General features: G+C 58.4%; 47 protein-coding genes, 2 tRNA genes, 1 other RNA gene and 1 pseudogene (1 of these 51 only partly in view). 14 read left to right on the forward strand and 37 right to left on the reverse strand.

Features of this window, described 5'->3' with window-relative positions; genetic code table 11:
* A pseudogene (locus F4X57_08980) lies at positions 1-41 on the forward strand (hypothetical protein); it begins 1801 nt to the left of the window's first position.
* Positions 1-268: ankyrin repeat domain-containing protein (locus F4X57_08985; GenBank protein ID MYC07289.1), on the forward strand; the 268-nt coding region annotated here is incomplete at its 5' end. The pseudogene F4X57_08980 and the gene F4X57_08985, both read left to right, overlap by 41 nt.
* On the opposite strand, the gene F4X57_08990 is transcribed toward F4X57_08985, so the two are convergent.
* The 7 genes from F4X57_08990 to F4X57_09020 form a co-directional block, all read right to left on the reverse strand.
* Entirely contained in the window at positions 265-453 is a 189-nt protein-coding gene (locus tag F4X57_08990) for a hypothetical protein (GenBank protein ID MYC07290.1), read from the reverse strand. The genes F4X57_08985 and F4X57_08990 overlap by 4 nt on opposite strands.
* A gap of 48 nt (positions 454-501) precedes the next feature.
* Positions 502-1533 carry a molybdopterin-dependent oxidoreductase gene (locus F4X57_08995; protein MYC07291.1) on the reverse strand — a complete coding sequence of 344 codons (1032 nt, stop codon included), beginning with the start codon at positions 1531-1533 and terminating at the stop codon, positions 502-504.
* A gap of 76 nt (positions 1534-1609) precedes the next feature.
* Entirely contained in the window at positions 1610-2542 is a 933-nt protein-coding gene (gene mdh / locus F4X57_09000) for a malate dehydrogenase (protein ID MYC07292.1), read from the reverse strand.
* Between the two features lie 107 nt (positions 2543-2649).
* Entirely contained in the window at positions 2650-3858 is a 1209-nt protein-coding gene (locus F4X57_09005; GenBank protein ID MYC07293.1) for an isocitrate/isopropylmalate dehydrogenase family protein, read from the reverse strand.
* A 214-nt stretch (positions 3859-4072) separates the two neighbouring features.
* Positions 4073-5968: a pyruvate carboxylase subunit B gene (locus F4X57_09010; protein MYC07294.1), complete on the reverse strand. Its 1896-nt coding sequence runs from the start codon at positions 5966-5968 to the stop codon at positions 4073-4075.
* An 83-nt stretch (positions 5969-6051) separates the two neighbouring features.
* Positions 6052-6300, reverse strand: coding sequence for a hypothetical protein (locus tag F4X57_09015; GenBank protein ID MYC07295.1), 249 nt, complete (start codon positions 6298-6300; stop codon positions 6052-6054).
* Positions 6300-7862, reverse strand: a complete 1563-nt coding sequence (locus F4X57_09020) for an acyl-CoA carboxylase subunit beta (GenBank protein MYC07296.1) — start codon at positions 7860-7862, stop codon at positions 6300-6302. The genes F4X57_09015 and F4X57_09020 overlap by 1 nt, the downstream gene beginning before the upstream one ends.
* Positions 7863-8090: 228 nt before the next feature.
* Here F4X57_09020 and folP point away from each other — a divergent pair, with 228 nt between their 5' ends.
* Both folP and folK read left to right on the forward strand, forming a co-directional pair.
* A complete protein-coding gene (gene folP / locus F4X57_09025) occupies positions 8091-8963 on the forward strand; it encodes a dihydropteroate synthase (GenBank protein MYC07297.1) in 873 nt (290 codons plus the stop codon).
* A complete protein-coding gene (gene folK / locus F4X57_09030; GenBank protein ID MYC07298.1) occupies positions 8926-9447 on the forward strand; it encodes a 2-amino-4-hydroxy-6-hydroxymethyldihydropteridine diphosphokinase in 522 nt (173 codons plus the stop codon). Before folP ends, folK begins: the two co-directional genes overlap by 38 nt.
* 60 nt (positions 9448-9507) lie before the next feature.
* Here folK and F4X57_09035 read toward each other — a convergent pair whose 3' ends face one another.
* The 19 genes from F4X57_09035 to F4X57_09125 form a co-directional block, all read right to left on the reverse strand.
* A complete protein-coding gene (locus tag F4X57_09035) occupies positions 9508-9687 on the reverse strand; it encodes a Trm112 family protein (protein ID MYC07299.1) in 180 nt (59 codons plus the stop codon).
* A 104-nt stretch (positions 9688-9791) separates the two neighbouring features.
* Positions 9792-10289 (reverse strand): hypothetical protein, encoded by a 498-nt coding sequence (locus F4X57_09040; protein ID MYC07300.1) that lies wholly within the window; start codon positions 10287-10289, stop codon positions 9792-9794.
* 68 nt (positions 10290-10357) lie between these two features.
* A complete protein-coding gene (locus tag F4X57_09045; GenBank protein MYC07301.1) occupies positions 10358-10942 on the reverse strand; it encodes a TlpA family protein disulfide reductase in 585 nt (194 codons plus the stop codon).
* 96 nt (positions 10943-11038) lie between these two features.
* Entirely contained in the window at positions 11039-12268 is a 1230-nt protein-coding gene (locus tag F4X57_09050; protein ID MYC07302.1) for an exonuclease SbcCD subunit D, read from the reverse strand.
* 162 nt (positions 12269-12430) lie between these two features.
* Positions 12431-13744: a glycine--tRNA ligase gene (locus F4X57_09055; protein MYC07303.1), complete on the reverse strand. Its 1314-nt coding sequence runs from the start codon at positions 13742-13744 to the stop codon at positions 12431-12433.
* A 217-nt stretch (positions 13745-13961) separates the two neighbouring features.
* Positions 13962-14036 (reverse strand) — tRNA-Cys (locus F4X57_09060).
* A gap of 13 nt (positions 14037-14049) precedes the next feature.
* Positions 14050-14136 (reverse strand) — tRNA-Leu (locus tag F4X57_09065).
* Positions 14137-14442: 306 nt separating this feature from the next.
* Entirely contained in the window at positions 14443-15345 is a 903-nt protein-coding gene (locus F4X57_09070; GenBank protein MYC07304.1) for an ABC transporter permease, read from the reverse strand.
* Between the two features lie 42 nt (positions 15346-15387).
* A complete protein-coding gene (locus tag F4X57_09075) occupies positions 15388-16323 on the reverse strand; it encodes an ABC transporter permease (protein MYC07305.1) in 936 nt (311 codons plus the stop codon).
* 42 nt (positions 16324-16365) lie between these two features.
* The gene (locus F4X57_09080) at positions 16366-17367 is read right to left on the reverse strand and encodes a hypothetical protein (protein ID MYC07306.1); all 1002 of its coding nucleotides are present in this window, start codon (positions 17365-17367) and stop codon (positions 16366-16368) included.
* Positions 17124-18107 (reverse strand): hypothetical protein, encoded by a 984-nt coding sequence (locus tag F4X57_09085; protein MYC07307.1) that lies wholly within the window; start codon positions 18105-18107, stop codon positions 17124-17126. Before F4X57_09085 ends, F4X57_09080 begins: the two co-directional genes overlap by 244 nt.
* Before the next feature lie 88 nt (positions 18108-18195).
* Positions 18196-19296, reverse strand: coding sequence for a PQQ-binding-like beta-propeller repeat protein (locus tag F4X57_09090; GenBank protein ID MYC07308.1), 1101 nt, complete (start codon positions 19294-19296; stop codon positions 18196-18198).
* Positions 19284-20627 carry a GTP-binding protein gene (locus F4X57_09095; protein MYC07309.1) on the reverse strand — a complete coding sequence of 448 codons (1344 nt, stop codon included), beginning with the start codon at positions 20625-20627 and terminating at the stop codon, positions 19284-19286. The genes F4X57_09090 and F4X57_09095 overlap by 13 nt, the downstream gene beginning before the upstream one ends.
* A gap of 286 nt (positions 20628-20913) precedes the next feature.
* Positions 20914-22728, reverse strand: a complete 1815-nt coding sequence (locus F4X57_09100; GenBank protein MYC07310.1) for an aminopeptidase P family protein — start codon at positions 22726-22728, stop codon at positions 20914-20916.
* A 343-nt stretch (positions 22729-23071) separates the two neighbouring features.
* Positions 23072-23426, reverse strand: a transfer-messenger RNA (tmRNA) gene (ssrA, locus tag F4X57_09105).
* A gap of 26 nt (positions 23427-23452) precedes the next feature.
* Positions 23453-25111: a hypothetical protein gene (locus tag F4X57_09110; GenBank protein MYC07311.1), complete on the reverse strand. Its 1659-nt coding sequence runs from the start codon at positions 25109-25111 to the stop codon at positions 23453-23455.
* Positions 25112-25258: 147 nt separating this feature from the next.
* Positions 25259-27820: a hypothetical protein gene (locus F4X57_09115; protein MYC07312.1), complete on the reverse strand. Its 2562-nt coding sequence runs from the start codon at positions 27818-27820 to the stop codon at positions 25259-25261.
* A 289-nt stretch (positions 27821-28109) separates the two neighbouring features.
* Positions 28110-28526, reverse strand: a complete 417-nt coding sequence (locus F4X57_09120) for a Zn-ribbon domain-containing OB-fold protein (GenBank protein MYC07313.1) — start codon at positions 28524-28526, stop codon at positions 28110-28112.
* A gap of 45 nt (positions 28527-28571) precedes the next feature.
* The gene (locus tag F4X57_09125; protein ID MYC07314.1) at positions 28572-29765 is read right to left on the reverse strand and encodes a thiolase domain-containing protein; all 1194 of its coding nucleotides are present in this window, start codon (positions 29763-29765) and stop codon (positions 28572-28574) included.
* A 318-nt stretch (positions 29766-30083) separates the two neighbouring features.
* Here F4X57_09125 and F4X57_09130 point away from each other — a divergent pair, with 318 nt between their 5' ends.
* The 3 genes from F4X57_09130 to F4X57_09140 all read left to right on the forward strand — a co-directional run bounded on the left by F4X57_09130 (position 30084) and on the right by F4X57_09140 (position 32125).
* Complete coding sequence (locus F4X57_09130; GenBank protein MYC07315.1) at positions 30084-30734, forward strand: hypothetical protein; 651 nt, start codon at positions 30084-30086, stop codon at positions 30732-30734.
* A gap of 379 nt (positions 30735-31113) precedes the next feature.
* The gene (locus tag F4X57_09135; protein MYC07316.1) at positions 31114-31542 is read left to right on the forward strand and encodes a hypothetical protein; all 429 of its coding nucleotides are present in this window, start codon (positions 31114-31116) and stop codon (positions 31540-31542) included.
* A 25-nt stretch (positions 31543-31567) separates the two neighbouring features.
* Positions 31568-32125: a metallophosphoesterase family protein gene (locus F4X57_09140; protein ID MYC07317.1), complete on the forward strand. Its 558-nt coding sequence runs from the start codon at positions 31568-31570 to the stop codon at positions 32123-32125.
* Positions 32126-32292: 167 nt separating this feature from the next.
* Here F4X57_09140 and F4X57_09145 read toward each other — a convergent pair whose 3' ends face one another.
* Complete coding sequence (locus F4X57_09145; protein MYC07318.1) at positions 32293-32811, reverse strand: thiol peroxidase; 519 nt, start codon at positions 32809-32811, stop codon at positions 32293-32295.
* Positions 32812-33005: 194 nt separating this feature from the next.
* Here F4X57_09145 and F4X57_09150 point away from each other — a divergent pair, with 194 nt between their 5' ends.
* Positions 33006-33230 carry a hypothetical protein gene (locus F4X57_09150; GenBank protein ID MYC07319.1) on the forward strand — a complete coding sequence of 75 codons (225 nt, stop codon included), beginning with the start codon at positions 33006-33008 and terminating at the stop codon, positions 33228-33230.
* A gap of 61 nt (positions 33231-33291) precedes the next feature.
* On the opposite strand, the gene F4X57_09155 is transcribed toward F4X57_09150, so the two are convergent.
* Complete coding sequence (locus F4X57_09155) at positions 33292-34005, reverse strand: ribonuclease activity regulator RraA (protein ID MYC07320.1); 714 nt, start codon at positions 34003-34005, stop codon at positions 33292-33294.
* A gap of 324 nt (positions 34006-34329) precedes the next feature.
* Positions 34330-35244, reverse strand: coding sequence for a homocysteine S-methyltransferase family protein (locus F4X57_09160; GenBank protein MYC07321.1), 915 nt, complete (start codon positions 35242-35244; stop codon positions 34330-34332).
* A 694-nt stretch (positions 35245-35938) separates the two neighbouring features.
* Here F4X57_09160 and F4X57_09165 point away from each other — a divergent pair.
* From F4X57_09165 to F4X57_09185, 5 genes are all read left to right on the forward strand, one after another.
* The gene (locus F4X57_09165) at positions 35939-38638 is read left to right on the forward strand and encodes a S8 family serine peptidase (GenBank protein ID MYC07322.1); all 2700 of its coding nucleotides are present in this window, start codon (positions 35939-35941) and stop codon (positions 38636-38638) included.
* Between the two features lie 304 nt (positions 38639-38942).
* Positions 38943-40700 (forward strand): acetate--CoA ligase, encoded by a 1758-nt coding sequence (gene acsA, locus F4X57_09170; GenBank protein ID MYC07323.1) that lies wholly within the window; start codon positions 38943-38945, stop codon positions 40698-40700.
* A gap of 25 nt (positions 40701-40725) precedes the next feature.
* A complete protein-coding gene (locus F4X57_09175; protein ID MYC07324.1) occupies positions 40726-41091 on the forward strand; it encodes a hypothetical protein in 366 nt (121 codons plus the stop codon).
* A gap of 107 nt (positions 41092-41198) precedes the next feature.
* The gene (locus tag F4X57_09180) at positions 41199-42431 is read left to right on the forward strand and encodes an LLM class flavin-dependent oxidoreductase (GenBank protein ID MYC07325.1); all 1233 of its coding nucleotides are present in this window, start codon (positions 41199-41201) and stop codon (positions 42429-42431) included.
* Between the two features lie 123 nt (positions 42432-42554).
* Complete coding sequence (locus F4X57_09185; GenBank protein ID MYC07326.1) at positions 42555-43349, forward strand: alpha/beta hydrolase; 795 nt, start codon at positions 42555-42557, stop codon at positions 43347-43349.
* Between the two features lie 277 nt (positions 43350-43626).
* Here the strand turns inward: F4X57_09185 and F4X57_09190 are convergent, their stop codons facing one another.
* The 4 genes from F4X57_09190 to F4X57_09205 all read right to left on the reverse strand — a co-directional run bounded on the left by F4X57_09190 (position 43627) and on the right by F4X57_09205 (position 47761).
* A complete protein-coding gene (locus tag F4X57_09190) occupies positions 43627-46224 on the reverse strand; it encodes a M1 family metallopeptidase (protein ID MYC07327.1) in 2598 nt (865 codons plus the stop codon).
* Between the two features lie 61 nt (positions 46225-46285).
* Positions 46286-47065, reverse strand: a complete 780-nt coding sequence (locus tag F4X57_09195; GenBank protein ID MYC07328.1) for an enoyl-CoA hydratase — start codon at positions 47063-47065, stop codon at positions 46286-46288.
* An 84-nt stretch (positions 47066-47149) separates the two neighbouring features.
* Positions 47150-47467, reverse strand: a complete 318-nt coding sequence (locus tag F4X57_09200; protein ID MYC07329.1) for a nitroreductase family protein — start codon at positions 47465-47467, stop codon at positions 47150-47152.
* Positions 47468-47521: 54 nt separating this feature from the next.
* Positions 47522-47761: a hypothetical protein gene (locus F4X57_09205; GenBank protein ID MYC07330.1), complete on the reverse strand. Its 240-nt coding sequence runs from the start codon at positions 47759-47761 to the stop codon at positions 47522-47524.
* Positions 47762-47941: 180 nt separating this feature from the next.
* On the opposite strand from F4X57_09205, the gene F4X57_09210 reads away from it, so the two are divergent.
* A complete protein-coding gene (locus F4X57_09210) occupies positions 47942-48976 on the forward strand; it encodes a TIGR03617 family F420-dependent LLM class oxidoreductase (protein ID MYC07331.1) in 1035 nt (344 codons plus the stop codon).
* Positions 48977-49008: 32 nt separating this feature from the next.
* Here the strand turns inward: F4X57_09210 and F4X57_09215 are convergent, their stop codons facing one another.
* The 4 genes from F4X57_09215 to F4X57_09230 all read right to left on the reverse strand — a co-directional run bounded on the left by F4X57_09215 (position 49009) and on the right by F4X57_09230 (position 51915).
* Complete coding sequence (locus F4X57_09215; protein MYC07332.1) at positions 49009-49617, reverse strand: guanylate kinase; 609 nt, start codon at positions 49615-49617, stop codon at positions 49009-49011.
* Positions 49617-50663, reverse strand: a complete 1047-nt coding sequence (locus tag F4X57_09220; protein MYC07333.1) for a prephenate dehydrogenase/arogenate dehydrogenase family protein — start codon at positions 50661-50663, stop codon at positions 49617-49619. Before F4X57_09220 ends, F4X57_09215 begins: the two co-directional genes overlap by 1 nt.
* A 53-nt stretch (positions 50664-50716) precedes the next feature.
* On the reverse strand, positions 50717-51376 hold the full coding sequence (locus F4X57_09225) for a site-2 protease family protein (protein ID MYC07334.1): 660 nt from the start codon (positions 51374-51376) through the stop codon (positions 50717-50719).
* A gap of 131 nt (positions 51377-51507) precedes the next feature.
* Positions 51508-51915 carry an iron-sulfur cluster assembly accessory protein gene (locus tag F4X57_09230; GenBank protein ID MYC07335.1) on the reverse strand — a complete coding sequence of 136 codons (408 nt, stop codon included), beginning with the start codon at positions 51913-51915 and terminating at the stop codon, positions 51508-51510.
* Between the last annotated feature and the right edge of the window lie 212 nt (positions 51916-52127).

Below are 52127 nucleotides of genomic sequence, written 5' to 3' on the forward strand. Positions count from 1 at the left end.
GCCTCTGCTTGGTGCGGCTGCGAACGGTCATACCGAAATAGCTAGAGCACTCATCGATGCCGGTGCCGATTTCAATTCTAGTAATCAGGATGGTGTTACGCCTCTGCTTGGTGCGGCTGCGAACGGTCATACCGAAATAGCTAGAGCACTCATCACTGCCGGCGCTGATTTTAATTCAGGCAATCACGACGGCATTACGCCTCTGCACGCTGCGACTGTAAACGGTTATACTGAAATAGTCAGCATACTCATATCTGCTGGTGCCTAGTTCGATTCAGAGATAATCACCTCATCCACCACCCGTTCCGCCCACGCCTTCAGGTCGTCGTAGATGTCTTCGCCGCAGCGCGGGCATTCTAGGTCCCCAAAGCGCACCCGCACACCACATTCGGGGCAGGGTATCGGATCAGCCAGCGCGTTCATCACCACCTGTATCTGCTCTTCGGTTGCCATCTGATTCGCACCTTATCCTATCAATCCCGTTTATCCTGTTAGCCTCGTCTATTGCAAAGGCAGGGGCGGTTGCAGCCACTTGCCGGTGCGGTTGACTTCTATCTCGGTTATCCACTTCACCCACTCAAAGCCGCGCTTGTCGTGCGCCACTAGCCGCAATGGGAAGCCGTGTCCGTGCGACAGTCGCTCGTCGCCGACATGCGTCGCAAGGATGTACTCGTTCGCTTCTGACATCGAGAAACGGCGGTAGTATCCGGTAACCGAGCGCACCGTTACGCTCGCCGCGTCTTTGTCCGGCTGCGCCGCGCGAAGTAGATCGGAGAGCGCAATGCCGCGCCATATCTGCGTGGAATGCCAGCCGCCGGTGCAGTCTATCGTCGCGGTCGCGGTCGTAGTCTCGGCGTCCGTGATGTCAGCGTAGCGTATGCTCGTCGGGTTCGCCACGGCGCCGCCGATGTTCAGTCGCCAAGCGTCTGCGTCGATTGGGCGCGGATTATCGTTCAGCCACGATGTCAGTGGAAATGCGTTGCCGGTGAAACTGCCCGCTTCGTAAGAGCCGGTGAAACGCCGTGTGGCGCCGCTTAGCCCGCCGACACTCGCTGCCACCTCGCCTGCGCGCCATAGCGCCGCAGATGCTATTGCCAGACCCGCGAATCGCAGGAATGTGCGCCTGTCCACCCAGAATCGCAGCGGGAAACCACGCGTGTGATAGAGCGAGTGCCAGATGAGTATCGGGAGCAGCAGTGCGCCGATGTATATGTGCCAGCTGACGCCGCTGAACAGCCAGTAGGAATACGGACCGACGAACGACCACGCAAAGCCCAGTGCAAGCGTTGCCAGCAGGGCGACCGCCAGGACGATGGACGCCGTGCGCGGCGCAGCGCTGCGATGCCAGCGCAATGACCGGATTACATTAGCGGCCTTCCACACAAGAACCGCCACGATGCCCCAGCCAGCGATTCTGTGCGCGAGTATGAACACCGCCTCGTCCGGCGAGTTCGACACAAGCCCGAAGAAGCCGCTCACCAACTCCACGCCGATGAGCGCCAAGAGCAGGGTGTTCGCCCACGGAAATCTCACATCCCGTTCTCCCTGTCAACTTCGGGCTGCTTGTCTATGCTTGCTTGCTGTCTAGTCGCGTTTATGCCAGCCGCGATTAGCCCTCGTTCGCCATCACATCGACGAGCTCCTGCACGGCGTCTGCGGAGTGCTTCAGCGCCGCCATCTCGTCATCGTTCAGGTCGAACTCGATGACTTCGACAACGCCACTCGCGCCGAGCTTGACCGGCACACCGACGAACAGACCATCGACGCCGTACTCGCCTTCGAGCAGCGCGGTGCAGGGCAAAATCTCGTTCTTGTCCAGCAGAATCGCCTCGACCATCTGCGCGATGGCCGCGGACGGCGCATAGTACGCGCTGCCGGTCTTCAGGTAGTTGACGATTTCAGCGCCGCCGTCTCGCGTTCGCTGCACAATCTCTTCGAGGCGGTCCGCTTCGATCAGGTTGGCGACGGGAATGCCGCCGACCGTTGTGCTGCCTACGACCGGCACCATCGTGTCGCCGTGCCCGCCCAATACATATGCTTCTATGGAGTTGACGGATACGCTTAACTCCTCGGCGAGGAAGGTGCGGAAACGCGCAGTGTCGAGGATGCCCGCCATGCCCACGATGCGGTTCTTCGGAAATCCACTGACCTGATGCGCGCGCTGCGCCATCGCGTCAAGCGGGTTCGTAACCGGCAGGATGATGCATTCCGGCGAGTGCTTGACCACTTCTTCCACCACACTTCCGACGATGCGCATATTTGTCAGCAGCAGGTCGTCGCGGCTCATGCCCGGTCGTCGTGCGATTCCCGATGTGATGACTACGATATCCGAGCTGGTGGTCTCTTCGTAGCCGTTCGTGCCCACTATGGTGGCGTCCGAGCCGAGCACGGGTCCTGACTCCAGAATATCAAGCGCCTTGCCTTGTGGCAGCCCGTCCACGATGTCCACGAGGACGACATCGGCGTATCCCCTGTCGAATATGCGCTGTGCCGTCGTCGCTCCGACATTGCCCGCGCCCACCACCGTTACTTTGCTTCGCATTGTCTATATTCTCCCGGCTTCTGTCCGTGTGTTCGTTTCAAGCGCCGCCCCCTTGAGCGCTAACATTCGCGCCGCAAGGGGGCCTGTCGATACCCGCGACCTAGCGTCTAGCCCTGTGCCGCGACATATTCGTCCCAGCGCGCTTCGACATTCGGGTCTTCGACGGTTTCCATGATGTACTTACCGAACTCGGCGCTCGTAACGCCGGTATCGCGACCCGTCATCACCATCTTGCGCTCGTACTGCCCGCAGATGTCCAGCGCCTTGTGCAACTTGCCGCCCAGCGCTTCGAAACCGATGTGTTCTAGCATCATCGCGCCTGCGCGCACCAGCGAGCTCGGGTCGGCGAAGTGTGCCCTGCCGGTCTCGACCATTCGCGGCGCGCTGCCGTGAATCGCCTCAAACATGCCGTATCGCTTGCCGATGTTCGCGCTTCCCGCCGTGCCTACGCCGCCCTGAATCTGCGCCGCTTCGTCGGTCAGGATGTCGCCGTACAGATTCGGCAACGCTAGAACTTGGAAGTCCTTCTGCCGTGCCGGATTGATGAGCGCGGCGGTCATAATGTCAATGTACCAGCCGTCCCATTCGATGCCGGGGTACCGCTCGCTGACCATTCGCGCGGTGTCCAGGAATTTGCCGTCGGTCGTCTTGACGACATTCGCCTTGGTTACTATCGTAACACGCTCTCTGCCTGTGCGCTGCGCGTGCGCGAACGCCGCGTCGATGATGCGCTCGGCGCCCTGACTGGTGATTACGCGGAAGTCAATCGCGAGGTCGTCGGACACGTTCAAGCCCTGACTGCCGACCGCGTACATGTCTTCTGTGTTCTCGCGGAAGAATGTCCAGTCAATGCCTTGGCTGGGAACGCGCACCGGTCGCACATTGGCGAATAGGTCCAATTCCTTGCGCATTGACACATTCGCGCTCTCGATGTTCGGCCAACCGTCGCCTTGTTCAGGCGTGTGGGTCGGACCCTTCAGCGTTACATGGCACTGCTTGATTTCGGCGAGAACATCGTCCGGGATGGATTGCATCTTCGCGGCGCGATTCTCGATGGTCAGCCCGTCGATGACTCTGAACTCAACCTTGCCGGACGCCACTTCGTCGCGCAGCAGGTACTCTAAGACGGTCTGCGTTTCCGCGCTGATGGTGGGGCCAATGCCGTCGCCGCCCAGCATGCCAATGATGATGGGGCTGACATCGGAATAGTCAACCCAGTCGCCTTCTTCTTTCAGACGCTCGGCACGCTCCAGTTGCTGCTGCAAGACAGTTCCGAAGTGCTCTTTCGCAGCTTCGATTGATTGTGTGTTGTCCACGCCGACTCCTTTCGCTTACCGGCAGCGTTGCCAGTATGCTGATAGTGTATTGCCGATTGCCTATCGCCGAATGCGTTATGCGTTATGCCTTTGACTGATACCTTTGACTTATTCCTAATATCTATTCTTGGTGATGCGAATCGCGGGGCGTTAATGCTCTGTGTGATGTGTCTTGCGCGAATATCGCCAGGGAAACGTATTCTTAGTGAATCACCTATGTCGATATGACGGCGAGAACGGCGTCTCGCGCGACGGTTGCGCCAATATCGGCGACTAGCGCCTTCACCGTGCCGCTTGCCGGTGCGGGCAGTGTGTTTTCCATCTTCATCGCTTCCAGCACCACGAAGTCGTCGCCCTCCGTGATCGGTTGCCCCTCTTCGACGGCGTATCGCAGCACTACACCCGGTATCGGCGCGATCACCGCAACTTCGTTCGCTGCTACGGCAGCCGGGCTTGCAGACGCCGATTCTCGCTGCGATTTTGGCTCGGGTGTAGGTGCAGCATCTTCTGCCATTTGCCGGCGCGACCGGCGTTCCATGCTCACCGTGGTTGCGCGCGCAGTAGCTGTCTGAACAACCGCACCGCTATCGTTCGCGTGCGGCTCTACTTCCACCTCGAAATGTGCGCCGTCCACGTACACGTTGAAGACGCGCGCATCCGGGCTGCGTTCTCTGTCGGTTTGTGGTGAGGCTGTTGCTGCGCCGTCGTCGTCCGTATCGGTGCGTGGCTTCATCTCGTCCGGCATTGGGTCGAGCCCGTGCTTGATTCGCAGAAATGTCATGCCGGTTGTCGGATACAGCGCGTAGATTAGGGCGTCTTCGATGTTGTCCGTCATGTGCTTGACGGCATCGCGCGCGCCGTCCAATTCGGGTGGCAATTGCGAATAGTCCGCGCCTTCCTTCGGAGCATCGCCAAGCGCTCTTTCGCGCAGAATTGGCGATACTTCGCCCGGCGGCGTGCCGTACTTGCCTGCCACATAGTCGCGTACGGGCCCGGTTACCATCCCATAGCGGCCGAATAGTACGTTGTTCACTGCCTGTGAGCCTGTCATTTGGCTCAACGGCGTCACGAGCGGCGGATAACCCATATCCCTGCGCGTGCGCGGAATCTCCGCAAGCACTTCGTCGAGCCGGTCGATGGCATCCGCTTCGCGCAATTGGGACACAAGGTTGCTCATCATGCCGCCCGGTATCTGGTGGTCGAGCGTGCGAGCGTCTATCACTGCCACGCGCGCGCTTTGCAATTCTCGGCGATACTTGGGCAACACGTTCTCGAAGTAGTCGTCGATTTCCAACACTTTGTCGAAATCTATGCGCAGCTCCCGTTCGCCGCCGCGCAATGCGAACAATAGAGGCTCGATTGCGGGCTGCGCCGTTCTTAGCGCAAGTGGTGCACAGCAGGTGTCCACACCGTCCACGCCCGCTTCGATCGCCTTCAGAACCGACATCGCCGCCATGCCGCTGGTGTAGTGCGTGTGTAATTGCAAGGGCACATCGACAGCCTTCTTCAGCGCGCCGATGAGCGTGTAGGCGTCGTAAGGCGCAAGCAGCCCGCCCATATCCTTTATGCAGATGCTATCCGCGCCAAGCGCTTCGTATTCCTTCGCCTTGCCGAGATAGTAGTCTAGGTTGTAATACGGCCCGCCGAGCCTGCCTTCTTCGGTTACCGAGTAGCAGATCGCCATTTGCAGATGTTTGCCGGCATTCTTGACTGCCGCCGCCGCGCGCTGAACATTCGCCGTGTCGTTGAGCGCGTCGAACACGCGGAAGATGTCGATGCCGACAGCCGCGGACTGCGCCACGAAGGCGTCAACGACATCGTTCGCGTATGCGCGATAGCCGACGAGCGACTGACCGCGCAGCAGCATGGACAGAGGCGTGTTGGGTATCAAGCTCTTCAGCACGCGCAGTCGTTCCCAAGGGTCTTCGCCAAGAAAGCGCGTGGTGGCGTCGAATGTCGCGCCGCCCCAGACTTCCATCGCATCGAAGCCCGCAGCGTCCATCGTGGGCGCGATGTCCACCATGTCTTCGAGACGAAGCCGCGTAGCCATCAGACTCTGATGCCCGTCGCGCAATGTCGTATCGGTTATCTTTACTGCGCTTGCTGCCATATCGTCAGCCCTTGCTATCGAAATCTATCGTCTGCCAGTGCCAGTATTATGCCGGTGCCGTCTTCTGCCAGCGCTAGACTCGTTTACCAGCGTCCCGTCCATGAGCGTGGACGCGCCGCGAATGCGCTACCATTGCCGAACACTTCAGGCATTGTGCTGCGCCGCCATGCACTTATGCCGGCGTCGCCAGAATCATCGCCGCCTCGCGTATCACCCATCAGCCCCACAGCGCGCGCCTCGTTGTCGAGGTACGCCTGCACAGCCGCGACGACTGCCGCGAGCGTGCCTGGTGCCACAGCGCTTGCGGTGCTCTGCGTCCGTGTGATGCGCATCACAGCGGAATGATCCCGTGCTTGCGGCGCGGGGATTCTTGCCGCTTGTTCGCGAGCATGTCCAGCGCCCTGTTGACTTTGCTGCGCGTGTCCGCCGGGTCGATCACATCATCGATCAGCCCGTGCGCCGCAGCGATGTATGGGTTGACCAGCCGATCGCTGTATTCCTGCACGAGCCGCTCGCGCAGCGCGTCCGGGTTGTCCGCAGCCTGTATTTCCGCGCGGTGCATAATGTTCACCGCGCCGTCCGGTCCCATCACCGCAATCTCGGCGGTGGGCCAGGCGTAGTTGATGTCGCCTAGCAAGCCCTTGCTGCTCATCACGATGTACGCGCCACCGTAAGCCTTGCGCGTCAGCACGCTGATTTTCGGCACGGTCGCTTCGGCGTATGCGTAAATCAGCTTTGCGCCGTGCCGGATGATGCCGCCGTGTTCCTGATGCAGGCCCGGCATGAAACCCGGCACATCGATGAATGTCAGCAGAGGAATGTTGAACGCGTCGCAGAATCGCACGAAGCGCGCCGCCTTGTCCGATGCGTTGATGTCCAGCACGCCCGCAATGTGCGATGGCTGCTGCGCTACCACGCCCACACTTCTGCCGTCCATGCGCCCGAACCCGACGATGACATTGCGCGCGAAAGTCTCGTGCACCGGCATGAAATCGCCGTCGTCCACCACGCTTTCAATGATGTGCGCCATGTTGTACGCGGCGTTGGAATTTTCAGGGATGATGTGCAGCAGTTCGGCGTCGCGCCTGTCCGGGTCATCGGATGACGGTTTACGGGATGGGTCTTCCATGTTGTTCTGCGGCAGGAACGAAAGCAGCCTTTGCACGGCGGCTATGCTGTCCGCTTCGGTGCGATGCGCGAAGTGCGCCACGCCGCTGCGTGTGGCATGCGCCGCCGCGCCGCCTAGCCGCTCGTGCGTAACCTCTTCGCCGGTAACCGCCTTGATGACATCAGGTCCCGTGATGTACATCTGCCCGGAGCCGCGCACCATGAATATGAAGTCTGTGAGTGCAGGGGAGTATGTTGCGCCGCCGGCTGCAGGTCCCAGCACGACGGAAATCTGCGGAATCACGCCGGATGAACGCACATTACGCAGGAAGATGTCGGCGTATCCGGCTAGGCTGAGCACGCCCTCCTGGATGCGCGCGCCGCCGGAGTCGATGAGGCCAATCATCGGTGCGCCGCTGTTCGCCGCCAAGTCCATGACCTTACAGATTTTCTGCCCGACGACCTCAGAAAGCGAGCCGCCTAGCACGGTGAAATCCTGCGAATACGCGAATGTGAGCCGCCCGTTGACTGTGCCGAAGCCGGTAACAACCGCATCGCCGAGCGATCGCTGATTTTCCAAGCCGAACTCGGTGGAACGGTGCTGCGCGAAGGCGTCTAGCTCCTGAAAGCTGCCCGTGTCGAAGAGAATGTCGATGCGCTCGCGAGCCGTCTGCTTCCCGCGGCTGTGCTGCGCCTCGATGCGCCGCGCGCCGCCGCCCAACCGACCCTGCTCACGCCTCGCGTTGAGGTCGTCCAGCGCCTCATCAACTCTTCTGCGAACAACCATATCTTCTGCCGTTCCGCCATCCTGCGGGCGATTTCTGTATGCCCCAGTATGGCGCAATTTATGCGCTTATATCCAAGTGAAAAGGTATCATATAGCGCCACCAGTGGCAAGATAATTCCGATGGCAGGCGGCACCCATATGGATAAGCGATTCGGGGTATAGCTTGCGCTGTGTTAGAATCAACTCCGTCAAAGAAGCCCACTTTCCGAGTCAACGACAGTTTGCTGAATGAACGCATTCACCGACAGACCACTTGCGCCAACAAACATCGGCAATCGCACTTTTCATTGGGGCTGCCGCACGTTCGTCATGGGCGTACTCAATGCGACGCCGGATTCGTTCTCAGGCGATGGGCTTGCCGACGATATTGACCGCGCTGTCAAGCAGGCGTTGCGCTTTCAGTACGACGGCGCGGACATAATAGACATTGGCGGCGAATCAACTAGACCGGCATCTCTATATTCCGGCGCCGGTCCTATTTCGACCGAAGAAGAATTGGCGCGGGTGATACCTGTAATCGAGGCCCTGGCGCCCGTGTTGGACATTCCCATCAGCGTTGACACATACAAGGCGGAAGTTGCGGATGCTGCACTGGATGCAGGCGCGGCGATGATAAACGATGTGTGGGGATTCCGCCGGGATCCGGATATGGCTGCCGTCGCCGCTGACTCCGGAGCGCCAGTAGTGCTGATGCACAATCAGGCGCATACGCGATATGACGACTTGGTGCCAGATGTAATCGCGCAGCTGAGGAGCATGGCGGACGACGCCGTTGTCGCAGGCGTGAAGCCAGAGAACATCATCCTCGACCCCGGCATGGGCTTTGGCAAAACCGCCGAACACAACCTTGAAATACTGCGCCGGCTCGGCGAGTTTCACGTGCTTGACGCTCCGCTGCTTGTGGGCATGTCGCGCAAATCTACAATCGGCTATGTGCTAGACCTGCCCGTTGAAGAGCGTCTCGATGGCACAGCGGCGACGGTCGCGCTCTCGGTCGCTTACGGCGCGGACGTCGTGCGCGTCCACGATGTCAAGGAGATGGTGCGCGTCGCCAAGATGAGCGATGCTGTCGTGCGCGGTTGGACGCAACCTGATGCTTAGCAAAGCGTACATCGGGCTTGGCTCGAACCTCGGCGATTCTGCGGGCAGTCTTCGCGCCGCAGTCGATATGATGCGCGAATTCGCGGTCGATATTCGGCAGTCCCCGATGTATAGGACCGCGCCGCAAGGATTCAGCAACCAGCCGCCTTTCTACAACGCCGTGTGTCGCGTGGCGACGGTACTCACGCCTTACGAGTTGATGGAAGGCCTGCTGCGAGTCGAATCTGAAGTCGGGCGCCGCCGCACATTTCGAAACGCGCCGCGCTTGCTCGACCTGGACATTCTGCTGTTCGGTCCGCGCGTGCTGAACACGCCGCCGGTCATCCTACCGCATCCGCGTATGACAGAAAGGCTATTCGTGCTAAAGCCGCTAGCCGACATAGCGCCGCAACTGAGACACCCAGTGAACGGGCTAACCGTCGCCGAGATGCTGCGCAGCCTACCCGCGCAGTCCGATGTGATAGAGCGGGTGGAATGGCGCTAGAAGGCTGCGATTCGCCCGCGGGCCGGGGGCAGTCGCCTGCACTTAGGCGACGCAAGTTATTCAACGCAGCGCGGGCGGCAACATGTTCGGTATCGTGTCCTCTATTGGATAGGCGATGTCGCAGACGACGCAACTAAGGCTGCCTTCGACAACCTCGTCGTCCTGCTCCACGCTGACAACGAGGTTCAGCTCGCCCTTGCACTCTGGGCACACTAGAATGTCCATTAGGTTGCGGCGCAATTCTTGCTCTCCAATGCCGTGTGTTATGGCCGTCCGTTAGGCGAATGGCGAGATTTCTTCCGGGCGATGATTGAATTAACTTGCTTACCCATCATCCATAACCATCATCGTAATGCCAATTCGTACAGCGTCTTCAGTATGTCCGATAGCAGGAAGACTGCCAACCCTAGTATGACGATGGTGTTGTAGCCGGAGACCGCGCGCAGAGTTTTGCGCAGGCGGGTCGTAGGCGGCGGCGCTTCTTCGCGAAACGCTTCCGTTATCGATGTGCGCTTGCGCCTTGACCACGCCAGCGCGAACATCCAGACTGACAGAGCAATCTTTACGCCAAGCGTTACGACATATGGCAATCCAACGACTCCCGGCGTCAGGCGGTGCAGGGTGAGGATGACGCCCGTGGCAATCAGCACATAGACGCAGGTCTCGACTAGCGCGCGAAACTCGGATGCTGCCGCAGCGTTGACGAGCCGCGAACCTTCCGGCGAGCGGCGCAGTGTGGGTCGCAGCACGAGAAGGTAGAATATGCCGCCGCCGACCCACGCCGCCGCGGACAGCAGGTGCAGCCAGCGCACCACCACGAAGAACGCATCGGACAGGCTCATATGTCAGCCTGCGCGCGGCTAAGCAGATATGCCAAATAACGCGGCGCGAAAGTATGCATGAGTCAGCCCTAATGCACGATTTCTGCGAGTATTTCTTCCAACTTCTCCTCGTCCAGGATGCCTTGCCACTTGCGAACGATATTCTGCTCTTGGTCGATGAAGACCGTCATCGGGAAGCCGTTGACTTGATACTTCATGATGATGTCGTCCTCGTCCGGGCCGAGCGCGTAGGTAACGCCCACTTCGTTCACGAAGTTCTGCCCGTCTTCCGCCGTGTCGATGCCCACGAGCTGCACGCCCACGAACTCTACGCCATCTGCCTTGTGGCTCTGATACACGCGCTCGAATTCCGGCATTTCCGCTACGCAGGGCGGGCATGATGGAAACCAGAAGTTGAGCACAACCGGCTTGCCCGCGAGGTCGGATAGCCGCAGCGTCTCGCCCGCCTGTCGCGTCTCCGTGCCGAACAGAGTAAGCGCAAAGTCCGGCGCTGCTTCTGCTGATGCGCCGTTGCCCGGCTCTACTGTCTGCGCGCTTGGGCCGCACGCCGTCGCGAATATCAGCATTGTCAGGCACAGCAAGCCGACCGGCCCAAGCCGCTTTCGTACCTTTAACAGCGCTTTGACCTCTGACGGCATTACATTTCTTTGCATATCTCTATCTCCGAATTCGTAGTCAACCGAAGTTTATGTGCAAATGTGATGCTGTAATTATCCACAACGATTCATGCACGGCTGATGTTTAGACGGTTACTCGCGCTCTGCGATAAGCTCTTCGGCGTATCGCATCAGGGTTTCGGCGCGGTCGTTGGGCACATCGCGCGTGTCGAAGTACAGGCGCAGCGCGTCCTTTGGCGTCAGACCGCGCGTGTTCTCATCCCCTAGGCGCGTTCTCGCCCTGTCAGCCACATCCTTGGCGATGGACGCGATGTGGTGCGCCGGTCGCAGCGCGTCTCGGATGCTGCTTTCTACCAGCAGTGGTTCGAGTTCGGCGGGCAGCGCGATTCGCAGCCGCACAATAGCGCCGGCTAAGTCTGCGGATTCGATCACCTTGATGACCGTCGCCGTCGGATCATCGTCGCCGCTGTTGAGTTTCACGTCGATAGTCAGAAATGGACGAGCGTCATTCTTCACGAACTCGAAGCTAGTCAAGCGTGAGCCTTGCGGCTTGTCCGGGTCAAGCTCGATTACGCAGAATCCCTTGTCGTCCTTTTCCTCGCCGAAATCGACGCGTTGCGGGCTGCCGGAATAGACCACATACGGATTCCGGCTCAATACCTGGTGGCGGTGGACGTGCCCCAGCGCGACATACTCAAACTGCGGCAGTGCGACGCTGCTGTTCATCAGCACATGGTCGTGTCCCAGCATCATAGATTGCTCGGATGCCAGTGTTGACTGGCCGATGGTTACATGCCCGGCGAACACCGCCGGCACGCTCGCGTCAAGCTGCTCCGCCTGAAAACGCACGGCATCGTCTATCATCCGCTGGATGGCGTCGTTAATCTGCTGGTGCGTCATGCCGCGCGCCGCGTCGCTCGCCAAGAAGTCGCTGCGCTTTATCCACGGCAGCGCGACAATCTGCAAAGGACCGCTGCGAGTTTGCACCGCGTAGGTTTGCAGTCTGTCGCCGATGTGCACATTCGCCACATTCAGCGTGGGGAAGATTTCGAGCGCCGTCGCCTGTGCGATGACCTGCGGCGTGTCGTGGTTGCCCACAAGCAGAAATGTCGGAATGCCTGCGCCGGACAGCCGCGCAATGCGCTTGGCGAATTCGCGCTGCTGCGTCTGCGACGGATCGCGGCTCCTGTACGCATCGCCGCAGAACAGTACGAGATCGACATCCGTATCGATCGCATAGTCCACAAGTTCGTCGAACGCGTGCAGAAAGTCGCCGAGCCGCGACGACAGCCCGGTCTCCGGGTCTATCCTGCCGTAATTCTCCACACCAATGTGGATGTCAGCGAAATGCAGTATGCGCATTTGTTCCTGCTCTGTTCGTCAGTCTCAACTTCATCCCTTACTTTTTGATGTATGGTCTGAAGGTTGGGACGGGGAGAAATGAGATTAGAGTACCTGTGCTTGAATTGAAACCTGTATCATATACCCGTGCCGCTGAATAGCGCCCATGATAACCGTGCGCAATTACACCCGTAGGCGCGCGCTCAATTCGGCGTCCAGCGTGTCGATTGGGATGCGCGCCTGCTCCATCGTGTCGCGGTCGCGTATGGTAACGGCGTTGTCGTCGAGCGAATCGAAATCGACGGTGATGCACAGCGGCGTGCCGATTTCGTCTTGCCGCCTGTAACGCCTGCCGATGCTCTGCGCGTCATCGTATTGTACGAAGCCGTCGATCGCTCCACTCCGCCGCACCTTGTCGTACACCTCGCGCGCAAGCGGCACGAGCCGCTGATTGCGACTGAGCGGTAGAATCGCCGCCTTGACGGGCGCAATCGTGGGATGTAGTTTCAGCAGCACCCGCTTCTGGGTGCCGCCGCTCGCGGTTGGCGCTTCCTCTTCGGTATAGGCATCCACCAAGAAGGTCATAACAGCGCGGTCAACACCCGCGGCCGGTTCTACGACATAGGGCGTGTACCGCTTGTTCGCCGGCTGATCGAAATATGTCAGCCCGTGTCCGCTGCTCTTAGAGTGCGCCTTCAGGTCGTAGTCCGTGCGGTTGGCGATGCCCTGAATTTCGCCCCATCCCCACGGGAACAGGTACTCGATGTCGTAGGTCGCCTTGGAGTAGTGGGACAGTTCGTCAGCAGTGTGGGCGCGCACTCGCAGCCTGTCGCTATCGACGCCCAGCCCGGTGTACCAGCCAAGGCAATCCTGAATCCACTTCTCGTGCAGTTCTTCGTCTGTGCCGGGTTCAACGAAATACTCGATTTCCATCATCTCGAACTCGCGCGTGCGGAAGATGAAGCCGCCGGTCGTAATTTCGTTGCGGAACGCCTTGCCGATTTGCGCGATGCCAAAAGGCAGCCGTTTGCGCGATGAGTTGAGCACATTTTCGAAGTTGACGAATATGCCTTGTGCCGTCTCCGGTCGCAGAAAGGCGATCGAGGCGTCGTCTTCGACAGGTCCGACGAATGTCTTGAACATCAGGTTGAAGTTGCGCGCTTCAGTGAGTTCGCCACCGCAGGCAGGGCACTTGCGCTCTTCGAGCTGGTCTTCCCGCCAGCGCCGGCCGCAAACGCGGCAGTCAACGAGCGGATCGGTGAAGCTATCGACATGTCCGCTCGCGCGCCAGACTTCCGGGTGCATCAGGATGGACGAGTCCAGCCCGACCATATCGTCGCGCTCCCAGACGAATGTGCGCCACCAAGCGTCCTTGATGTTGCGCTTGAGCTCCACACCGAGCGGGCCGTAGTCCCAAGTGCTCGCCATGCCGCCGTAAATCTCGCTGTTTTGGAAAATGAACCCGCGCTGCTTGGCAAGCGATGCGAGGGCGTCCAAATCGACTGTTGATGTGCTGCTGCCTTCTGTCACTATGCTTTTAACCTTTTCTCTTGGTGTTAGATTCCTCTGGCCTCAGATATACACGCGACGTCAGGGCTATTCGCGGCGCCGTTAGTGAAGATTATATCAAAGTGGCAGGGCAGGGCGTAGGGAATCGCGGATGCGTGGATAAGGAAAGCCCGCGAATGGTGTCGCGGGCGATCAAAAAATGTTCTGGAGGCGACGGGCGGATTCGAACCGCCGATAGGGGTTTTGCAGACCCCCGCCTTAACCACTTGGCTACGTCGCCAGATACAGGACTTTGGTGCCGAGGAGGAGATTCGAACTCCTACAGCCTTGCGGCCACAGCGCCCTCAACGCTGCGTGTCTACCAATTCCACCACCTCGGCTTAGTGCTCCATCAGAGAGCGCCGAAAATGAGCGCGTCTCAGGCTGTCGGCTGTCCAGTCCGACAATTATAGCCAAAGCCACGAAAATTGTCCACTTTTGCGCACGAAAATCAGGCAAAAATACAAGGGCGACTGGGCAACAAAACGTCCGACTTGTCTGCGGATTCAGACAATTTTTATGAAGAGACTGATAGAGACGAGGGATTGCTTGCCATTCTTACTTATGTCGCAATTCCGGCACAGATCAAGGACATCCGTAATCAACCCTGTACACGGAGGGATTCTTGTGGAGTATCTGTCTCTCCATCATCCCCGTGCTCGACGGATGCGAGGATCGAGAAGGTCTCGGATGCCGTCGCCTAGCAGGTTGAACCCCAGCACAGTGACAAAGATGGCAGCTCCGGGCAATAACAACAGCCGAGGCGCTGTCTGGAGGTGAGGACGCGCGTCGTTGAGCATTGCTCCCCACTCCGGCGCGGGCGGTTGAGCCCCAAGACCCAAGAAGTTAAGCCCAGCGATGCCTAGGATAATCCAGCCGACGTCCAAAGATGCGATTACTATAATTGGTCCCAGGATGTTAGGAGCAATATGCCGAAGGATGATGCGAAGGTTGCCAGCTCCGGTTGCCCGCGCTGCAGTTACATACTCCATCTGTCGCGCCCCTAAGGTGATTCCGCGTATGACGCGAGCGTGGCCCACCCACCACACTGCTCCAGCGGCAAGTAACACATTGAACAGGCCGGGGCCCAATGCGCCTGCCACTGCCAGAGCCAGGATAAGCGAAGGAAATGCCAGCAGTAGGTCCACCACGCCCATCAACGCCGTGTCCAGCCACCCGCCGTGGTACCCGGATAGTATGCCCACTATCAGTGCGATAGTCATACTGAGCGCCAAGGTTGCTGCTGCTGCGAGCAGGGTCAAGCGAGCTCCGTAGATGATTCGGCTGAATGTGTCCCGTCCCAGGTGGTCGGTCCCCAGTAGCTGCTCCGTCGAAGGAGAGAGCAATCGTTCGGGCAAGTTTATCCGGGTGGGGTCATCCAGGGGAAGCCATGGCGCGAATATGCCTGCTAGCAACAGCGATACCACCAGGAACAAGCCCAATGCTGTGCCGGGTTCCCGCAGCAGCGCTGTCCACTGACGCCGCCGACGGGAACCGCTGCTTTTGGACGGGAATATGCCTCGTTTAGGCGGAGAAACGACACGCTCCATAGCGTGTTTGGTATTGCTCCTCATCAGTCGCTACACCTCCTCTTAACTGAAACGCAGGCGAGGGTCTGCGACGCGGAGGGCAACGTCCGCCGCCAAGTTGACTAACAACACGACCACAGCGATGTAAGTTACGAACCCCTGCACTACTGGGTAGTCACGGGTTAGAGCCGCGCCCACCATCAGTTGTCCCAGTCCGGGCCAAGTAAAGATGGTCTCCACTATCACGGCTCCGCCGAGCAGGTAGCCTAGATGCACCCCCGTAGCCCCGATGGCAGGCAGCAGTGCGTTACGAAGTGCGTGTCCGGAGACGACGAGTTTTTCGGATAGCCCTTTTGCCCGCGCCGTGCGTATGTAATCTTGCCCAAGCACCTCCAGCATACTGGCGCGTATTAGTCGCATCAGCTGCGCCATAGGCGCAAGGGACAGGGCAATGGCAGGAAGCGCGATATGCGCCACCGAACCGTAGCCCAGGGCAGGTAGCCAAGACAGTTTCACGGCGAACAAGATGATCAGTCCGAAGGCAAGAGCGTAGGATGGCGCCGCCGCGCCAACCAGCGCCGCCAAGCGCGCTGCGGAATCTCGGATGCCGCCGCGACGTTGTGCGGACAGGATGCCCACTGGCACGGCGACTAGCAGAGCGAGGGCAAAAGAAACTGCAGTGAGCAAGACTGTCGGCACGGTGCGCCGGGCAAGCTGTGCTGCAACGGGCTGCTCCGTCACATAGGAGCGGCCCAGGTCGCCAGTCAATGCACGGGTCATCCAGCGAACGTACTGCGTCGGAACCGGTGCGTCCAAGCCCAGCTCTATGCGCATGGCGGACACTTCGGCTGGGTTGGGTATCTGCCCAGGGTTGCGCTGGCGCACGACAATCTCGGCGGGATTGCCGGGCGCCAGATTAAGTAAAGTGAAGGTTACAGCGGAGATGCCTAGGAGCATCAGAGGCAGCGTTACCAACCGTCGCACCATGTATGCTCCCATGTTGGCGCTGTCCTCCTTCTCCTAGGCTATTGCTGCGCGTAATTATTCCGCGAGTCCAATTCGGTGGTCGAAGAAATAGAGGCTGGTGGGGTGCGGCTCGAAATCGGTTACCTGTTCGCTGACACCGTAAACCATGTACACATGCGACACCGGCATAAACGCGGTATCGTCGGTTACTACGGCTAGGGCGTCGCAGGCGATTTCCTTTCGCTGCTCGATATCGGATACGTCAGCGGCTCTGGCGACTATGTCAACCAGTTTGGAACTGTCGTAGTGCCCGTAGTTGTTGGCGCCGCTTCCAGTGGCGTCGGCGCGAAGACCGGCGTATTTGCTGACGTTTACCACGGGGTCTCCGGTTTCGACTACGTTATTGAACCATCCAAAGAGATCCCATGCCGGCTCGTTGACCACTGTCCATTCAGTAATGCGGACATCGGCTTTAATGCCCACATCTATGAGCATCGCTTGGGCTGCCTCTGCCATAACTGGCAACCGGAATCGTTCGGGATAGCCGCCGATGATTAGTTCCAGCGGTTCGCCATTCTTGTCAACGAAGCCGTCGCCGTCGGTGTCGGTATATCCTGCTTCTGCCAGCAGTTCGCGAGCTCGATCAGGATCGTAGGCTGGCGCGCTCACTTCAGGACAAGACACGAAAGCTTCCGGAAGCAGAAGTTCAGCGAAGACCCCGCTCGCTTCTGTGTCCACCACGCCTGAAATGCTCTCGCGGTCGATGGCGTGCGCCATCGCTCGTCTCACCAACGGGTCAGACAACGTGCCACGCTCGAAATTAACCCACCACATCACCACGGATGTGCCAATTGGGGCGGATTGGCTGTGCATTCCCGGCTGTGCGTCGATTGTCGCGGCGCCATTGGGCGAAATGTTGATGGCAATGTCAATATCCCCGGACTGTAAGGCGAGCTCCCGGCTGTTGGTGTCGGGAATGGCAAAATGCTCAATGCCTGCCAATGGTGGCATTCCACCCCAGTAGTCGTCGTTAGCGATGCTGCTAAGGCGCTCTTTCTGGATATATTCGGTGGGGATGTAGGGTTTAGGGCGCCTGCGGCAATGAAATTGCCCTCCCCTGCGGCGTCAGCCGCTACCGCGTCGGTAATCGCCGTTGCCGGGGAAGTCAACAAGCCTGGCAAGGTCGGTCGCGGCTCTGTCGTAGTAACCGTGACGGTATGGTCATCCTTGGCAGACACGGAGTCGATGCCCAGATTGTCCGCGGATGCCGCAGACAACCGGACTGTCCTCTCCAAGGATGCCTTGACTGCCTCAGCATCCATCTGGTTGCCATTGTGGAACTTGACATCTGTCCGGAGCGCAATTTCCCATGTCAACGGGTCTATCTGCTCAGCGGATGTTGCTAACCATGGTTCGGGACTGAGATCGGTTCCTGACAGCCGGAACAAGTTCTCCGACATCCCGGACTGGTTGGCGACCCAGCCGCTCTTCACTGGGTCCAGAGGGCTGTCAAGCCAAATGACGCCCGCATTCAGGGTAGGACGTTCGTCTGCGGCAGTGGGGGCTGCGGCGGGTTGTTGTGGCGCTGCGGTGGCTGCCGGCGCCTGAGTGGCTGCCGGTGCTTGAGTGGCTGCTGGTGCTGGTGCTTGTGTAGCTGCCGGTGCTTGAGTGGCTGCTGGTGCTGGTGCTTGTGTAGCTGCTGGTGCTTGAGTGGCTGCCGGCGGGGTTTCTGCCGACCCGCAGGCAAAGGCAAACGCCAGGACGAATACTAACGCCAACGGCATTAGATGCTTGATTTTTGAGTTTCCTATGGGCAAAATTATCCTCCGGATGATTGTTGATTGACAAATGCCGATGCATTGACTCAGATGCAACGGGTTAACTGCTCGATATACACGCGTAGAATCAGCTGCTTCCCCCACGACGCCGCAACATGCGGCGGCGGTCAGCTCTGCTCAGGCGTGGCTCTGCCTGCATGCGCCAAACCGTTATGCCACCCTGCGCGTTCAGGGCGGCAAGCGCTTGTCCGTCAGGCCGCCAGTACAGTTGGGACACTGAGCTGCCTACATTTTCTACCCCTATCCGGCTGCCTTCTCCATTTCGCTGCAGCGACCACGCCGCCACAGAGCCATCGCGTCCGCCCGATGCCAAACGCATCTCGCCGGGAGCGAAGGCAAGCGTGGTTATGGGTTGAAGATGATGCTCAAGTACGCCGGGCCGCGTGCCTTCAGGTCCGCTTCCGTCGAAGCTCCAGACCATAACGGCATCGCCGCCGCCGGTTGCCAAGAGTGTGCCGGTATCGTCAAAAGCCAGTGCCGACGGCTTTGCCGGATAACCGGTCATCATGGAGTCCTGCCCGGTGCTGCGACGCCAGAAATGCACCGAGTTGTCCTGACTGCCACAGGCTACGATCCCTCCGTCGGCGCTCAGCACCATCGAAACTAGGGAGCCTTGCCACTCTAGCTTTTGGCCAATTTTGCCATTTGACCCGTCTAGGAAAGCTACTTGACCGTAGCATGCCGTCGCCAGATCCCCGGCGCCGGACCATGCGATCGCGCTGACGGTGCTGGGATGATCGTCATACTGCCAAAGCTCGCCACCGTCCGTGTCATAAACGCGAACCTGTCTGGAGCAGGATACCGCGAACCGTTTGCCGTCCGGAGACCATGCGACATTTTCCACCCAACCGTTGCCAAAATCGATAGTACGGCTTACTTGGCGTTCTACGGCGTTCCAGATTAAGGCTTTTCCATCCTGCCCCGCGGTGGCGAACTCGTTGCCGTTGGGGTGGACTGCAACGGCAAGTACTCCTAAGTCATGGACGCCGTTCTGCGCCCAAGCGGTCTCCCCTGACTCGCCGTTGAATGCGTAAATGCCACCTTCGGCATCGCCGACAACCAGGGCGTCGCCCTGAAGGCACCATCCTCCGGCTATTGCGTAGTCGCCGACTTCCGCAGACCAGCCTTGGGATAAGACACCCCTTCTGAGGGTGTTTAGATTAGACATGCTTCGAATCCCTCCCGCATGCCCTGCTCATCCAGGTTGCGACCGATGAATACGAGCTGATTGCGGCGAGGCTCTTCGCCCCATTCCCGGTCCGGCTGCCCATCAAACAGCATGTGAACTCCTTGGAAGACGAATCGGCGCGATTCTCCGGCAACACTGATGAAGCCCTTCATTCGGAATATGTCCACGCCACGTTCCATAAGCAGCCTGCCAAGCCAGCTGTTGAGCCTTTCGGCATCTACATCGCCTTCCACCTCAATTGAAATGGAGCCTACCTCATCGTCGTGTTCGTGCTGTGCCACCCAGGTTCGTTCAACTTCGGGGTGCACCACCGCCCCATCTGCGTTTAATTTGATGTCGAATTCCTCGGCGAGGTGCTGGGCGTAGATGCCGACCTGTACGGGACTATCGGCATTAAGGAAGAATGACTTGCGTCCCGGATAATCGAGCTGGAGGTTCACATGCTCGTCTGCGGGAATGTCTTCGCCCGGCTGAATAGACTGCGCAGGTTCGGCGTACTGCCGCACACACCACTCCGCGCTATCACGGAGGGCGGCATCATCCGCGCCTTGTTCGGAAACAACGACCAGTGACATCGTCGGGTCGGGGCCCTCTTCCAGAGTAAGCTCGTAGCGGCCTTTGTCCAGCGAATATACTCCCGTCCATTCGAAAGGATACTCAGGCTCTAGGAAAGTGGGACGACGATCAAGTACCTGGTCCAGGTCAAAGGCGCCGAGATCCAGTACGGTTTTGACGGGAACGTTCGCGTGCTCACTGCGTACGACTTGTGCCATTCGGTTGATGTCTCTAATCCGAGATTCCAGTCTGTCCAGCGCTTCATCTTTGACAAGGTCCGTCTTGTTGAGAACTAGGACGTCGGCGAAAGCTATCTGCTCCGTGCTTTCGTCGCTGCGACCGAGCTGCTGTTCAATGTGTGCCGCATCAACGAGCGTAACGATGCCGTCGAGGGCGTACTCAGCGGCAAGTTCTTCGTCCATAAAGAATGTCTGGGCGACCGGACCCGGATCGGCAAGCCCGGTGGTTTCCACCAACACATAGTCAAACTTGTCGCGGCGCTTGTTGAGGTTGTTGAGCACCCGAATCAGGTCTCCGCGCACTGTGCAGCAGAGGCAACCGTTCGACATCTCAAAGACTTCCTCGTCAGCGTTGATGACGAGCGCCTGGTCAATTCCAACCTCTCCAAATTCGTTCTCAATCACCGCAATCCGTTTACCATGTTCCTCAGTCAAAATCCGGTTGAGCAGGGTTGTCTTACCCGAACCAAGAAATCCTGTAAGGATGGTAACTGGCACTTTTTGAGCTAAAGTCATATGCAAACCCTCCATAGCGCATTACTCATAGTGCATACCATTACAACATGTTGCCTTTTGATACTGCATACCATTGCAGGCAACATTGAATCGTACACCGCAGGCACAATCGCTGTCAATCAAATTAATAGAGAACGGCAACGGTCGCCAACTGGCGCCGTTGCCGCGCGTAGGGTCTATTGTCGAAGGAAGTGTGGCTGCATGCCTTCCAAGACTTACCGGCAGGATGCGCTACCGCCATAGCACAAGTAGGCATGGCATAGGGGCGCGTCCCGGTCTGCACCAACTAGGGATTCTGGCAAGCCTCTTGCAGCCACTCCCGGTCCTCGCCCTCCAGCATGGGTGCGATGGTGTCCCATACCTGTTGGTGATATTCATCCAGCCACTGGCGTTCCTCGCGGGAAAGTTGATCCCAGTTAATGAGCTTCTTCTCGAATGGAATCAATGTCAGCGAATCCATCCGCAGCCACTTCCTTCCATCGGGATGCTCTGGAAGCTCCTCGTCCGGGAGGACAACGTACAGGTTTTCCAGACGAATGCCGCCCCATCCTGCCTCATAATAGCCGGGTTCGTTGGAGACAATCATACCGGCCTTGAATGGCTCGTCTGCGCCACGGGGAGAGATTCGCTGTGGGCCTTCGTGGACGTTTAGGAATGCGCCGACGCCGTGTCCTGTGCCGTGCCCGAAGTCTAGCCCAGCGTTCCACAGGAAAGTACGCGCCAGGGCGTCGAGGGCAACCCCTCCGGTTCCTTCGGGGAATTTCTGCATTGCGAGTTTGATGTGGCCCCGCAGGACCAGGGTGTAAACTTCCTTCTGGCGTGCCGAGGGTTCCCCAACGACCACCGTGCGGGTATCGTCCGTAGTGCCGCCCATGAGTTGCACGCCGGAGTCAACAAGGAACAGTTCATCGTCGCGGATGGGAACGTCGGGGCTGGCGTCGGCGTAGTGGACGATCGCCCCGTTGGCGCCGGCACCGGCGATGGTGGTGAAGCTGAGGTCGCTGAATCCTTCCTCGCTGGAGTACTCGTCGTACAATATCTGGCAGTAATCCGCTTCGCTGACAGTCTCGCCCGCATTGATTGAGTCATGTAGGCGTTTGAAGCTGCGGATTTTGGCGGCGGCGGCGTGCCGGTGGGAGTTTCGGGCAGCGGTAATTTCCGCTTCGTTTTTGGCTGCCTTTAACGCCACGGTTGGATTGGGCATTTCCAGTAGCTCTTGATCTTCGTGGAGCATCAACAGGGTGCCCATGGTTGTCCCGCTGGGGTCCAGCCAGACCATGCCCGAGGCTTCGGCGCCGTAACGCTCGATCACTTCGGAGTAGGCATCATAGGGCTGAAAGTCGATTAGCGAGGTCAGGGCTTCCGTTACCTCGCCGGGGGGAGAGACTCGGGTGAAGCAGGTGGCATTCTCAGGGTCAATCACCAGATAGCCCTCGAACACAGGATTGTATTCAATATCGCCGCCCCGCAGGTTAGTTACCCATGCAATCTCGTCCAACTTGGTCAGTACCAGTAGTGTTGCGCCCGCAGCATCCATCTCTTTGCGGATGTCGGCAAGCTTCTCGGCGACGCTGCGACCGGTAACCTCGTCCGGCAGCTGATAGATGGCATTGGCAGGCGGTTGCGGCTGCTCGTCCCAAACGGCGTCCACAAGGTTGACGTTGACCGGCACCAGTGCGCTATCCGGGGATTTCAGGGCGGACTTGTACACTTTGATTTCCTGCATCGAGACTACGAATGGGTCGAATCCCACGCGAATGCTTCCCGATTCCTTTTCCAACTCGGTCAACCACTGGCGAAGGGTCTTTTCCTTGGCAAGCCCGAGCTTGTGGACTCGGAAATTGTCGTGGTCAACCTCGTCGTCCGCCTGAATGTGGTAGCGGGAATCTACGAACAGATGGCTCTTGTCCGGGCATATCAGGGCGTCGCCGGCGGATCCCCGAAAGCCGGTGATTGCCGTCCGGCGGCGCGTGTATGCAGGCACATATTCGTTGAGGTGGGCGTCGGACGAGGTTACGAGATAAGCGTCTATCTGTGCCTCTGCCATCAGGCGGTGGAGGCTGCTAAGCCGATTGGACAGTGTTTGCTTGGTGTCTGCCATGATTATCGATGCTCCTTTGAAAACAATCTAAACTGATTCCGGTTCACTTACAGGCTGTAAATTGCACTGAACCGAACCTTCGCCCCATATTGAGCGGCTTATTCCGCGACTTTGGCAGAAACTCAATAATAAACGCTGGCATTGACTTAGGTCAAAGTGCATATTGGGTGGCATCCGTTATACGGCGAGAGGGGAAGTGACATGGATGAATAGGATGGGCAGTATGGGGCGATGACAGCAGGGTAGGGACTGCCGCAATTGGTTTGCCATGCCGGCGCGTGGCGAGGAAACCGGAAGGGGGCGTAGCAGTGCGTGATGCCCGGAAAGTGTGTTTTGGGCGGAATGGTGGAGACGGGGGAGAGTCGCACTCCCCGTCCAGAAAACCCTTCGGCTAAGATGTACTACAGGCTTAGTCGGTAATTGAGTCTCGCTCTATGAAGCGCCTACCGACGGGTCACTTCGCAGAGCCAGCCGATGGGTTAAGCCTTTTCGTATCGGCGTCTGTCAGGCTTTCCCCCGATAATATGGCACCCGGTCACCTCTCTCGGAGGGAAGAGATGGCGGATGTAGCCGCGGTTAGGCGGCTAGGGCAAACTCTTTGTCGTTGCCAGTTACTTTTTTGCCACTTTTAACGCGGTGCGTGGCGCCTCGGCCTGCAATCTTGCGAAGACGGCTCCCTGTCGAACCTGCGCGTCCCCACTTGCTGGTGATATTGTAGCACATCCTAGCGCACAAGTGACAGCAACCGCTCAACAAGCTTGCTGTCATCGTTATTGTCCATTTCCCTCAATGCGCGCGCCACCTTGTTGATGCCGTCCTTCGCCCTAAGGCTATCTATACCGTTGTATTTCGGGTGAGCGGCGGTATTCCGAACTTGCCGAACATCGGACATTCTCGTGGAGAGTCTGGGCTTTTCGGCAAAACATGCCCTATTGTCCATGATGATGTGCTCAAAGTGGTTCACATCAATGCCATCCTGAGGGCGCTTTTCTATCTTAGCCTCTCGCAGACGTCTTACATCGTCGTCGCTGTTCATAATGCGCTCTATGACATCGCACAGGTCTGCTACATCTTCGTAACGCTTTCTCAGAGAATTAATGACATAACGCCGCGCAGGGTCGCGATAAATGTTGATGGCATGGTTAAGAATGGTGATGTTGTCTATACGAGCAGTGCCTGTAAGTTGAAGTCCGTCATCAAGATCGTTTCCAGCAATTGCAGGCATGTTCGCGGCTGCTAGTTCCTTGTTTCGCAAGGTCAATTTCTCAATTGTATCTTCATCTACTTTCTGAATCCTTCTCAACTCCCCATTAGCGTCTTCCAGTTTCTTGCGTATCCCCCTCAGCGACGCTATCTCCGCCCTTTGTCTTCGGATTTCTTTGTTTCTGTCCGAATCCGATGTCAAATTCGTCCTAACGCTGTTTAGCTGCTCTAGCAGTTCGTCAACCGTCTGCGCATGCTTCGCCTCGGCTTCTTCGGATTCCTCCTCCAATTCGGATATCCGCTCCAACGCCTGAGCCAGTTGCGCCGAAGTCTCTCCGTGCGCATACTGCTCCCGCTCCATTCTTTGCTCACGAATGACTCGTGTCCGCACTTCACTGAATATCTGCTCGAAGTCGCCATTAAGGTCGTGAAGTTCGGCGTTTTCGATGCAGTCTCTTTGAAACTGTGCGGGGCTGATATTTGCTGCGTCGGATGGCCAGTAGAACTTGCTAACACTGCGACCCGGCCAGTAAAAGCGCATTGCGCCGTTGTAGCAAGCCTCTCTCGTGGCATCCTTGATATGGCTCGAAGTGTTGCCTACAAAGCGGACTACCAACGCCAATCCGAGCAGATAATCAAACACCAGCTGAGGTTCTATCGCAGTATTACCGTTAGGGTCGTCTGTCAGTATGAGGACAGGAATCTTACGATTGGGGTTGGTGATGAAACCCATCACATCGCGAGCGGTTGGCGCATCCTCAACCAGAAACACTTCCCTCCTGAAATGGTATTGGAATTGGTCTGTTCCAATTTTGCAGTCGTAGTCATCCACGGTCTGTTTCAGTATGAGCGGGGGGCCAGCCGTCAGGTCAGCCGGGTCGTTGTCGTCGGCTGAAACGAATCGCGTGCGAACCTGCGCCGTAACCGCCTGCCCTTCGGTGCAGAGTCTCGCTTGAATACGAAGGGTGTGTTCTGAGTCAACTGGATGCGATCGGTCCGCACCGATGATTGCATAGCCGAAAGATGCCGAAATCTCGCGTTCAGTGGAGACGGAGGAAGCCTTGTTCCTTCTGTCTGCGAGCAGGTATTCCAGCCTGTCCGCAACATTCGCGAGCAGGGCGCTGCCGGCAAGTTCGGGGGTTTCCAGTATCGTAAAGCCGGTTTCGTATTCGGTCAGCATCTCATTAACCTCCCAGACGAATGTTTCTGTCTCCAGAAGTTATCGCATAAGCAGGGATGGCACAAGTTTGACGGGAACCGCCGCGGAATAAAGGAAAAGGGCAGGTACGAGACCTGCCCCTGCATTTTGATTGATGAGACTTGGCGACTACTTTAGTGCTGCGACTAAGCCTGCTTGCCGGCTGATGCGCGCGTCGTGGTCTAGCGCGAAGCGCTTGATGCCGTTGTAGATGGATTCGGTGTCGAGGTGCGCCTCGGCGATTACGTCGGCTTCCGTGCCGCCGGTTAGCCACTGGTTGTCCCAGTCGGACACCAGCGAGTACTCGTCCGTCAGAGGTCCTGCGTTCTGCACGGGCCACATGCGACGCGTGCCGGTGGTTACGACCGCCATGTCGTAGATTGCCTCAGGCGGGAACACGGAATCGCGGTACTCTTGGGGCTGGCGCGCGAATAGTTCCTCGCTAATCGCGGCGATAACCTTGACATTGACGCCGTCGGCTTCGAGGCGCGGCAGCGCGTTCACCAAGTTGACCGTTGACGACGAACCTTGCACTACCACATAGCCCTGCTTGGGCTTGTCCGGGTCGAAGTCGCGGATGACATAGAAGCCCTTTGCCGCTGCGGTAAGATCGGTGTCCGCGAATGTGCTGCGGTCTGCGACGGGGAAGTCCGGGCGCGCCACTTCCAGCACGATAACGCCAACCTTCGGATCGCGCGCGGCAATCTCGGCTGCGGCGAAGTATCCCGGCGCGACATCGTTGTAGTCCCAGAAGCTGAGCGTGACTACCTGTCCGCGCGGGAAGAGCTTCCACACCTGCGGCGCGAAAATGCCGAAGTGCGTGCGCGCGTCCGCGGCGGTTTCAGGTCCGGAGTGTCCGGCGAGAATGTTCAGCACGCCGACGCGGAACGGGCTGTCCTGATTTTGCTGACTCCACACACGGGCAGGCAGGTACATAAGCGGCGTGAATGCGCCGTAGCTGCCGCTGAGCGCCCAGACGCCCACATGCTGCTCCGGGTCAAGCGAAGCCGACTGCCCGACGAAGCCGACCGCCGTTGAGACATTGCCCGCTTCCTGAATCGCCGCCTTCAGCCGCGTGCCGGTCGGGTTGGTAACCGGATCGTAGTGTCCCCAAAGCCCACCGTGCTCGACGTTGATGGACTCGGCAAGGTCTGCCGCCACGATAACGAACCTGTTGTCCGTTATGTAGTTCACATACTTGACGATTTCGGATATTGCGCGGCGCGTGCCACGCACATTGCCGGGTTCCTCGAAGAGCTTGATGGAGACATCCTTCTCTTCGCCGGTAACCTTGTTGGCGATGCTGACGGTCTGCTCTTCGACGGGCAGGTTGTCCACGGCGAGACGGTCGTCTAGGAACGGGTCAACATTGCGGTCGATGCGCAGCGGCATGTCGTCGTCCACGCTGTCGCCGATTTCCACGAGTCGGTCGGCGAGCCAGTCCCCCAGCCCGTTTTGCTCCAGCACGGACATTGCGACATCGATGTTGCGCTTGAACTCAAGCAGCCTTTCGCGCATATCGGTCGCCGCGTTGCCGGTGCGGATGCCTTCAAACTCTACACCGAAGCGGCTCTCGAATGTGGACGCCAGCGCGGTGAAGTAGTCGCCGTTGAACGGGAAGCCGTAGGGATGGCTCGCGTAGCTGACAATCTGGTCGCCGTAGCCGGGCAGACTGCCGTTAACCGCGCCGGGCCACCAGCCCTTCACCGTGTTGCCCACGACAATCATCGGTCGGTCGTCAGTGGGATCCCAGTCTTCCATCGCCTTCAGGACGCCGAGCACTTGGTCGTAGTCGTTGCCGTTGTCGATGGTAAAGACATTCCAGCCGTAAGCCGCCCACTGGTCTTCGATGCGGTATTCATCGTACTGCGGCTGAATGACGCCGCCGATAAGCTCGTCATCGATACCGGCGTTGTTGTACGACAGCAGGATGCGCAGGCGCTTGCCGACCTGCTGGGCAACGGCTGCCGTCTTCATCTCCTGCGAGTGCCCGGAGGTCATGGCGAACTCACCTTCGATAGCCATAATTTTCAGGCTATCCGGTGCCCCCATCATGTCCCAGAATGCCGCCTTGCCCGCCGCCGTAGCGATGCCGATGCCGGACGGACCGCCGTTGACATCGTTCGTCAGGTCGGTTGTCTCGGAGTGTCCTGCGAGAGAGCGAATGCCGCGAATCTTTGCCTGCTGCATTTCCGGCGCGTACGTCAGGTCGAAATCTTCGAGCAATGTGGCGAGTGCGCCGGCGCCGCGCCTAAAGCCAAGGCAGTCGATGCTGAGCATGCCTTGCACATGGTCAACGGCGTAGCGCGGGTCGCCGGTCTTTGCGTGCTTGCGAGCGAGCGCTTCGCCCATAATCATCCAGAGCGCGTAGGTTACCGGCGCGTTGTGTCCGCCGGCAAGCATGAACCTGTCCGCGTAAGGGTGCTTAGGGCGGCGGTAGTCGAAGCGCATGCCGCCGTTTTCAGGACCGGCGAGGTGCGACATCACGGTGTACGGAGTGTAGGCAAGTGGTCCGCCGAAGTGTCCGGTCTGCGAGTAGTTACCTAGCAGCACCAGCGTCATAGCGGTGAGGAAGCCGACCTCTTCAAATCGGTTCTTGTCGTAATCGGGCAGCGCGACGGCCGTTGCCGTCCTGTTACTGGATAGAGCGACGCGGTCAATCGTCATTACCGAACCATTTGCGTTTGGCATTTCTGTGGCTCTCCCTATTCAAGGTTTTGTGTTTGCTATATCGTAGTGTTTCTTTGATGATTCCGATGCGATTTCGGGCTCGCGCACGGTAGTTGCAGGCTGCGAATTTGCCAATCTCCTTGTATGGTAGATGATTTGCCAGACGCAGACAGCCGCCGAGCAGAACAACACAATCATAACAAAACTATGGCTTATGTTTCTACTACGGCGACCGTACTGAAATCTATGAAATTGCGGAATCGTGTCGGCGCCGGCGCATTCAGAGCGCGCAGACGGCGATTAGATAGCGCTACGCAGGCTCGAACATCGGCAGTGAAACTTCGCCTTCGCCTTGGTCTTGCCAGACAAGTTTGACGCGCATGCCGCAGTGGATGTCTTCCACCGGATTGTCCACGCCTACGATGTTCGTCATAATGCGAAAGCCTTCGTCGAGATCGACATAGGCTACCGCGTAGGGGCCCAAGTCTGCGAACGCGGGATGGCGGCTCTGCATCACCACGCTGAAGGTATAGACTTCGCCTTCGCCCTTTGATGTGCGCCAAGTGATGTCGTCCGGGTCGCAGTGAAGGGAGTATTTGCGCGGGTAGAATATGACTTCGCCGGTGCTGTTGCAGACTTGATAGATGAGTTCGTGGCGCTTTGTTGCCTCCCAGAAGGGTTCGGTATCCGGCTCCGGAAATCTGGGTAGTGGTCTCTGTCCTGCCATTGTTCAGTCTCCTAGGTATCAGGGTTCAGGTGTCAGGGATTCGCGCTAGTCGGCAGCGAGTATCGTAACGCCTGTCGCGTGGCGAGAGCCAAGGGAGCCGCCGTTGCCAACCGCGACCGCGAGTTTGGCGTCCGGCACTTGCGAAGTTGATTCGCCGCGCAACTGCCGCGCCGCCTCGAATAGCAGGAATATGCCTCGCTCGCCGGGATGGTTCGATGACAAGCCGCCGCCGTCCGTATTCATGGCGGGCTTGCGCGGGTCGTCGAAGCCGAGATGCCGCTGGCTCAGGTAGTCTCCGCCTTCGCCTTTTTTGCAGAAGCCCAAGTCTTCGATCATGCACATCACCGTGATGCTGAATGAGTCGTATGCCATCAGCACATCGATCTCGCCCGGCGTAACGCCGGCGTCCGCGAAGGCGATGGGACCGGACTGCGCGCCTGCGCTGACGGTGATGTCGCCGCCGTTCTCACGATACTTGGTCGCCTCGCCCGTGCCGATAATCCACGCGGGCTTTTTTCGGCAGTTCGCGGCGACCTCCGGGGATGCGATGATGACCGCGCCGCCGCCGTCCGAAATCATGCAGCATTCGAGCAGATGGAGGGGATGCGCTATAACGCGCGAGTCCAACACATCTTGGACGGTAATCTCGTTCACGCCCACGAACTCGAGGTCGGTCATCGCCTTGACCGCTTCGGGATTGCGCATCGCGTGCTTTCGCGTTACGATCGAGATTTCGGCGAACTGCTCGTCAGTCGTGCCGTACTGGAACTTGTGGCGGTTCTTGACCATGCCATAGTTGGCGATGAGAGTCTGTCCCCAGGAATCTTCCATATTGCCTGCGGGAGTCGCCGGTCCAACGCTTGTGCCGCCTGCGGTGCCGATGTTGCGTCTGTCCGAGTGCGCCGTCGAGCCATAAGTGAGCAGGGCGACTTCGCATTTGCTGGCTGCGATCATCTTGGCGGCGTGGTTGGCGTGGAACTCGTATGATGTACCGCCGACTGCCGTGTTGTCGATGACCCTTGGCTTTAGTCCTAGGTACTCGGAGATGCCGAGACCGCCGATGCCCTGGTGCGAGCCGGTGTCATATACCGCGTCGATGTCATTGGCGGACAGCCCGGCGTCTTCGAGTGCCTTGATTGCCGATACCGCCTTGATTTGCAGTGCGCTGGTGCCGGGCCCCACCACCCTTAGCGGGTACTCATGGATGCCGACTATCGCGGCTTCTCTGCGCTGAGGCATAGTTTCCCTCCGTTCAAGTGATGTTCATAGTGTTGATGTTCAGGATGACAATTGGCTTATGACAATTGTCATCAAAGAACTTGAATGATTGGCGTCCGTTCTGTTAGCGTGTGAAACACCCAAGCAGCGAATTCGGACGGCGAAAAGGTAGCACAAGCAAGCGTTTCAGTCAACGCACAGTGTACGGACGATAGGGTTAGTCAGGCTGTTCGACGGTAGCCTATGTCCTTCCCGGCTCGACGGGGAAAGGGCAGGGTAAGGGCTACCATCCCGTCCCTGTCAACGTTGATTAGAAAGGCAATGCCAAAGGGGGTGCCGATGAACAGCGTCGCGAACGCACTCCTCTGGCTGCACATCTGCGCTGGCACGGTCGCGCTGCTGACTGCCGTCGTAGCACTACTGACCGCGAAGGGCGGTGTGAACCATGTACGCGCGGGCAGGGTTTATGCCCTCGCGATGACGCTGGTGTTTCTGACCGCAGTGCCGCTAGCGATGCTCGGCGCGGACATATTCTTGCTGCTCATCGCTTTCTTCAGCTTCTACTTGGTGTTCGCAGGCTGGCGGTTTGCGAAGAATTATAGCGGCAGCGCGCAGCCGGTCGATTGGATTGCGATTGCGGTGATGGCGCTGACGGCGCTGCTGATGTGGTTCTACGCGGCGTATATTGGAATGCAGGGAAGCAGCCAGTGGGTTACGCTGGCGATATTCGGTGCAATCGCGCTTGCGCTAAGCGTTGTGGACGCGCGATATTACCGTGCTGCGACTACGCCCAGAGTGCAGCGAATCCAACGGCATCTGACTAACATGCTGGCAGGCACAATCGCCACCGTAACCGCCGTGCTAGTGGTGAATGTCAGCGTGGAACCTGAGTGGATTCCGTGGATTCTGCCCACTATAGTCATAACGCCGCTTATAGTATGGTGGAACATCCGCGTTGCACGTCAGTCAGAGCGGAGGCGAAACGCATGACATGGAACCAGCCTTATCGGAAATCCTGAGCTTGCGTTTCAGCACATGAGAGACGATTTCACAAATCCCTAATGTTGTCATTTTGCGCTGTCTTTGTCATTTCGAGCGAAGCGAGAAATCTAAAGTCGGAAACAGGTTTGCATGCAACGATCCCTGTCTTCGCAGGGACATGCTTCAGATTCCTTACTGCGTTCGGAAAGACAGAGAAAAATTGCAATTGTGAAATCGTCTTACACATGTGAATGTAGTGGCTTACTTATTATAATGTACACTCTATATTAAGTGTGGTAAGATACCGATTCGCCGGCGAAGTGCGTTGAAGTGAATGCAGAAGCTAAGTCTAATGAGTCTAAAATGAGTCTAACAGGGAGGAAGTAATATGCTAAACGTGAAGTATCTGCTCGGATTGTATCAAGCAATCGTGGCTGTGGCAGTCTTTGTGTTCTTCAGCTTCAGCCATGTTTATCGGCTAGTCATTCCTGTGGAAATAGGTGCCAATGCGATATGGTGGTGGCTCGACATACTGATACTGCTTGGGCTATTGATGGCGCTTGTCGTATCATTCCAACGTAAGCGTGTGCTTGATCAGTCCGAAAGCGATGGCGGGCTAACCAGAGAGTATTTCGAGGCAAACCTGCTGTTTTGGGCAACCATCGTAGCGATACTCTGGTTCATCCGCTCGTGGATTGCGTTCGTCCTGAACTTGGAGAATGATTTCGCGTGGTGGACGGAAATCGACACACTGGTGATATTAGTGCTGTATCCTTCTGGCAGCTATCTAATGAAACAGGCGAAGAATGAAGATTAAGTAAGGATTTAAGTAAGGATTATTGATGAGAATCGGGCTCCTAACGGACACACACCTGCCGAATATGATACGCGACCTAGACGAGCTGGGCCCCGAACCGACCGAGTTCTTCAGCTCGGTTGACCTGATACTGCACGGCGGCGACTTGATATACACGCGTGTGCTGGACTGGTGCGAACAGTTCGCACCTGTGCTGTGCGCTACCGGTAACAACGACCCTTATGACGACAGTCGTTCAAAAGAAGTGCAGACGCTAGAAGTGGAGGGCTGGCGCATTGGCATGGTGCATGAATTGGGAGAGCATCGCCCGATGGAGAATCTGCGCGCGAAGTTTCCCACGCCAATGGACATAATGATAGGCGGGCATACGCATCAGGAAACGCTGTACGAACGCGAGGGCGTGGTGATTATGAACACCGGCAGCCTCACATTCCCGCGCCATAAAGAATTGCGGCTAGGCGGCGTTGGTTTGCTCGAACTCACACCCGGCAGCCTGCGCGCCGAAGTCATACCGCTAGGCGAAACGACCGGCCGCCCCAATCCCTGCGAAGCGCTTTCTTTACAAATCAGGCGAGACGGCTGAGCCCGGCAGAATATGGCAATGGACCGGGTAATTGAACATGGTAAAGGAAAGCGGCATCGCCTGGGCGGTGCCGCTTTCATATGTTCGTGTCGTAAAGCGCTACTGCGGTTCAGCGCGCTTATGTCGCGTTTGACCTTGAGGAACTCATACGCCCAAGCGTTGCATCGTTATGCGGCCGCTGCGTTGGCTGCGGCAAGAGCAGCGTCAAAGTCTGGCAGTTGCGCTATCTGTGGCACGTATTCCACATGGCGAACCACGTTGTTCTTGTCCAGCACGAAGACCGCGCGGGCGAGCAGGCCGTTTTCCTTCACATGGACGCCGTAGCTATCGCCGAACTCGCGCGACTTGAAGTCGGACGCGGTTTCCACGTTGTCCACCTCGTTCGCGCCGCACCAGCGAGCCTGCGCGAAGGGCAGGTCCATACTGATAGTCAGCACCACGATATCATCGGACATTGACTTGGCGAAATCGCTGAACTGCTTGGTCTCGTCGCTGCATACGCCGGTATCCAACGACGGCACGGAGGCGATAATCTTCACCTTGCCTGCGTAATCGTCCAGTGTCAGCTGCCGCAAGCCGCCGCCCGACACCGTGAAGTTCGGCGCGGTCTGCCCAACGGTAATCTCTGGTCCCAGCAGCGTGAGCTGATTCTCGCCCGCCGCGAATACTCTGGTTCGCTCTTCCATTTGATCTTCTCCTCTTCGCTATGACTTCATTTAGTTGCCAATGGATTCACTGCGCGGCATTAGCGCCGCGAGTAAAGTCTAATTCATAGGCGGGCAACTGGCAACTTATGAGGGCTATAACAAGGCGCTTACATGCTATAATCGCCTTGTGGAGATAGAGACTTCCGCAGCGCAGCGAACGCAAGGAGACGGCTTTGGATACGGCATCGGTGCAGTTACTCAGCACAGTGGTTATCATAGTGGGCCTGTTGTTTGCAATGTTCGCGCTTATGTGGCAGATGAATTCGCAGAGCGGCAGGCTGGAAGCGAAGATAGACGCGCAGGGCAAAGACATAGAGGCCCAAGGCAAAGAGCTGCGAGCGGAAATCATGGCGCAGGGTAAAGGGTGTCGGATGCCGAACTGGAGCAGGCGCGGCTGAACGGCGTCAACAGCGTGCTGACTCAATTCGCGTACACGCATGAGCCTCAGACGGGCGACGACTAGCCCGGCTTCTTGCCAGTCTTCTCCTCGAACAGCTGCCATGTCGCATCATTGAACGGATAGTACTTCCCTGGCGAGCACTGCTCGATTTCCAACTGCGCTTTCACGACCTCTTCGACTTCCTCGCGTTCGTGTGCTATCTGAATCACCTCATCGACGATGCTCTGCGGTACGACCACAACGCCGTCATCGTCGCCCACAATCGCGTCGCCCGGGCGTACTAGAACGCCGCCGCATTGGACTGCGTCGTTTACCTGCCATGGCCAGAACTCTGCCGGTCCCTGCTTGGCGGTGAGGCTCGCCGAATACACGGGGAAGCCGTATTCCTTCAGCGCCACGCTGTCGCGCACGCCGCCATCGGTAACCAGCCCGCCCGCGCCGAGCTGCTTCATTCGCAGGAACTTGATGTCGCCGCCGACCGAGCTATACTTCCAGCCCATCGCGTCGATCACCAGCACCTCGCCCGGACCGCACATCTCGATGGCGACATACTCGGCGGAGTCTGCGCCTTTCGGCTTGTCCGCCGCCAGGTCGGGCCGATGAGGCACAAACCGCAGCGTAACCGCCCTGCCAGCCATATGCTGCCCTTGCTGAAGTGGCAACGCGCCTGATATGTAACTCATAGGCCAGCCCTTGACCCACTGCGCGTCGATAAGCGTCTGAGTAGGGATGGCGCGTAGGATCTCTAGCGTTTCATCGGAAATGTGTGGCATGTGTTACCTCGTGTGGTAAGCCGTGATTCATGGGTGCTTAGTGCGTGCCTAATCCGTGCCTGACGGCGTGGTGAACGCGCTTAGCGTGCGGCTGTTAATAGGGCTGTCCGTTGTAATGAAAATATGAACTGCGTTGCTGGAAATGGTGTGTGATGGCGCGTCGGGAACGACATCGTGGTTAGCATTTTATCGGCATGCCTGAACTTTCACAATGTTAGTGGCAATGGCGCGCATAATCCGAAAATGAAGCCTGTCGTCAGGCTACCCATGTGCAGTGGATGGAAGTCTGGCGAGCCGCCATGCGCCCAACTGACGCGCTCCGATTTAATCGCCGCGCAGCCACTCCCCCAGCGCGCGGATGTGGGCGGGGGTGGTGCCGCAGCAGCCGCCGATTATGCGCGCGCCTTGCCTGTGCCAGCCTTTGGCGTATGCTAGGTATTGCTGCGGGTCCAGGACGGTGCGCGCGGTTGCCGGGTCTTCCGGACGGGCGAAGTGCGCGTATGCGCCGAATGTGCCTGTCCTGCTCTTCCGGACTATCTCCAAGCCGGGCGCCACTTCGTCCACCGGCGTGTGCATCACGAACACCGATGCGATGTCCTTGTCTGCTATAGCGTCCATCGCGTCTTGCAGGCTCTCGCCGCCGTGCCTGTTCTCGATGCCTAGGTACAGCTCGTCGCCGTCGCGGACTGTGGACAGCCCGACCCATGCCGGCAGACCGAACTCCGAGGCGGCATCGACCACTGCCAGGGCGTCCGATATGCGTATCAGCATCTCGCCGACCACTACATCCGCGCCGCCTTTGGCAAGCTCGGCCAGCTGCTCGCGGTATGTGTCGAGCGCATTCTCGTATGGCACCGGCACTTCGGCGTGCGCCTTGGGTCGCATCGTGGATATGGACGCCGCGATGACCACAGAGTCCTCCGCGCCAGCGTTTCGTCTTGCCTGCACGGATGCCTCGATGCCGTTTCGATTCGCCTCATCGACTCTGTGCTCGATGCCGCCGACTTCCAGCATGTCGCGGCCCGTGCCGAAGGTGTTCGTGATGATGATTTCGGCGCCTGCTTCGATGTATTCCTGGTGGATGTCGCGGACTAGTTCGGGATGGGTAAGCATGGGCCCGCCCGACCAAGTGGTGGGGCTGATGAACCCGCGCCGCTCAATCTCCGAACCCATGCCGCCGTCCATCAATATAGTCTCTCCCGCTGCCAGTCGCCGCTGCATCTTGTCGAAGTTGTTCATGTGTCCCTCCCGTTTGGCGCTCTACTCGATAAGCAATTGCGAAAATGTCTCCGAGACTCAACCGGCGCACCGAATTATATCAATTGGTTGGGCGACTAGCGCAGTCGCACGGCGTTACCCGAAGAGTGGCAGCACCTAGAGTTTCATTGTACAGCGACGCGAATTTGTTATCACTGCGCTCGGAATGACAACATTGGGGACTTGTGAATCGTCTCGTCACGGTAATCTGATGCCAATTTCATGCTCGTGTGGTAGAATGCGAATCTGCTGTAACAAATGAATTCATATGAAAGTTTTCTCTGTCATTTGGTTCAAAGCGAGAAATCTTGTGTGATGCGGAAGTGATACGGCGCGGAATGACGGCATCAGGATTGGTGAATTCGTCTCTGTCTATCTTGGCATATTGCATAGCGTTGGTTAATTGGTCCGCAGACCCGCCCGCAGTAACCCTATCGGCAAATTGCACCAAAGAGAGGTGAGACAAATGAGTTTCAGCAGATTGCTGAACCCGTTCAGCTGTCACCTGTCCGTTCTATCCCCCCCCCCCGAAAATATGTGCTACGCCAGCCCGTAGTCCTCCCTCCTCTTCCACCACATCAACTGTCTTTCGACGCGGGAGCGCCGGCAGCATGGATTCCGTGCCGTCCCGCTCAGCCGAAAATTATCCATTACGGAAGAATAGAGGGTTTCTACCATGCACAAATATCTTCGAGGGCAAGTCAAGCAGCTGACGGCGCTTAGTCTGATTGTCGCGGCGGTCGGACTTCTTTGGCTTGCGCTCTCCGCAGGCGGCGACGCGCCCACAGCCCACGCGCAGACGGGCGACACGCCAACGCCCGTTCCGACCACGGAGCAGCACGGCAACTCCAACGCTGAAGACCTCGCAGCCGCGCTCGCATCTGAGAAGAAGGCACAACAATACCCCAACATGGACTCCAACCTCAACCGAATAGTCGAGCAGGTCGAGACGGGGCAGTTCACAGCGCAAGCCGCAGCCGCAAGTGCGCCCTTCCATCAGGAACAGTCCGTTGCCGTAACGCTCTACATAACCGAAGGGTACGCCGACGCCATCGCCGCCTGGCTCAAAGACAACGGCGCAGACCCGCGCAACGGCGGCGTGGACTATATCGAAGCGTACATCCCTGTGTCGCTGCTGCCGGAAGCGTCCCAGCAGGACGGCGTCATCAGCATCCGCACCATCGTCCCGCCGCAGCCCGCGCAGGGCACGGTCGTCAGCGAGGGCGCAGCGGCGCACGGCGCACCGGCGTGGCACGCCGCCGGCATCAGGGGGCAGGGCGTCAAGATTGGCGTCATTGACACCGGCTTTGAGGGCTTCCGCAGCCTGATGGGAACGGAACTGCCGGCCGCGGGAAATGTGCGAGCAAGATGCTACACCGATGTAGGCGTGATAGCCACCGACGCCAATGCCTGCATCGACGCTTCGGGGAGCAAGCACGGCTCCGCGGTAACCGAAGCGCTATTCGACATGGCACCCGAAGCCGAATATTACATAGCGAACCCCATTTCAAGGGGCGACCTGCAAAACACTGTCAACTGGATGATTGACCAAGACGTGGATATCATCAACATGTCGCTGAGTTGGACTTGGACAGGTCCGGGAGATGGCACATCAATATGGAGTTTCAGCGCCTTGAGAGTGGCAGACGCCGCTGTCGCAAGCGGCATCGTTTGGGTGAACTCGGCAGGCAACGCCGCTGTTAACACCTGGTTTGGGGCTTTTAGCGATACGAACGGTGACGGCTGGCACAACTTCACTAGCGGCGACAATTGCAATGCGATAGAGGTTCAAGAGGGTGTCTCACGCATCAAAGCTGAACTTCGCTGGGATGATAACTGGCGAGGGTCCAGCAAAGACCTGGACTTGGCTCTATTCCGTACCTTTCGGTTTGTATCCCCCCTCCGGATTCTCCCAATACTTGTTGGAGGAATCGACGTTCAAGACGGTCAGCTCAGCGACATACCCTTTGAAGAAGTCCTTTACCTTTCGCCTCCCGCCGGAACTTACTGCCTAGCGGTTGGAAGCTTTGACGGCACCGCGCCGAGCTGGATTCAGTTGCGAACTAGCATCCTTGAATTGGAGCATCACACGCTGAGCGGCAGCATAAATGAACCGGCCGACAGCGCGAATCCTGGATTACTCGCCGTAGGCGCAGCGCCTTGGAGCGAGCCAAATGTCATCGACTTTTACAGCAGTCGAGGGCCAACGCCTGACGGCAGAATCAAGCCCGACATAGTTGGAGCGTCATCTATAACGACATCCTCATATAATTCTCCTTTCTCAGGGACAAGCGCGTCATCCCCGCATGTCGCCGGCCTTGCCGCCCTCGTCAAGCAGAACAACCCAAGTTACAGTCCACAACAGGTAGCCAATTACCTGAAGAGCAACGCAGAGGCGCGCGGCGCAGTCCCCAACAACACCTGGGGCTACGGCTTTGCCAAGCTGCCCGCGTCCGATGTGGCTGCGCCGACGCCCGAACCTACGCCTACGGCTGAGCCAACGCCGATTCCTACGGCCGGCACCAAGCCTGAGCCTACCGTAATGCCCACGGAAGTCCCTACGACGGTGCCGATAGATACTCCTGTACCCACTCCTATACCGTCTGTAACTCCTGAGCCGACGCCCGTCGTGCCTCAAGTCCCGGAAGAAGTGCTGACCAGGATAAGCGCGCTGGAAACCCTTATGGCGACGCTGCAAGGTCTGATAACCTCGCTGCAAAGCACGATAGCGGCGTTGGACGTCAGAGTAGCCGCGCTGGAGACGAGCGCATCAGCGCCGACGCCGATTCCAACGACGCCGCCAACACCGACGACTGTGCCGGACGCGCCAACACCGACTCCGACAGCCACGCTTGTGCCGGGCGCGCCTACTCCGACAGTCACGCCCACCCCAACACCTGAGCCAGACCCATGCGAACTCCTTCTCCCAACAGGCGCTTCGCCCGTTACGGTGACAGGTTCTTGGATTGATGATGCGGAATGCGTCTATCCGGCTGAACTTCCCAATGCCGCGAGTGGCGACAGGTACTACCGATGGGTAGGCTTTAAGGCGACTTCCGCGTCCGTGGATTGGACTGCCACACTGACATCCAATGAAGACACCTACATGCTCCTATGGGAGTATGATGACGACCCTAGCGTCTTGACATTCATAGATGAGAACGACGACATCGTTCGGGGCAGCAACTCCAACTCCCGAATCACATGGACGCCAACCCAAGGCAAATCGTACCTGCTTGACCTGACCACCTATAACGCCAACACACTCGGCGATTTCACGCTGACTATTGAGGCAGCTAGTTCCGGTACGCAGGGTCAGAGCAGTGGGCAAAGCATAGAGCTTTCCGACATCACACTTGAACGGCGACAAAAGTAAGCCGAATACCCATTCCGTCAGGCTAACCCTGACCTAGTTATCAGAAGTCCGCCTTGGATAATCCTTGCGCGGGCTTCTGTGTCGTTGTGAGCCAAACGACTGCCGCGCACTCTATGGCTCAAGCAGCAAACGCCACACTTCATATCCGCAACCATTCGTGTATAATACGGCGCAGCGATAATCTGTATTCGCTGCGTCGTGTTTTTGCGCCGGATGACGCGCGCGGCGCTCGAATGGATTGGCGGAAACTGGGCTGGCGTTGTCGCAATGCTGCGCCGGTGAGATAACCCACGGAGGCATCACTATGACTACCTCTTCATTTCCCATCATAAGCAAGCCTGCCATCGAGGACATGGAGACGAAGCCGAACCTCGACTACGACAAGGTTCGCGGCAACTTCGACTGGCAGCGGATGTACGACGAACTCGATTGGCAGCCCGGCGGCGGCTTGAACAAGGCGCACGAGGCTATCGACCGCCACGCCAACGGACGCAACCGCGACAAGATTGCCATGATATGGGAAGGCAAGAACGGCGAGAAGGAAACCTACACCTTCGGGCAGATGAAGGAGCAGTCCAACAAGTTCGCCAATGTGCTGAAGAGCCTTGGCATCGAAAAGGGCGACCGCGTGTTCATCTACATGGAACGGCTGCCTGAACTGTACTTCGCCTTCTTCGGAATCCTAAAGGTCGGCGCGATCGCGGGACCGCTCTTCTCGGCATTCGGGCCGGACCCGGTGAAGGATAGGATGCTGGACAGCGAGGCGAAGGTTCTCGTTACTCAGCCGGATCTGCGGCGCAAAATTACGCCCGTCATTCCCGAGCTGTTCGAGTTGCAGCACATGCTCATCGTCAACAAGCACAACCGCGACCCACAGCCGCTGATGTCCGGCGACCTGAGCTACGAAGAGGAAATGTCGAAGGCGACCGCGAACTTTGAGACCGTCGCCACAAGCCAGTACGACTACTCCATAATGCACTACACATCCGGCACGACCGGCAAGCCCAAGGGCGCCGTGCACCGGCATCAGGCGGTCGTGCAGCAGTACGCGACCGGCAAGTGGGCGCTCGACCTGCAGGAAGACGACATATACTTCTGCACGGCAGACCCGGGCTGGGTAACCGGCACATCCTATGGCATGCTCGCGCCGTGGACGAACGGCGTCACGCAGCTCATCTACGAAGGCGGATTCCGCGCGAGCAAGTGGTATCAGCTCATTCAAGACTACAATGTAACTGTGTTCTACACCGCGCCGACGGCGATTCGCATGCTGATGAAGGCGGGCGACGATATACCGCGCCGCTATGACATGTCTGCGCTGCGCTTTATGGCGAGCGTGGGCGAACCGCTCAACCCTGAGGCGGTCGTCTGGGGCAACGAAGTCTTTGGCATGCCGTTCCACGACAACTGGTGGCAGACCGAAACCGGCGCGATAATGTGCGCGAACTACGCCTGCCAAGATGTTGTGCCCGGCTCGATGGGCAGGCCCATTCCGGGCGTGGAGCTTGGCATCGTGGACGACGAATACAACGAAGTGCCGGTAGGACAGGACGGCAATCTGGTCGTGCGGCCGAATTGGCCATCGATGTTCCACGGCTACTGGAACAACAGCGAAATGTACAACTCGCGCTTCCGCAAGGGCTGGTACATCACCGGTGACACTGCGCGTGTGGACGAGAACGGCTACTACTGGTTCGTCGGACGCGCCGATGATGTCATCAACACGGCAGGTCATCTCGTCGGACCATTCGAGGTAGAGAGCGCGCTGATTGAGCATCCGGCGGTCGCGGAGGCTGGCGTAATCGGCAAGCCTGACCCCATAGCGATGGAAGTCGTGAAGGCGTTCGTCTCACTGAAGGACGGCTACGAAGAGTCCGCCGACCTGCGCCGCGATATAATGCGATTCAGCCGTCAGAAGCTAGCCGCCGCGGTCGCTCCGCGCGAGCTGGATTTTGTGCCCACTCTGCCCAAGACTCGCAGCGGCAAGATAATGCGGCGCCTGCTAAAGGCCCGCGAACTCGGCCTGCCCGAAGGCGACACCAGCACGCTTGAGGACGACTAGAAGCCAAATACAACGAAAGGTTCGTATGACGCTCCCGGAGCAACCCATAGAAAGCCATGATGTACACAGCCGTCGCCTGATTCGGCATGCGGAAGAGATGCTGGAAGCGGGCGACAGGCTGCAGGCGTCCGAAAAGGCGTGGGGCGCGGTCGCGCATCGGCTGAAAGTGGTCGCGGATAATCGTGGCTGGAAGTATGAGACGCACACTGACGCTTTTACGCTTGTCAGGAACCTTGACAGGGAGCAGCGGAATCCGCGCATAAGAACCCTGTTCGATGTGGCTCACGGCTTGCACAACAACTATTACAAGGACACAAGGCCGATTGACTATATCCGGGAGCAGATCGCAGATGTGAAGGAACTGCTCTCGCTTTTGGAGCGTATAGAGTAGAACTCGCCAATGTTCACATCGTGCGAAACGACCAATCGCCGGTAAAGGTTTAATTACGTCCATACATATCTGCCCATCCATGTCTGAATAAACAACGGAGGTATTCAATGAAGATTAGCTGGTTCCACTTGATGCCCTATCGGTTTTTGCCGAAGGACTTCGAGGACAAGTATCGCAGCGTCTGGGTCGATGTGCCCAGTCATTTGTTCGAGGCGGACAAAGCGCATCAACTCTACAACGAATACCTTGACGAGCTGGAGTTCGCGGACGAGGTTGGCTTCGACGGCATCTGCGTCAACGAGCATCACAACAACGCTTACGGCATCATGCCCAGCCCGAACATCACCGCCGCCACGCTGACCCGCCGCACTAGCAACGCCGCGATCATCGTTCTGGGAAACAGCCTCGCGTTGTACAACCCACCGTTGCGAGTCGCCGAGGAGTTCGCAATGCTCGACTGCATCAGCGGCGGCAGGCTTGTCGCGGGGTTTCCGGTCGGCACATCCATGGACACGAACTTCGCTTATGGTGTCAACCCGGCGATTTTGCGCGAGAAGTACTACGAAGCGCACGACCTCGTGATGAAGGCTTGGACCGAGCCGGAGATGTTCTCGTACAACGGCAAGTATAACCAGGTGCGCTACGCCAACATCTGGCCGCGACCGCTCCAAAAGCCGCATCCGCCCGTGTGGATTCCAGGTGGCGGCAGCGTGGAGACTTGGGAATGGACCAGCCGCATGAACTACGTTTATTGCTACCTGAGCTACTCCGGCTACAAGCGCGGCATCCAGGTGATGGACGGCTTCTGGAAAGAGATGGAGCGGCTCGGCACGGATGACAACCCGTATCGTGCCGGATTCTTGCAACTGGTGTGCGTTGCCGAGACCGATGAGAAGGCGAAGGAACTTTACGCTGAGCATGTGGAATACTTCTACAAGAAGTGCCTGCATGTATATGAAGGCTTCGCGGACGCGCCCGGCTATCGCACAATACGCACGCTGAAAGCAGGCGCGGTGGCGCAGCTCGGCGCGGCGGCGAACCAGACGAGGCAGGCGATGACTTGGGACGACTTCGTAGAGCAGGGCTATGTGATTGCCGGTAGCCCGAAGACCGTCATCGAGAACCTGCGTGGCGCGGTTGAAGGCTTGCGCGTGGGGCATCTGATGGTGCTGTTGCAGATTGGCAGCATGCCCAAAGACCTGACGATGAAGAACACCGAACTGTTCGCCACGGAAGTGTACCCTGAACTGCAAGGCATGTGGGACGAATACGAAGACCACTGGTGGCCGCAACCCATCGAAGAGCGCGAAGTCGCGGGTATGGCGTCGGCAGGTCCGTAGGCGGGCGGTGCGAAATGAAGCTACTGTTGGGCAGGCTGCGATGCCTGCCCATATCTTGCGCGGAAGTAAGCGCAGTGTTCTTACTTCTTTAACATCTCGAATTCATCAGAGGTAGAGTTTGAAATGGTCTCGCAGCAGAATGAACAGGTCTTGGCGATTGGCGGCGGCGATGTGCAAGTCGCCAGCAAGGGCAGCGGTGAGCCGCTGGTATATCTGCACGGCGCATTTGGCTACCGTGGGTGGCATCCGTTCTTGGACGCGCTCGCGGAAGACTTCACCGTGTATGCGCCGGTGCAACCGGGCTTTGTGGATGGCGCGCCCGGTCCCGACGACATTGATGATATGCTCGACCTGACGCTGTACCACTTCGACCTGCTGGAAGCGCTCGGACTGGAAGCTCCGAATATTGCGGGGCATTTTCTAGGCGGGATGATAGCCGCGGAGATGGCGGCGCTTCGCCCGACGAGCGTGGGCAAGCTGGTGCTCGCTGCGCCGGCAGGCCTCTGGCTGGATGACGATCCCGGCGTGGACTACTTTGCCACGCCAGCCAACGAACTGCGCAATGTGCTGTTCGCGCACGCGAATTCGGATGCGGCGGAAAACCTGATGCCCGAACCAAAAGACGACCTAGAACGCGGCACGCAGATAATCGAGCGCGTGCGATCCTTGGCGACCGTCGGCAAGTTCCTATGGCCAATCCCCGACAAGGGCTTGAAAAAGCGAATGTCGCGCATCAAGGCTGATACGCTAGTCGTCGTGGGCGAGCAAGACAAGATAGTGCCACCATCTTACGGCAGCGAATTCGCCAGCCGCATATCGGGCGCGACGGCGCAGACGATAACGGGCGCGGGACACATGATGATGCTGGAGCAGGCGGGGGAGTTTGCGGAGGCGGTGCGGTTTTTTTTGCGGGAGTGATTGTCGAAAACAGCATTATGTTTATAAGAAGTCCACAACTCTTCTTGTAGATGACTGTAAGGAGACTATACTGTGCGAAATTCAAAGCCGTTACTAGGTTGTATGGACAATTGGGGCATTCCCGTGAAAGCGGGAATCCAGAACCTCTAATGTAGCATTTTGATATATTGACGCCACTTGGAGGCGCTGGATTCCTGCTTCCGCAGGAATGCGGGCCTAATTGTGAATTGTCCACAGAGCCTAGTAGTAAGTTACAGAAGGCATAGGATGTTTCTGTCTAGCCGACGAACCACCCCGCTAACTCGTCGCGGTTGCGGTCTAGCCACGCGGCGTTTAGGCGGATGCGTTCCAGAGACTGGCGCACGGTGCGCTCGCCGCCGGGCGCGGGGTTGTCCGTGAAGAAACGCTCCACATCGTCGCGCATTTCCAGCGTGGTGAACGCGGATGCGATGCCCACGAGCCGCATGATGGCAAAGCCGCCTTCGCCGTAGCGTCTGTCAAGTTCCGCCCAGTTGTCCTTGAGGAATTGCCACGCGAGGTCGCGTCCCTGCGTGTTGCCGGCGACCAGCGTCATCACGCTCACCGTTTCGTGCACGCGCACCTCGTCGCCGAGCGAGCGGTTCAGCGTTTCTGCGAGCAGCGCCTTGTCCTCGAACGACGACAGCCCATACAGGAAGCGCACTTTTTCTTCCTGCAACGGCGTGTCGGCGCGGAGCTGCCACATCGCATCGTACTCGGCGCGGCCGCCACGCTTCGCGGCTAGGCGGAAGACCATACCGCGAATGTCCGGGCTAACACTGCTCGGGTCGTCTGCGTAGGCGGAGAAGCGGGCGGCGGCTTCGCGTAGAGTGTCTTCGTCGTCGTTGCCGCCGATGTGGTTCAGCACTGTGCTGCGAAGCAGAGCGTCCATGTGCGACTCGCCAGGCTTCTCGTCCCAGCCGACGCTCGCGGCGACTTGCTGGAACACACTGCGCGAGAACGCTTGGAAATTACCGTAGAACGACTCGTCCGCAAGCAGATTGTCCATGCCGCCCAGGTTGGACGATAGGTCGGCGCATACCGGCGCGTTGTCTTCGCTGCGATACGCCTCGGCTATCGTGAGGAAGTCTGTCGCAGGGATAATGCCCGCGCGACTGAGCGCGTATGCGTCATTCTGAATGCCGAGCCGGTCGATGGGCGTCAGCGTCTTGGAGCGAATTGGTTCAACGAGCTTCTGCAAGTCCGCGCTGGAATAGCGCACACGATAGAAACCGTTCTGCACGGGGTTGATTTTCGTCCATGCGTCGTCCGCAGCGCCGTTGTCGGGCACATCCCATGCCAGGAGCTTCGTGTCCATCAGCTTAGACGCGCTCTCACTGCCGTTGGAAGTGTACACGCCGACTGGCACCTTCCAAAGTGTTTCGTCCGCCTGGCTATCTTCAAGTATGGCGTCATATACGAACCGGCGCTGCATCATGTGCAGGTTGATATTGCCGTCTTCGCGCTCGATGCCGACATCCAGCATTGGATAGCCGGTCTGCAGCACCCAACTGTCCATTATCTCCGCAACCGGCTCGCCGGACACTTCTCCGAGCGCGTTCCACAGGTCGGTTCGGGTCGCGTTGTCGTACTGGTGTGTTGTCAGGTATTTGTTCAAGCCTTTCTGGAATGTCTCCGCGCCGAGGTAGTCTTCGAGCATGCGCAGTATGGAGCCGCCCTTGCTGTAGCTAATCGCGTCGAACAGCTCGCCAATTTGCGCCGGATTGCTGACTTCCTGCTCGATGGGATGCGAGTTGCGCAGACCGTCTAGGCTGAGCGCGCGGTTGGTGTCGTTTGAGACGAACTGCGTCCACATTTCCCAGTCGGGGAACAGCGCGTCCGTCGCCCTGTCGCCCATCCAAGATGCAAAGCTTTCGTTGAGCCAGAGGTCGTTCCACCATTCCATGGTTACGAGGTCGCCGAACCACATGTGCGCCATTTCGTGGGCGATGATGGCTGCGACAACTTGGCGTGTGCCGACCGATGTGTTCTCCGGATCGACGAGCAGCGCGGTCTCGCGGTAGGTAATCGCTCCCCAGTTTTCCATCGCGCCGGCGGCGAAGTCCGGGATTGCGAAGTGGTCGAGCTTCGGTAGCGGGTAGGGGATGCCGAAGTAGTCGTTCAGGTATTTCAGCAGGCGGATGGAAGTGTCCAAGGCGAAACGCCCTTGCTCTTCGTGTCCGCGTGTGGTGAAGACGCGCATTAGTGTACCGTTGTCCGCGACGCCTTCTATGTATGACAAGTCGCCCACGACGAAGGCAAGCAGGTAGGTGGACATGATAGGCGTCTCGGCATAGCGTACCGCCTTGACTCCCGGACGCACCTCTTCCTCGCTGACGATGGGCATGTTGGACTCGGCCACCATGTCCGATGGAACGATGAGCGTGAGGTCAAATATCGCTTTCAGCGCGGGTTCATCCCAGCAGGGGAATGCGCGGCGCGCGTCCGTCGCTTCCATCTGCGTGGTCGCCAAGTGGCGTTCGTTGCCGTCGATGTCGGTGTAGGTGCTGCGATAGAAGCCACGCAGCTTGTCGTTCAACTCCCCGGTGAACTCGAAGGCGAGCGCTGCGTTGCCGGCGGGCAATTCACTGCCGAACTCTAGCGTCGCAGTCTCGGCTTCTTCGTCGAAAGATATACTTTGCGCGGGGATAGTCTCGCCGGCGGCCGGCGTTACTGAGCACGACTGAATTTCGATTTCGATGCAGTTCAGCGTGATGGCGCTAGTTGGCGAAAGCACTTCAATCTGAATCGTTTCGCTGCCGGTGAATGTGAATGTGCTGAAGTCCGGCTCTAGCGTGATGTCGTACTTGGCAGGCTTGACATTCGCCGGGACCAGAAATGCGTTTGAAGTGGTCATTGATTCCTCTCAGTGATTGTCTCTGATTTGCCAGAGGTCTGTGAGTATGTTTTGAGCGCGGCTAGCTCGCCGTCCAGTTGGGCTTGCGCTTTTCGGAGAACGCCAGCGGTCCCTCTACGAAGTCGTCGGACGCAGCGGCTTTAAGCTGCTCAGAGTATGTGCGGTTGAGAGCGATGTCAAGTGGCCAGTCGTAGCCGCTCGTTGCCATCTGCTTGCTCGCTCGCGCCGACAGTGGCGCGACTTCTAGGATTTCGTTCGCCCAGCGCTCCGCTGTCGCCATGAGGTCTGCCAGCGGCACGACTTCGTTGACCAAGCCGAGTCGGTACGCTTCCTGCACGGGTATGCGGCGCGCGGTGAGCAGCATGCCCATAGCAATCTTGTATGGGACATGGCGCGGCAGTCTGTGAACGCCGCCCGCGCCGGCAATCAGCCCAACGCGCGGCTCAGGCAAGCCGACCTCTGCGTGGTCTGCGGCGATGATAATGTCGCATGCCATGGCGAGTTCCAGCCCACCGCCGAGAGCGTAGCCGTTGACTGCGGCGATTATGGGCTTCCAGCACTCGAAGTTGGATGTGATGCCGCCGAATCGGGCAATCTCGCCGGAGCGGTCGCGTCTGCCGCGCTCTGCGGTGTATCGTAGGTCATTGCCGGCGCTGAACGCACGCTCTCCGGTGCCGGTGAGTATCGCGATCCACGCGTCCGGGTCGTCTCGGAATGCGCTGAATGCATGGTACAGCTCAGCGTTCGCGGGTGGATGCAGCGCGTTCAGGCGTTCGGGCCTGTTGATGGTTACATAGGCGATGCGCCCCTTCTTTTCGTATGTGATGAATTCGTACGACATTGCGTTCTCCTAGTTTACACGGCGCGATTCGCCAGCTTGAATTACAGTGTTTTCGCAGTGGGAATTATACCAGTTTCGGCGGGCTTACTTCCTGCCGCCCCAGCTATCCCAGTGGGTAACTTCTTCGATGGGCTTGCGGCGCGTGGTACCGTAGCGCACGCCGTCCGCCGGGTAGCCGATGGGCAGCAGCGCGGCGGTTTCCACATTATCCGGGATGCCGAATATCTCGCGCACTTCTCCTTCGAATTGTTTGTGGAATGTGGTGAGCACGCTGCCCAACCCAAGCCCGCGCGCGGCGAGAAGAATGTTCTGCACGGCCGGGTATATGGACGATCCGGTGGTCAGGTTGGTTGTGCCACCGTGTTCGATGCAGGCGAGCAGCAGAACGGGGGCATCGTCCATGTGCTCAACTAGATGCGTCGCGGAACGAAGTATGCGCGGGTTGGCATCTTGCAGTCATTGCAGATTGGGCAGCGCGTTGCGTCCCGCGCGCCGGTATATGTCCGATAGCTTGGCGCGCTTCTCTGCGTCTTGGACTATGACGAAATGCCACATCTGGCGGTTCGTGCCGCTCGGCGCCTTGGACCCAGCTTCGAGTATCTTGTCCAGCGCCTCTTGCGGCACCGGGTCCGGCTTAAAGTAGCGTATTGCTCGTTGCGTGCTGATTGCGTCGAACAGACTTATGTCTTCGTTCATTGTGCGCTCCTGAATGTTGGTCTTCTGTGATGTCCTGTCAGTGGTTTATGAGTTGATTTCAGTATAGGGACAGAGTGATTATATCGCATTGCACAGTCGCTTTGTGTGCGGCATGAGCGGCGCTCTGATAAGATAGGCGGGCATCATTTTAGACAAATTGACAGCGATAAAATGTAACACATGGAGGCAACGCAGATGAAGGTCGGCACAGGAATGCGAGGCGGGCTGGTGGCGGACATTCCCGAAAACGCTCGTAAGGCGGAAGAGTTGGGCTATGACTTTTTCGCCACGAATGAAACCAAGCACAACCCGTTTGTAACCGCGACGCTGGCGGCGGAACATACGAAGCATGCACAGGTGCGAACATCTATCGCGCTGGCATTCGCGCGCAGCCCGATGGACACGGCGTATATGGCGTGGGACTTGCAGTCGCTATCGGGCGGACGCTTTCAGCTTGGTATGGGCAGTCAGGTGCGGGGGCACATCGTCCGGCGCTTCAACATGCCGTGGGGACGACCGGCGCCGCGTATGCGCGAATACATACAGGCGATGCGCCATGTTTGGGACAGTTGGCAACACGGCACGCGCGTGAACTTTCAGGGCGACTTCTATAATTTCAACCTGATGCCGCCGTTCTTCACGCCCGATCCGATTGAGTATCCGGACATCAAGATATACATTGCGGCGGTCAACGAGCGGATGCTGCAGGTGGCGGGGGAAGTGTGCGACGGCGTGCTGCTGCACTCGTTCGGCACATTCAAGTACATCAACGATGTGGTTATACCCAACTTGCAGAAGGGCGCGGACAAGGCGGGCAGATCGCTGTCAGACATCGACATAAACGGCGGGGCGTACATCATCACCGGTCCCAGTGAGGAGAGCATAGACCGCAGCCGGCAAGAAGTGAAGAACGCAATATCGTTCTACGCATCTACGCGTAGCTACGCGCCGGTGATGAATCACCACGGCTGGAACGACACGGCGCAGCGGCTATACCGCATGTCTGTGGATAACAAGTGGGGCGAGATGGGCGCGCTTATTACCGACGAGATGCTTGATGAATTCGCCATAGTGGGCGGCTATGATGAAATCGTGGACAAGATTAAGGACACCTACGGTCCGTTCGCTAGCTCGCTAAGCTTTTCGATTCCTGTGAACTCCGGCGAGGATGAGGAGATACTGAAGGATATGATTGCTCGGTTGCAGGCGGATTAGTGCCGGAGCAATCGGTGGTTGTGGGCCGCTGGTCAGAAATCGAAGGCGCGCGGCGGGATTCGATTGCGTTCTGCGCGGATGATGTCTTCGATTTCGAGGGCGGCTTTGTCGGTGGCGTCGGTGTGGTGGACTACGGTGTAGTCGAATTTTTCGGCTTCCCGTAGTTCGTGGCGGGCTTGGTCGATGCGGCGTTGCAGTGTGGCGGTGTCTTCGGTGCCGCGTCCGCGCAAACGGCGCTCTAGTTCGGCTTCGCTGGGTGGCGCGAGGAATATGAAGAGTGCGTCCGGCGCTAACTGGCGCACGGTCGCCGCGCCCTGCACATCAATCTTGAGAATGACATCTTTCCCCATACTCAAGGCATCCATCACCTGTGCCTTAGGCACTCCGTAGTAGTTGCCGTGTACGGTCGCCCACTCCAACAGTTCGTCATCGGCAATCATTGACTCGAATTGTCGGATACTGACGAAGTGGTAGTCCTCTCCGTCGCGCTCGCTGGCGCGTTTGGGGCGGGTCGTTGCCGTAACGGTGAAGTGGTAGGGCGTGCCGACTTCTCTCAGGCGCGAGAGCAGCAGGTCCTTGCCTACGCCGGACGGTCCGGATAATACAAGCAGGAGCGGGTTGCGGGCGGTTTGCGCGGGCATTATCGGTTGCGCAGGTAGTTCCACGATTTCTTCTTGTCTTCGCCGCCGGTCATCTGCTGGTAGCGCTGCGTGAGCTTTTCGCCGAAGAATGCGGTCGCCATCGACTGCCCGGCGGTCGGCAGAGTGTTCTCGCCGGTATCTACGACGGCGCCGGCGTCCCATCGCGCTCTGCCTTCCCACGCCTTGATGAAGGTCTCGACAAGTTCGTCGTTGTTGGACTCTTTGAGCATATTGCGGTACGAATACAGCTCGGTGATGTACTCGTCCAGCCAGTGAACTAGCGCTTCGGTGTTCGTGTAGCAGGCCGCTTCGTTGTCGATTGGGTCTTCGGACGCGAGGCGCGAGTATTCGGCGAAAGTGGCGGCGGCGAGCTGGTGCATCTCTCGCCACGATTCGCTGCCGGCGGTGGTCGTTACGAATGCGGACGATAGGACGGTGGGCAGCACTTCCATGGCGACCGCGTAGCTGTCGTGTTCGTGCGGATCAAGGAACAACGGCTTTGCGCCGATTAGTTCGACCATTCCCACAACGGTCTTCACAGAAGTCTGATCGGCGGAATTGGACGGCGAGATGCAGTATTTCGCGCCTTGGAACAGGTCAGCGGATGCGTCTTCGAGAACGGAGTACGGCTTGCGAATCAGGGGGCGGCCACTGACGAAGCTTGCGTTGGGCGGCAGGAGATCGTCTGCCCATTCGATCGCCTTGACTTTGGCGGCGCAGGTATCGGTAACCACGCAGCCGTCTTCCACGATGGGCGCGATGGCGTTCAACAACTCGCGCGTTTGCGTGAATGGCGAGTCTAGGACTATCATCTGCGCGCCGCGAACCGCGTTGCGGAGGTTCGATGATTCCTCGTCGTAAGCGCCCGCCTTGTACGCGATTTTCAGGGCATCCCTGTCGCCGGAGCTGCCCACAATTTCCGTGTTTCGCAGGTTGGCACTCTTCAGGGCAAGCCCCAAGGACACGCCGACAATGCCCGTTCCTATGATGGTAATGCGCTCCAAATCGCACCTCCTGCTTCGTTCTGCCGCTGATGGTATTTTCAGCGAATTTCAATGATGCTCTTGATGAGAGTCTATCATAGATTGCGGGGCTATCGTTACACGCCCAGCAGCAATCGCACCAGTGTGGTGATTGCGGGGAATAGTATGCGGCTCAGTATGCCTGTGTTCAGCACGCTGTCGGCGAGCACGATGACTAGCAGGATTATCATACCGAATCGCTCGGTGCGAGCGAACGGTGCGGCTATGGCGCGTGGCAGTACGCCCAGCGCGACTTTGAAGCCGTCGAGCGGCGCGATGGGGAGCAGGTTGAATAGCGCCAGCACGACATTCCAGAGCACCAGCGCCTGAAGGAACTGCGCGTCTATGCCACCTCCGATGTAAACCGTGCCGAGCCTGAACGGCAGCGCGGCAAGTGTCGCCACGACCACGTTGGATATGGGGCCGGCGAGTGCGACGACAGCCATTCCCGGGCGCTCGCCAATGCGCAGGAATGCAGGTGTTACGGGCGTGGGCTTGCCCCAGCCAAATCCGGCGACGAATATGAGAATCGTGCCAATCGGGTCGAGGTGCGAGACGGGGTTGAGCGTGAGTCGACCTTGATCTCGTGCGGTGTGGTCGCCGAGCTGCGTTGCCGACCAAGCATGGCTGAATTCGTGGACAGTGATGCCGACGATGAGCGCCACGGCGAACGCGGCAAGGCTAATTAGCGCTGCGAACGGGTCGGTTAGGAATTGGTCGATGAGACGGAAGAGCAAGTCAAGACCTGCGAGAAAACATCAGGAAATGCAATAAGGGACGCAAAGAACGGCAATCATGCGACACGCGGCGGGACGAACATGTCATCCCGCCGCGCGGTGAGTTCAAATCGGTTAGGCTGTGTCAGTGCTTACTGGGCGCAGCCGCAGCCACCACCGCCGCTGCCGCAGCCTCCACCAGAGCCACAACCGCCGCCGCCACCACCGCAGGCGCAACCGCCGCCGGTGCCGACTTGGAAGTTCGGGTTGCTGATGACGAAGCCGCTGCGCATCAGGCCGTCCACGTAGTCAATCTGCGCACCTTCGACAAGGGGGGCGCTTTCGGGGTCAACGAGGACCTGCACGCCGGGGGCATCGACCACCAGGTCGTCCGCCTTCGCCTCGCGTTCCATGCCGAGCATATACTGGAAACTGCCGTGCGGGCCCGGTACGACCATCATCCGCAGCAAAGCGCCGGTCTCGCCCTGCTCGTTCAGTATTTCTTCGAGCTTCTGTGAAGCCAAGTCCGAAACTTCGATAAGAGGAGTTGCTATTGTCACTGTGCCACCTCCGGGCGGTACGCCTGAGTATGCAGCCGCTACTGGCTACTTGTGCAGCCAATCGTATCATTAGCGCACTGGGCGGTCAAGGATTGGGTGCGATATGTGTCAGCCTTCATGGTACTGGGCTGAAATATGTGGAGGGGATGGATAGGGCTTTTAGGGGCTGCGGTTGTTGATGGGGATGGTTAGCCTGGGAGTGGGGATTTGGG

The organism is Chloroflexota bacterium (genome assembly GCA_009840355.1).
GTDB lineage: Bacteria > Chloroflexota > Dehalococcoidia > Lucifugimonadales > JADFKI01 > Bin90.

Excerpts from the sequence above, each read along its gene's own strand:
- F4X57_08990 (MYC07290.1), bottom strand. The coding sequence starts at position 453 with ATGGCAACCGAAGAGCAGATACAGGTGGTGATGAACGCGCTGGCTGAT.
- mdh (MYC07292.1), bottom strand. The coding sequence starts at position 2,542 with ATGCGAAGCAAAGTAACGGTGGTGGGCGCGGGCAATGTCGGAGCGACG.
- F4X57_09010 (MYC07294.1), bottom strand. The coding sequence starts at position 5,968 with ATGGCAGCAAGCGCAGTAAAGATAACCGATACGACATTGCGCGACGGG.
- F4X57_09015 (MYC07295.1), bottom strand. The coding sequence starts at position 6,300 with ATGCGCATCACACGGACGCAGAGCACCGCAAGCGCTGTGGCACCAGGC.
- F4X57_09020 (MYC07296.1), bottom strand. The coding sequence starts at position 7,862 with ATGGTTGTTCGCAGAAGAGTTGATGAGGCGCTGGACGACCTCAACGCG.
- folP (MYC07297.1), top strand. The coding sequence starts at position 8,091 with ATGAACGCATTCACCGACAGACCACTTGCGCCAACAAACATCGGCAAT.
- folK (MYC07298.1), top strand. The coding sequence starts at position 8,926 with ATGCTGTCGTGCGCGGTTGGACGCAACCTGATGCTTAGCAAAGCGTAC.
- F4X57_09040 (MYC07300.1), bottom strand. The coding sequence starts at position 10,289 with ATGAGCCTGTCCGATGCGTTCTTCGTGGTGGTGCGCTGGCTGCACCTG.
- F4X57_09045 (MYC07301.1), bottom strand. The coding sequence starts at position 10,942 with ATGCAAAGAAATGTAATGCCGTCAGAGGTCAAAGCGCTGTTAAAGGTA.
- F4X57_09050 (MYC07302.1), bottom strand. The coding sequence starts at position 12,268 with ATGCGCATACTGCATTTCGCTGACATCCACATTGGTGTGGAGAATTAC.
- F4X57_09070 (MYC07304.1), bottom strand. The coding sequence starts at position 15,345 with ATGGAGCGTGTCGTTTCTCCGCCTAAACGAGGCATATTCCCGTCCAAA.
- F4X57_09075 (MYC07305.1), bottom strand. The coding sequence starts at position 16,323 with ATGGGAGCATACATGGTGCGACGGTTGGTAACGCTGCCTCTGATGCTC.
- F4X57_09090 (MYC07308.1), bottom strand. The coding sequence starts at position 19,296 with ATGTCTAATCTAAACACCCTCAGAAGGGGTGTCTTATCCCAAGGCTGG.
- F4X57_09095 (MYC07309.1), bottom strand. The coding sequence starts at position 20,627 with ATGACTTTAGCTCAAAAAGTGCCAGTTACCATCCTTACAGGATTTCTT.
- F4X57_09100 (MYC07310.1), bottom strand. The coding sequence starts at position 22,728 with ATGGCAGACACCAAGCAAACACTGTCCAATCGGCTTAGCAGCCTCCAC.
- F4X57_09110 (MYC07311.1), bottom strand. The coding sequence starts at position 25,111 with ATGCTGACCGAATACGAAACCGGCTTTACGATACTGGAAACCCCCGAA.
- F4X57_09115 (MYC07312.1), bottom strand. The coding sequence starts at position 27,820 with ATGCCAAACGCAAATGGTTCGGTAATGACGATTGACCGCGTCGCTCTA.
- F4X57_09120 (MYC07313.1), bottom strand. The coding sequence starts at position 28,526 with ATGGCAGGACAGAGACCACTACCCAGATTTCCGGAGCCGGATACCGAA.
- F4X57_09125 (MYC07314.1), bottom strand. The coding sequence starts at position 29,765 with ATGCCTCAGCGCAGAGAAGCCGCGATAGTCGGCATCCATGAGTACCCG.
- F4X57_09130 (MYC07315.1), top strand. The coding sequence starts at position 30,084 with ATGAACAGCGTCGCGAACGCACTCCTCTGGCTGCACATCTGCGCTGGC.
- F4X57_09135 (MYC07316.1), top strand. The coding sequence starts at position 31,114 with ATGCTAAACGTGAAGTATCTGCTCGGATTGTATCAAGCAATCGTGGCT.
- F4X57_09140 (MYC07317.1), top strand. The coding sequence starts at position 31,568 with ATGAGAATCGGGCTCCTAACGGACACACACCTGCCGAATATGATACGC.
- F4X57_09145 (MYC07318.1), bottom strand. The coding sequence starts at position 32,811 with ATGGAAGAGCGAACCAGAGTATTCGCGGCGGGCGAGAATCAGCTCACG.
- F4X57_09155 (MYC07320.1), bottom strand. The coding sequence starts at position 34,005 with ATGCCACACATTTCCGATGAAACGCTAGAGATCCTACGCGCCATCCCT.
- F4X57_09160 (MYC07321.1), bottom strand. The coding sequence starts at position 35,244 with ATGAACAACTTCGACAAGATGCAGCGGCGACTGGCAGCGGGAGAGACT.
- F4X57_09165 (MYC07322.1), top strand. The coding sequence starts at position 35,939 with ATGCACAAATATCTTCGAGGGCAAGTCAAGCAGCTGACGGCGCTTAGT.
- acsA (MYC07323.1), top strand. The coding sequence starts at position 38,943 with ATGACTACCTCTTCATTTCCCATCATAAGCAAGCCTGCCATCGAGGAC.
- F4X57_09175 (MYC07324.1), top strand. The coding sequence starts at position 40,726 with ATGACGCTCCCGGAGCAACCCATAGAAAGCCATGATGTACACAGCCGT.
- F4X57_09180 (MYC07325.1), top strand. The coding sequence starts at position 41,199 with ATGAAGATTAGCTGGTTCCACTTGATGCCCTATCGGTTTTTGCCGAAG.
- F4X57_09185 (MYC07326.1), top strand. The coding sequence starts at position 42,555 with ATGGTCTCGCAGCAGAATGAACAGGTCTTGGCGATTGGCGGCGGCGAT.
- F4X57_09190 (MYC07327.1), bottom strand. The coding sequence starts at position 46,224 with ATGACCACTTCAAACGCATTTCTGGTCCCGGCGAATGTCAAGCCTGCC.
- F4X57_09195 (MYC07328.1), bottom strand. The coding sequence starts at position 47,065 with ATGTCGTACGAATTCATCACATACGAAAAGAAGGGGCGCATCGCCTAT.
- F4X57_09200 (MYC07329.1), bottom strand. The coding sequence starts at position 47,467 with ATGGACGATGCCCCCGTTCTGCTGCTCGCCTGCATCGAACACGGTGGC.
- F4X57_09205 (MYC07330.1), bottom strand. The coding sequence starts at position 47,761 with ATGAACGAAGACATAAGTCTGTTCGACGCAATCAGCACGCAACGAGCA.
- F4X57_09210 (MYC07331.1), top strand. The coding sequence starts at position 47,942 with ATGGAGGCAACGCAGATGAAGGTCGGCACAGGAATGCGAGGCGGGCTG.
- F4X57_09215 (MYC07332.1), bottom strand. The coding sequence starts at position 49,617 with ATGCCCGCGCAAACCGCCCGCAACCCGCTCCTGCTTGTATTATCCGGA.